Origin of the sequence: Paenirhodobacter sp., assembly GCF_050177655.1 — a bacterium.
Taxonomy (GTDB): Bacteria; Pseudomonadota; Alphaproteobacteria; order Rhodobacterales; family Rhodobacteraceae; genus Rhodobacter.
In genome coordinates this window covers 1-54,431 of the sequence record NZ_JBFXGV010000016.1, presented here as the reverse complement: position 1 = coordinate 54,431, position 54,431 = coordinate 1, and the positions used below count along the sequence as shown (strand labels likewise).

The following is a 54,431-nucleotide window of genomic DNA, read 5'->3' as shown; positions in this document are numbered from 1 at the left end:
CTCGCGGCGGGCGAGGTCGAGCACCCCCTCCGTCGCCCAGAGATCGACGAGCGAGGCGCCGATCGGCACCACGATCAGATCGGCCTCGCGCAGGGCGGGGCGCAGGTCGCTGTCGACCTTGGGCGGGGTGTCGATGATGACGAAATCGACGAGTTTCTTCAGCTTCTCGACCTCGTAGCTCACGCCCCAGGCCGAGGAGGTGGAGAATTCGAGGCCGGCCTGGCCGAGCCGCTCGCGCCGCGCCATGAACCAGCGCCCGAGCGAGCCCTGCGGGTCGGTGTCGAGCAGCGCGACGCTGCGCCCGCGGTCGATCAGCGCCACCGCGAGGTTGACGGCCAGCGTGGTCTTGCCCGCGCCGCCCTTCTGCTGTGCCACCGTGATGACCGTGCCCGCCATGTCCAACCCCCAATGCCGCGGCGCAGCATAGACCGAGTCGTCAGCGATTGCACGCGATTTGGGCAGAGCCCTGCGAAACTGCTCAGAAGTCGGCCTGCACCTCGTACATCACCGGCTCGAAACTGCGGCAGAGCGTGGCGATGTGGCGGTTGCGGGTGATCATCTCGGGGCTGCGCAACATCGCCTGATAATCGCCGCGCTTTTCCCATTTCGAATAGGTGGCGATCCGCGTCTGCGCGTCGTTCATATGCAGCCCCGCACCCAGAAAACCGGGCTGTTTCGAGATGCATTCCGCATAGGCGGCCTCGAGCGAGGCCATCAGCTCGCTTGCCGTCGCGGGGGTCATCTCGAAGGTGCAGATCACGGTCTGGCCGCTGAAATCCTTGGTAATTTCGGTCATGGTGTCCTCCTCCTGCGCCAGAGTGCCACAGGGCTGGTAAAAAATCACCTGATCTGAGCGCCCTTGCGGCGATGCGCAGGCGCGCGCGGGGCGGCGCGGAGCGCGGAATGTAACGGTGGCGCGACAGTTTTGTTGCATGAGCGGCGGAATCGGGCAAATCTTGCCCCGCCGGTCAAATCCGGCCGACCGAAGGCGTCGATGTCGCGAGACTGTCACAGAGAACGCCTAGGTGCATTTTCGGCGCCCATCCCGGGCCCGGGACTTCCGATAGGGGGAGAAGACCATGAAGACGAAGATGACGCGCTGGCTGACGGGTGGTCTTGCCGGCGCCGCCGCGCTGATGGCGACGACCGCGCTCGTGCAGGCGGAAGACATGGCCGCGCTCGAGACCGCGGCGAAGGCCGAAGGCATGCTGACCACGATCGCCCTGCCCCACGACTGGTGCGGCTACGGTGCGGTGATCGACGGGTTCAAGGCGAAATATCCCGAGATCACGGTGAACGAGCTGAACCCCGACGCGGGCTCGGCCGATGAGCTGGAGGCGATCCGCGCCAACAAGGGCAACACCGGCCCGCAGGCGCCCGACGTGATCGACGTCGGCCTCTCCTTCGGCCCGCAGGCGAAGGAAGAGGGGCTGGTGCAGCCCTATAAGGTCTCGACCTGGGACGAGATCCCGGATGCGGTGAAGGATGCCGACGGCTACTGGTACGGCGACTATTACGGCGTGATGTCCTTCATGGTGAACAAGGATCTCGTCGAGAACGTGCCGGGTGACTGGGCCGATCTGACGAAGCCGGAATATGCGAGCCAGGTCGCCCTTGCCGGCGATCCGCGCGCCTCGAACCAGGCGATTCTCGCGGTGCTCGCCGCGGGCATGGCGAATGGCGGCGCGGCCGGCAAGGAAGCGGGCGAGAAGGGTCTCGACTACTTCAAGGGCCTGAACGCCGAGGGCAATTTCGTGCCCGTCATCGGCAAGGCCGGCACCCTCGCGCAGGGCGCGACGCCGATCGTGGTGATGTGGGACTACAACGCGCTTTCGGCGCGCGACACGCTCGCCGGCAACCCGCCGGTCGAGGTCGTGGTGCCGAAGTCGGGCGTGCTCGCCGGCGTCTACGTCCAGGCGATCTCGGCCCATGCGCCGCATCCGAACGCCGCGAAGCTCTGGATGGAATACCTCTATTCGGACGAGGGGCAGAACCTCTGGCTCAAGGGCTATTGCCACCCGGCGCGCTTCAACGCGATGTCGGCCGCGGGCACCGTGCCGCAGGAGCTGATCGACGCGCTGCCGCCGGCCGAGGGCTATGCCAAGGCCTATTTCCCGACCCTCGACGAGCAGGCCGCGAACAAGGACGCGGTCACCGGCGGTTGGGATGCCGTGGTGGGCGCCAACGTCCAGTGATCCGGGATCTTCCCGCTGCCGCCCCCTCCCAAGGGGGCGGCCTTTCCGTTTCGAGCCCCCCGCGGATCCGATCGTGACCGACACCCCTCCCCCCCCGCGCCGGCGGCCGAACCTGACCTGGCTCGGCCTCGTGCCCTTCGGGCTTTTCGTCGCGCTGTTCCTGATCGCGCCGACGATGAAGATCGTGGTCGGCGCTTTCCAGACGCCTGACGGGGCCTTCACCTTCGACAATGTCGCGGGGCTTTTCACCCCCTCGATCCTCGCGAGCTACTGGATCTCGATCAAGATCTCGACCGCCTCGGCGGCGCTTGGCTGTCTCGTCGGCTTCCTGATGGCGGCGGCGATGGTGCTTGGCGGGCTGCCGCGGATGATCCGCTCGCCGCTGCTGACCTTTTCCGGCGTCGCCTCGAACTTCGCGGGCGTGCCGCTCGCCTTCGCCTTTCTCGCGACGCTCGGTCCGGTGGGGCTCGTGACGCTGTTCCTCAAGCACCAGTTCGGCATCAACCTGCGGCTGCTCGGCTTCAACCTGCTGAGCTTCTGGGGCCTGACCGTCACCTATATCTTCTTCCAGATCCCGCTGATGATCCTGATCATCACCCCCGCGCTCGACGGGCTGAAGCGCGAGTGGCGCGAGGCGGCGCAATGTCTGGGCGCCTCCGGGGTGCAATACTGGCGGATGGTCGCGCTGCCGATCCTGTTCCCGGCGCTGCTCGGCACTTTCGCGCTCTTGTTCGCCAACGCCTTCGGCGCCGTCGCCACCGCCTATGCGCTGACCGGATCGAGCCTGAACATCGTGCCGATCATGCTTTTCGCGCAGATCCGCGGCGATGTGCTTGGCGATCCGCATCTGGGCTATGCGATGGCCTTCGGCATGATCCTCGTCACCGCCGCGGCCAATGTGATCTACATCTGGCTGCGCATGCGCTCCGAGAGGTGGCTGAAATGAAGCGCGCCGCCGCCTGGTCCGTGCTGATCCTCGGCATGCTCTATTTCATCCTGCCGCTGATCGGCATGGTGGAATTCTCGCTCTCGATGAAGCGCGGGATCTACAGCCTCGAGGCCTATCGCGTCGTGCTTGCCGATCCGCGGTTCCGCCAGACCTTCTCCTATTCGGTGTTCATGGCGCTGATGACGATCGTCTTCGGCGTGCTCCTGGTGGTGCCGACCGCCTTCTGGGTGCGCCTCAAGATGCCCGGGCTGCGGCCCTATGTCGAATTCGTCACGCTGCTGCCGCTCGTCATCCCCGCGATCGTCACCGTCTTCGGCTATATCCGGCTTTACAACACCTCGAGCTGGCTGCCGCTCACCGGCACGATCATGGGCACCAATCTGCTTTTGCTCTTCGGCTATGCCACGCTGAGCCTGCCCTATATGTATCGCGCGATCGACACCGGGCTGCGCACGATCGACGTCGCCACCCTGACCGAGGCGGCGCAGTCGCTCGGCGCGGGCTGGGTGACGATCCTGGCGAAAGTGATCCTGCCCAATGTGCTCGTCGCGGTGCTCTCGGGCGCCTTCGTCACCTTCGCGATCGTGATGGGCGAGTTCACCATGGCGGCGCTGCTCAACCGGCCCGCCTTCGGCCCCTATCTGCAGCTGATGGGCGCGAACCGGGCCTATGAGCCCTCGGCGCTCGCCACCATCGCCTTCGTCGTCACCTGGGCCTGCATGGGGCTGATCCAGCTGGTGACGCGCCTCTTCAAACACGACAGGACCGCCCGATGAGCTATCTGACGATCTCCCATCTGGAAAAGAGCTTCGGGCCGAACCGGGTGGTGAAGGATTTCAACCTCGCGATCGAACAGGGCGAGTTCGTCTCGCTGCTCGGCCCCTCGGGCTGCGGCAAGACGACGGTCTTGCGCATGGTCGCGGGCTTCGAGGCGCCAAGCTCGGGCGCGATCGCGATCGACGGGCATGACGTGGTCAGCCTGAAGCCGAACCAGCGCAATATCGGCATGGTGTTCCAGGCCTATGCGCTGTTTCCGAACCTCACCGTGGCGCAGAACGTGGGCTTCGGGCTGAAGGTGAAGGGCACGCCGCGCGCCGAGATCGCGCCGCGGGTCGCGGAGATGCTCGAGCTGATCGGCCTGCCCGATCTGGGCGCGCGCTACCCGTTCCAGCTTTCGGGCGGCCAGCAGCAGCGCGTGGCGCTGGCGCGCGCGCTCGCCCCCCGGCCGCGGGTGCTTCTGCTCGACGAACCGCTTTCGGCGCTCGACGCGAAGATCCGCGTGAGCCTGCGCAACGAGATCCGCGCGATCCAGCGCCGCCTCGGCATCACCACGATCTTCGTGACGCATGACCAGGAAGAGGCGCTCTCGATGTCCGACCGGGTGGTGGTGATGCATCAGGGCATCGCCGATCAGGTCGGCACGCCGTTCGAGATCTACAACACCCCCGCGACCCGCTTCGTCGCGGGCTTCGTCGGCACGCTGAACACGATCGAGGCGCCGGTGATCGACGCCGCGCGCGGCACGGTGCGGGTGGGGCTGCAGGAGGTCACGCTCGGCCGCCCCGTCTCGGGCACCTCGGTCACCCTCGGGCTGCGGCCGGAGGCGGTGCGGCTCGGCCAGGCCGGGCAGGAACTCGCGCTCGGCGGCACCATCCGCGAGGTCGATTTCCTCGGCTCGGTGATCCGGCTGCGCGCCGATCTCGGCGGCCACGAGATCGCCTTCGACACGTTCAACACCGCCCATGTCGCCCCGCCGCAGGTGGGCGAGAAGGTCACGCTCGGCCTCAACCCGGCGGATCTGCTGGTGATCGGGCAATAGGGGGCGCTGCCCCCCGGCTTCGCCTCCCCCCGGGATATTTGAACTCTATAGAAACACGGCTTCTACAGAGTCGAAATATCCCGGGGGAGTCTGCGGAGCAGACGGGGGCAGCGCCCCCTACTTGCGCCCGCGGAAGAACCGCGCCCTTGCGTAAAGCTCCTCGAGCCGTTTCATCCGGGCGGAGGTTTCCTCCCAGGTCAGCGACTGCACCGCCGCCATCAGCGTCTCGACCAGCACCTGGATCGCCACGGTCGAATCCCAGGCCGAGGGCACCTCGATCTGCGCGGAAAAGCGATAGCGCGCATGGGCGGCGGCGGGGCTGACCCAGGGATCGGTGATGAGCACCACCTCCGCCCCCTGCTCGGAGGCGAGTTCGACGAGCTGCAGCACGTTGTTCTCATAGCGGCGGATGTCGAAGGCGAGCAGCACGTCGCCCGGGCGCATCTCGATCAGCGCCGGCGGCCAGGCGTTCGAGACCGGGGTGAGCAGTTCGACCCCGGGGCGGATCACCTTCATGTGGCTGACGAAATATTCCGCCATCGCCAGGGTGATGCGCCCGCCGGTGGCGAAGATCTTGCGCGCGGGATCGGCCATCAGCCGTGCCGCCGCATCGAATTCGGCGTGGTCGATCTGCGCGAGCGTCGCCTGCAGGTTGCCGAGCACCGCATCGGCGAAGCGGTTGAGCACATGCGCCTCGGGCGCGTCGCCCGCCCAGCGGTCGTGTTTCGCGAGCGGGCTGATCAGCCGCGCCTCGAGCTCCTCGCGCACCGCGCCCTGCAACCCGGGATAGCCGCCGAAGCCGAGCTTCTGCGCAAGCCGCACCACGGTGGGCGAGGAGACCTCGGCCGCCTTCGCGAGCTGGGTGACCGAGCCGAGCAGCGCGACCGGGTAGTGGCGCAGGATATGCGAGGCGAGCTGGCGCTCGGCGCGGGTCATCACCTCGATCGCGCCGCGGATCTGCTCCTCGATGCTTTGCTCGACTGCCGCCAAATCGGGCACCTCCGCAGCTTTCTCCGACAGGTGCCGCGAAAGGCACCCGACTCGCACTAGAACAGATTGTAACAGAATTTCAAAACTTGAAATGATGTTGACAGAATGGCCCGGCTCAGAGGAGCCTGTTCAAAACGAACATAGAGTCGACAGGGACGATGACGGATCTGCAACAGGATCAGGAGGCAGCATATGCGCTCGAGGGCGCGGCCGCGCGCGGGCGGTTCGTGCTTTGCTGCGAACATGCCTCGAACCATTTTCCGGCGCGCTGGGGCGATCTTGGCCTCGATGCACCGGCGCGCAGCGCGCATATCGCCTGGGATCCGGGCGCGCTTGGGCTGGCGCGGGCGCTCGCCGCGCGGCTCGAGGCCGCGCTGATCCATGCCACCGCCTCGCGGCTGATCTACGATCTCAACCGCCCGCCGCAGTCGCCCGGGGCGATGCCGGCGCGATCCGAGATTTACGACGTGCCGGGCAATCGGGCGATCACGCCCGAGGCGCGGCTGGCCCGCACCGAGGCGCTGTATCTGCCCTATCACGCCGCGGTTTCGGCCGAGATCGCGCGGCGCCTCGCGCTTGGGCTGCGCCCGGTGCTGGTGACGGTGCACAGCTTCACCCCCGTTTATTTCGGGCGCCCCCGCGCGGTCGAGCTTGGCGTGATCCATGACGCCGATCCCGCGCTCGCCACCGCCTTTCTCGAGGAGGTGCGGGCGCGCACCTCTCTCGACGCGCGGCTGAACGAGCCCTATTCGGCGGCGGACGAGGTCACCCATGCGCTGGCGCTGCACGCGACGCCGATGGGGATCGCCAATGTGATGATCGAGCTGCGCAACGATCTGATCGCGACCGCGGCGCAACAGGAGGCGATGGCCGATCAGCTCGCCCCCGCGCTCACCGCCGCGCTTGCCCGGCTTGCCGAGACCGAGGAGGCCGCGTGATGCACACCGCCGCCCTGCCCCGCCCGCTCGTCGCCTATGTCCGCTTCGTCGATGCGCTGAACGCAAAGATCGGCAAGATCGCGATGTATCTGCTCTATGTGATGATGGGGATCATGCTGTTCTCCTCCGTCACCAAATTCATGCATATCCCCGCGATCTGGACGCTGGAGATGGCGCAGTTCACCCTCGTCGCCTATTACATGCTGGGCGCGCCCTGGGCGTTGCAGGGCGATGCGAATGTGCGGATGGACCTGATCTATGCGCGCTTCACCACCAGGGGGCAGGCGCTCACCGATGCGCTGACCGTGTTCTGCCTGATGTTCTACCTCGGCGTGATGCTCTGGGGCGCGTTTGACAGCACGGTCTATTCCTTCTCGGTGGGGGAGCGGAACCCGACCGCCTGGCGCCCGGTGCTCTGGCCGCTCAAGACGATCATCACGCTCAGCTTCGGGCTGATGCTGTTGCAGGCGAGCGCGCTTTTGTTGCGCGACATCGCCACGCTGCGCGGGGGGAAGATCTGATGGATCACAATACCATCGCGCTGCTGATGTTCTCGACGATGCTCCTGATGATGATGACGGGGCAGCGGGTGTTCGGGGCGATCGGCTTCGTCGCCGTGGTCGCGGCGCTGGCGCTCTGGGGGCCGGGCGGCACCGACATGGGCTTTAGCGCCGTGATGAAGCTGATGAAATGGACGCCGCTGCTCACGCTGCCGATGTTCGTCTTCATGGGCTATGTGATGAGCGAGAGCCGGCTGGCCGAAGACCTTTACCGGATGTTTCACGTCTGGTTCGGGCCGCTGCCCGGGGGGCTTGCGATCGGGACCATCCTTCTGATGGTGATGATCTCGGTGATGAACGGGCTTTCGGTCGCGGGCATGGCGATCGGCGCCACCATCGCGCTGCCCGAACTGACGCGCCGCGGCTATGACAAGCTGATGATCTCGGGCGTGATCCAGGCGGGGTCGAGCCTTGGCATCCTGATCCCGCCCTCGGTGGTGCTGGTGATTTTCTCGCTGATCGCGCGCCAGCCGGTTGACAGCCTCTGGCTTGCCGGCGTGGGCCCGGGCGTGCTGATGGCCACGCTTTTCATCCTTTACATCATGATCCGCTCGGCGCTGAACCCGCGCCTCGCGCCGCCGATGCCCGCCGAGGAACGCGCGGCGGTGACCTGGGGCGAGCGGTTCCGGCTTTTGCGTGCGGGGCTGCTGCCCGTCTTCATCTTCGTCGCAATGATGGTGCCGTTCCTGAACGGCTGGGCCTCGCTCACCGAGGCCTCGGTGATCGGCGCGCTCGCCTCGGTTCTGGCGGCGGTGGTGAAGCGGCGCTTCACCTGGGCGGTGTTCGAGGTCTCGACCCGGCAGACGCTGCAGATCACCGTGATGTTCATGATGATCATCACCGCGGCGCTGTCCTTCGGCGCGGTCTTCGACGGGCTCGGTGCGGGCCGTGCGATCCAGGATTTCTTCGTCGAGAGCCTCGGGCTGAAACCCTGGCAGGTGCTCGTGCTGATGCAGCTGAGCTTCCTCGTGATGGGCACCTTCCTTGACGACACCGCGATGCTGGTGATCGTGGCGCCGGTCTATGTCGGGCTGGCCAAGACGCTCGGCTTCGATCTGATCTGGTATGGCGTGCTTTACACCATCACCTGCCAGATCGCCTATCTCACCCCGCCCTTCGGTTATAACCTGTTCCTGATGAAGGCGATGGCGCCGCCCGAGTTCACCCTGCCGGTGATCTATCGTTCGGTGGCGCCCTTCGTTCTGGTGATGGTGGTCACGCTGCTGATGGTGGGGCTGTTCCCCGAAATCGCGCTCTGGCTGCCGCATGAGGTGCTCGGACGCTGATCGACAACCCGAAGACCCCGCAAAGGGGCGCAACCAACAAGGAGAGAGAGATGACGACGACCAGACGGAAATTCCTCACCACCGGTGCGGTGGGTGCCGCGGCGGCGGGCCTTGCCGCGCCCGCAGTGGCGCAGGAGAAGAAGATCAAGTGGCGGCTGCAGACCTATGCCGGCCCGGCGCTTGCCGAAGAGGTGGTGAAGCCCGCGATCGAGGCCTTCAACACGATCGCCAACGGCCAGATGGAGATCGAGCTTTACACCTCCGACCAGCTGGTGCCGACGGGCGAGCTTTTCCGCGCGATGCAGAACGGCACGATCGACGCGGTGCAGTCGGATGACGATAGCATGGCCTCGCCGACCGAAGTCACCGTCTTCGGCGGCTATTTCCCCTTCGCGCTGCGCTATTCGCTCGATGTGCCCGCGCTCTTCAACACCTGGGGTCTCAAGGAGATCTGGGAAGAGGAATATGCCAAGGTCGGGATCAAGCATATCTCGGCGGGCTCCTGGGACCCGTGCAACTTCAACATGAAGGAGCCGATCAACTCGCTCGCCGATCTGAACGGCAAGCGCGTCTTCACCTTCCCGACCGCGGGGCGCTTCCTCGCGCAGTTCGGCGTGATCCCGGTCACCCTGCCCTGGGAAGACGTGCAGGTCGCGCTGCAGACCGGCGAGCTTGACGGTCTCGCCTGGTCGGGCATCACCGAGGATTACACCTCGGGCTGGTCGAAGGTCGCCCCCTATTTCCTGACGAACAACATCTCGGGCGCCTGGATCGGGCATTTCTTCGCCAATATGGACCGCTGGAACGAGGTGCCGCCGCATCTGCAGCAGCTGATGCAGACCTGTTTCGACCAGTCGCATTACCATCGCCAGTGGTGGTACTGGGCGGGCGAGGCGAAGCTGCGCGTCGAGGGCACCGACATGAAGCTGACCTCGATGCCGGCCGAGGACTATGCCAAGATGGAAGAGGCGGCGCACAAGTTCTGGGACGAGATCGCCGCCGAAAGCCCGCTCAAGGCCAAGGTCGTGGACATCATTCGTAAATACAATGAGACGATGGTGAAGGCGGGTCAGCCCTATCGCTACGGCTGATCGACGCCCCCGGGCGGGGTCACCCCCCGCCCCTTTCCGCCGCCCCGCGCAATCCAGGGGGCGGCGGCGCTTTCGTGGAGGAGAGAATGCCCGCTAACCTGACTTTCGACGCCCTGAAGAAAGCCGTGAAATCCGGCGAGATCGACACCGTGATCGCCTGCCTCTGCGACATGCAGGGCCGGTTGCAGGGCAAACGCTTTCACGCGCAGCACTTCATCGAGAGCGCGCATGAGGAGACGCATTGCTGCAACTATCTCCTTGCCACCGACATGGAGATGGTCACCGTTCCGGGCTATGAGGCCTCGAGCTGGGAACGCGGCTATGGCGACTATGTGATGAAGCCCGACATGGCCACGCTGCGCCGCATCCCCTGGGTGCCGGGCACCGCGCTCGTCATGTGCGACGTGCTCGACCATCACACGCATGAGCCGGTGCCCCATGCACCGCGCAGCGTGCTCAAGCGCCAGATCGAGCGCGCGAAGGCGATGGGCTTCGAGCCGGTGATGGCGACCGAGCTTGAATTCTTCCTCTTCGAGGAAAGCTATCCCGCGCTTTTCGATGCGGGCTATCCGCGGCCCACCCCGATGGCGCGCCACAATGTCGACTATTCGATCATGGGCACCGCACGCGACGAAAAGGTGATGCGCGACATCCGCAATCACCTCTATGCCGCGGGCATCCCCGTCGAATGTTCGAAGGGCGAGGCCGAGACCGGGCAGGAGGAGATCAACGCGAAATATTCCGACGCGCTCGACACCGCCGACATGCACAGCCTGATCAAGCTCGGCGTGAAGGAGATCGCGCAGCAACACGGTGCCTCGGCCACCTTCATGGCGAAATACGACCATGCGAAGGCGGGATCGTCGAGCCATATCCACCAGTCGCTCTGGAAGGACGGGGCGAATGTCTTCTTCGACCCGGAAGCGGAGCACGGCATGTCCTCGCTGATGCGCCACTACCTCGCCGGCCAGCTCGCCTTCTCGCGCGAGCTGACCTATTTCCTCGCGCCCTATATCAACAGCTACAAGCGCTTCTGCGTGGGCATGTTCGCGCCGACGAAATCGGTCTGGTCGCTCGACAACCGCACCGCGGGCTACCGCATCTGTGGCGAGGGGACGAAGGGGGTGCGGGTGGAATGCCGCATTGGCGGCGCCGATCTGAACCCCTATCTCGCCTGTGCCGCACTCCTCGCCGCGGGGCTCGAGGGGATCGAGCAGATGCTCGATCCGGGCGCGCCGGTCTCGGGCGATCTCTACCAGGCGGAGACCGCGGCCCGGGTGCCGAAATCGCTTGGCGAGGCGGGGGAGGCGCTGAAGGACAGCGAATTCCTCAACCGGGTCTTCGGCGAGGAGGTGGTCTCGCACTACTACCGCGCCGCCCGCTGGGAGGTGGAGGAGAATTTGCGCGTCGTGACCGATTGGGAACGCGCGCGCGGCTTCGAGCGCGCCTGAGAGCGCGCCGAGGCGGACAGGGTTTCAAGGGGGGCCGTGGTGGCTTCCGAAGGAAGGTCGACATGACGAAGATGATCCAGTGCATCTCGCCCGTGGACGGGCGGGTCTATGCCGAGAGGCCGGCGCTGAGCCTGCCCGAGGCGCAGGAGATGGCCGCGCGCGCCCGCGCGGCGCAGCCGGAATGGGCGGCGCGCCCGCTCGAGGAGCGCATCGCGCTTGTGAAACAGGGCATCGCGAACCTGAACAACATGAAGGATCAGGTGGTCGAGGAACTGGCCTGGCAGATGGGCCGCCCGACCCGCTTCGGCGGCGAATTCGGCGGCGTGAACGAGCGCTCGGACTACATGGCCTCGATCGCGGCGGAGGCGCTGGCGCCGACGGTGGTCGAGGATTCGAACCGCTTCAAGCGCTACATCGCGCGCGAGCCGGTCGGCGTCGTCTTCATCATCGCGCCCTGGAACTACCCCTATCTCACCACGGTCAACACCCTCGTTCCGGCGCTGATCGCGGGCAATTCTGTGGTGCTCAAGCACGCCACGCAGACGATGCTGGTGGGCGAGCGTCTGGCCGAGGCCTTCCACGCCGCGGGCGTGCCGGCGGACGTGTTCCAGAACGTCTATCTGACGCATGAGGTCACCGAGGATCTGATCGGCGCGCGCGCCTTCAACTTCGTCAACTTCACCGGCTCGGTCGGCGGCGGCGCCAATATCGAGCGCGCGGCGGCGGGCACCTTCACGGGCCTCGGGCTGGAACTTGGTGGCAAGGATCCGGGCTATGTCATGGACGACGCCGATCTCGACGCCGCGGTCGACAGCCTGATGGATGGCGCGATGTTCAACGCCGGCCAGTGCTGCTGCGGCATCGAGCGGATCTATGTGCACGAAAGCCTTTACGACGCTTTCGTCGAGAAGGCGGTGGCCTGGGTCAAGGCGCTGAAACTCGGCAATCCGTTCGAACCCGACAGCACGCTCGGCCCGATGGCGAACAAGCGTTTCGCCGCGGTGGTGCGCAGCCAGATCGAGGAGGCCGTGGCCGAGGGCGCGAAGCCGCTGATCGACCCCGCGCTTTTCCCCGCCGATGACGGCGGCACCTATCTCGCGCCGCAGATCCTCGTGAACGTGAACCACGAGATGCGGGTGATGCGGGAGGAAAGCTTCGGCCCGGTCGTCGGCATCATGAAGGTCGCGGATGACGACGAGGCGATCGCCGCGATGAACGACAGCCCCTATGGGCTGACCTGCTCGCTCTGGACCTCCGACCCCGAGCGCGCGGCCGAGATCGGCACGCAGCTGCAGACCGGCACGATCTACATGAACCGTTGCGACTATCTCGATCCGGCGCTGTGCTGGACCGGCTGCAAGGACACCGGCCGGGGCGGCTCGCTCTCGGTTCTGGGCTACTACTCGGTCACGCGACCGAAATCCTACCATCTCAAGAAGGTGACGAAATGACTGCGCCGACCGTGAACTGGTCCTACCCCACCGCCATCAAATTCGGCCCCGGCCGGATCCGCGAACTGGCGGAGCACTGCAAATCCGTCGGCATGAAAAAGCCGCTTCTGGTGACCGACAAGGCGCTCGCGCCGCTGCAAATCACCTCCCAGGCGCTCGGCGTGCTCGAGGCCGCGGGGCTGGGCCGCGCGATGTTCTCCGAGGTCGATCCGAACCCGAACGAGGGCAACATGGCGGCGGGGATCGCCGTCTACAAGGCCGGCGGGCATGACGGGGTCGTCTGCTTCGGCGGCGGCTCGGCGCTCGATCTGGGCAAGATGATCGCGCTGATGGCCGATCAGAAGCCCGAGCTTTCGGTCTGGGATCTGGAGGATGTCGGCGACTGGTGGACCCGTGCCGATGGCGCGAAGATCGCGCCGATCATCGCGGTGCCGACCACCGCCGGCACCGGCTCGGAAGTGGGCCGCGCCGGCGTGCTCACCAATTCCGAAACCCACAAGAAGAAGATCATCTTCCATCCGAAACTGATGCCCGCGGTCACGATCTGCGACCCCGAGCTCACCGTCGGCATGCCCGCCTTCATCACCGCGGGCACCGGGATGGACGCGCTCGCCCATTGCCTCGAGGCCTTCTGCTCGCCCTTCTACCACCCGATGAGCCAGGGCATCGCGCTCGAAGGGATGCGGCTCGTCTTCGAGAACCTGCCGCTCGCCTATGCCGAGCCCGGCAATCTCGAGGCGCGGGCGAACATGATGTCGGCCGCCGCGATGGGCGCCGTCGCCTTCCAGAAGGGGCTCGGTGCGATCCATTCGCTCTCCCACCCGGTCGGCGCCGTCTACGGCACCCATCACGGCACCACGAACGCCGTGGTGATGCCGATGGTGCTCGACTACAACCGCGAGGCGATCGAGGAGCGGATCGAGAAGGCCGCCGCCTATCTCGGCATCGCGGGCGGCTTCGACGGTTTCCGCGCGGCGGTGATGAACCTGCGCACGATCCTCAAGATCCCCGCCAATCTCACCGCGATGGGGGTGAAGCGCGAGGATCTCGACATGCTCACCGAAATGGCGCTGGAAGACCCGTCCTGCGGCGGCAACCCGGTGACGATGACGCGCGAGAATACCCGCGCGCTTTTCGACGCCTGCATGTAACCGCCTGAGAAAAAAGAAAGACCGGCGGCGAGGGACAGCGCCGCCGGTCTTCGCGTCGAGGCCAAGCGTCAGGACGCAATGCGCTTGTAGGCCTCGGGCAAGGGGCTCTCCTTGGCGGCGACCTTCGCGCCACCGGCGACGAAGGCGCTCACCACCGCGCCATGCGCGCGGATGAGCAGAATGACGTTCGGATCTTCGGAGGTCTCGCGCACCCGCACCCCGTCGGGCAGGCTCTCGATCTCCATATGGACCTTGTCGGCCTGCGCGAAGATCTCGGCGAAGGCCGGATCCCAGTGGCGCAGCCCGAACCCCTCTTCCATCCGCCGATGCATCGCCCGCGCATGATCCTGGATCAGCGCGACGAGCTCGAGATTGTCGGAGCGGGTCACCGTCTCGATCCCGCCCTCGATCTCGGTCACCTGCCGCGCAATCGCCTGATGGTAGGAGAGCAGCCGGTGAAACACCGACTGGTCGTGGCGATGCCGGGCGGCCTGTTCCGCCGGAACGGAAGCGCGACGAAGCTCGGGAGGGTTGGGGCGGGCCATGATGACGGGTTCCTGAGGGTTTCGATCCGGATATGTGATTTCATAACATGTATTTTCGACATGTCATTTTGACAGATTGCCGCAGCGGATGCCGCCGCCGCGGCCAGGCCTGCGGCGCAACTGGGCGCCGTGCTGCAGGGCGCGGCAGAGACGGCACAAAACCGCCGGGATTCGCATGTGGCACGGGCTTTCGCTCTCGCCCCGCCGGGGAAAGCCGGTATAAAGGGCGCGACGACCGCAACGACAGGTGGGGAACGGGATGCCGCGGAAAAAGATGCGCAAGAGCCAGATCGCCAGGGCCATGACGGCCTTCACGGTCGCGGTGAGTGCCGCTGTCCCCGCGGGCCATGCCGAGCCGCTGATCGGCCAGAGCCGCAACACCTATGCGATGCCGGGCCTGATCGACATGCCGACCGCCGAGGCGCGCCCCGACGGCGAGCTCGGCGTCTCGATCATGAGCTTCAACGACGGCACGATGCGCAACACGCTGACGTTCCAGATCGCGCCCCGGATCACCGGCGCCTTCCGCTACTCGCGCGTGCCCGGGCTGATGCCGAAGAAGGACAAGAGCGGCGCCCTGACGGGCACTTACGAGGCGCTCTACGACCGCTCCTTCGACATCCGCTGGGAGTTCCTCGACGAGGGGCGCTACACCCCGGCGATGGCGGTGGGGCTGCGCGATTTCGTCGGCACCGGGGTCTATTCCTCGGAATATCTCGTCGCGACGAAAAGTTTCGGGCCGAAGCTGCGCTTCACCGGCGGCCTCGGCTGGGGCCGGCTCGGCACCCATGGCGGGGTCTCGGGCTGGGGCACGCGGCCGACCTACGACTACAGCTCGACCGGCGGCAAGTTCAACTCGGGCTCCTGGTTCAAGGGCGATATCGCGCCCTTCTTCGGCGTCTCCTACAAGCTCAACGACAAGCTGACGCTGAAGGCGGAATATTCCTCCGACGATTACGTCAAGGAGACCCAGCTCGACGGGTTCAACCGCCGCACCTCGGTGAACTTCGCCGCCGATTACCAGTTCAGCGACACGTTCGGGGTGCAGCTCTACTATCTCTACGGCACCAAGGTCGGCTTCCAGTTCGTGCGCAACATCGACCCGCACAAGCCGCCCTTCCCCTCGGGGATCGAGCGCGCGCCGCTGCCGGTCAAGCCGCGCCCCTCGCCCGCCGCCGATCCGGAGGGCTGGTCGGGCGCCTGGACCGCCGATCCCACCGCGCGGCCGGTGATCCAGAAGGTGCTCGCCGACAGCCTGCGCAAGGACGGCCAGATCCTGCAGTCGATGTCGCTGACGAAGACCCGCGCCGAGCTGCGGGTGCAGAACGAGACCTATGGCGCGCAGCCGCAGGCGATCGGCCATGTCGCCCGCGTCGCCACCCGCGCCCTGCCCTCCTCGGTCGAGACGATCGTCGTCACCTCGGTCGAGCGCGGCATGCCGGTCTCCTCGATCACCTTCCGCCGCTCGGATCTGGAGCGGCTGGAAAACACCCGCTCGGGCGAGATCCTGGCGGCCTCGCCGATCACAGAAGTGGCGCCGAACCCCGATCTGGTGCGCACCGAGGGGCTGTTCCCGCGCTTCGAATGGGCGGCGACGCCCTATGCCGAGGCCTCGATCTTCGACCCGGACGATCCGTTCCGCCTCGATGTCGGGCTGGCGCTTTCGGCGCGCTACGAATTCGCGCCGGGCTTCGTGCTCTCGGGCCTCGTGCGGCAGAAGGCCTTCGGCAATCTCGGTGATTCGACCCGCGTCTCCGATTCGCTCGCGCCGCATGTGCGCTCCGATCTCGTCGAGTATCAGAAGCATGGCGATCTGGCGCTGCAGAACCTGCAGCTCGCCTATTACATGCACCCGGCCTCGAATATCTACACCCGCGTCACCGCCGGCTATCTCGAGCGGATGTATGGCGGCGTCTCGGGCGAGGTGCTGTGGAAGCCGGTCGACAGCCGGCTCGCCCTCGGGGTCGAGGCGAACTGGGTCAAGCAGCGCGACTTCGACCAGCATTTCGGCTTCCAGAGCTATTCCACCGTGACCGGCCATGCCTCGGCCTATTACGATTTCGGCAAGGGCTATGTCGGCGAGCTCGACGTCGGCCGCTATCTCGCGCAGGACTGGGGCGCGACGCTCTCGCTCGACCGCGAGTTCGAGAACGGCTGGAAGGTCGGCGCCTTCGCCACCCTCACCGACATGTCGACCAAGACCTTCGGCGAGGGCTCCTTCGACAAGGGCATCCGGCTGACGATCCCGGTCGCCTGGACCACCGGCAAACCCTCGGTCAACAAGCTTTCGACCACGATCCGGCCGCTGCAACGCGACGGCGGCGCGCGACTCGACATCGACGGGCGGCTTTACGACACGGTGCGGGGGGCGCAATCGGGCGATCTCTACGCGAGCTGGGGGAGGTTCTGGCGATGATCCGCCCGAAGGCGCGCGCGGCGCTGACCGCGTGTCTCGCGCTGGCCCTTGGCGGCGCGCTGGCCGGCTGCGGCAGCGATGCCCGCACCACCGAGAGCACCCGCCTCGCCAGTGGCGAGATCGGCCGGATGTTCTCCGGCATCTTCCACCGCGGCAAGGCCGAACCCGGCCCCGATGCGGAAACCATGGCGCGCCAGGCGCTCGAGGACAACAAGGGCCCGCTGATCCTTGCCAATTTCGAGAGCCTGAACCGCACCACGATTTTCGGGCTGACCGGCGAGAACGGCACGATGCGGACCTATGCCTCCCCCGCCTCGCAGGCGCTGATCCTGCGCGGCGGCATGGTGACGGGCAGCCGCGGTTTCGGCTTCGACGTGATGTCGGGCGAGGTCGATGCGCTCGGCGCGCTGGTGCGCGGACGGCGCGCGGGCACCGTGGACTATACGCTGCGCTATCTCGACGGGCTGGGCCACGAGCGGCCGGTGCCGATGCGCTGCACCGTCACCCCCGGCCCGGCGCAGAGCTATCCTTTCGCCGGCCAGAGCTGGAGCGGCACGCAGATGGCGGCGCATTGCACCACCTCGGGCAGCTATGCTTTCGACGACACTTTCATCGTCGCGGCGAGCGGCGCGGTGCTCTCCTCGCGGCAGTGGATCGGGCCGGAGATCGGCTTCGTCACGATCCAGACGGTGCGCCCCTGACCGGGCGCGAGAGCGCCTGAGACGGCCGCTGAGCCGCCCGGGTGCCGCCAGCCCCTTCCCCTTCCGAAAACGCAAGGCGCGCCCCAGGGCGCGCCTTTGCCGTCTCTCCTGCGGGCGCTGTGTGGCGCGCTACGCGATCTGAAAAGAACAGGGCCGGAAAGCGCATGCTTTCCGGCCCCACCGAAACCCTTGCGGGAGTCGGAATTAGTTCGACGACGCGGCGACCGCGATGCCGACGAGCAGCAGCGCCGGGATCAGGATGCCGGCGTTCGACGACGAGTTGCCCTTGACGACAACCGGCTCGGCCTCGACGACCGGAGCGGTGTAGCCGCCGGCGAAAGCGGTCGAAGCCGAGAGGCCAGCGGCCAGGGCGATGATAGCGAGTTTTTTCATAGTAATCTCCGTCATTACTGTAGAGAGCCGCCGTGCATGGCAGCTTCGGGCGGAAGGTGGCACATGCACCGCTAATTGCAAAGGGGAAATCTTGGGGTATCCGGTTCTGCAGGCGCGAAGTGTTGCAGTTTCGCAAGGCTTGCCCGCCGCCATCGGCGAAGCTTTGCCGAAAACGTCATATCGCCATGTCGGAAATGCGAAACTTCCGAAAACCGCCCTATTTTCTACGACTTGGGCGCATAGCCGCGTTGACTTCACGCGCGCGAGGCTCGACTCTCCCGCCGGCAAAGAAAAAGGATTGTCACGATGAAGATCGCAATGATCGGAACCGGCTATGTCGGGCTTGTCTCGGGGGTCTGCTTCTCGGATTTCGGCCATGAGGTCGTCTGCGTGGACAAGGATCCGCGCAAGATCGAGATGCTGGAACGCGGCGAGGTGCCGATCTACGAGCCCGGGCTCGATGCGCTGATGGCGAAGAACGTGGCGGCGGGGCGGCTGAGCTTCACCGGCGATCTGAAGGCGGCGGTGGACGGGGCCGATGCGGTCTTCATCGCGGTCGGCACGCCGACGCGGCGCGGCGACGGCCATGCCGATCTGAGCTATGTGATGGCGGCGGCCGAGGAAATCGCCGGCGCGATGACCGGCTATACCGTCGTGGTGACGAAATCGACGGTGCCGGTGGGCACCAACCGCCAGGTGCGGCAGGTGATCCGCAAGGCGCGCCCCGATGCCGAATTCGACGTCGCCTCGAACCCGGAATTCCTGCGCGAGGGCGCGGCGATCGACGATTTCATGCGCCCCGACCGGGTCGTCGTCGGCACCACCTCGGAGCGCGGCCAGGAGGTCATGGGCGAGATCTACCGCCCTCTCTTCCTGCGCGAATTCCCGATCCTCTACACCGATCTCGAGACCGCGGAGATGATCAAATACGCCGCGAACGCCTTCCTCGCGACGAAGATCACCTTCATCAACGAGATCGCGCGGCTTTGCGAGAAGGTCGGCGCCGACGTGAAGGAAGTCTCGCGCGGGATGGGGCTCGACGGGCGCATCGGCAACAAGTTCCTGCATGCGGGGCCCGGTTACGGCGGCTCCTGCTTCCCGAAGGACACCCAGGCGCTCGCCCGCATGGGGCAGGATCATTCCGTGCCGATGCAGATCACCGAGACGGTGATCAAGGTCAATGAAGAGGTGAAGCGCCGGATGGTCGACAAGATCGTCGATCTCTGCGACGGCTCGGTCAACGGCAAGGCGATCGCGATCTTCGGCGTCACCTTCAAGCCGAACACCGACGACATGCGCGACGCGCCCGCGCTCACCATCGTGCCCGCGCTGGTGGGCGCCGGGGCGAAGCTGCGAGTCGTCGATCCGCAGGGCGAACGCGAGGGCGAACACCTGCTGCCCGGCGTGCACTGGATGGACGACGCCTACAAGGCGGCGCAAAAGGCCGATTGCGTGGTGATCCTGACCGAGTGGAACGAGTTCCGCGCGCTGGATCTGAAGAAGCTCGCGAAGAAGATGGCCACGCCCCGGATGGCGGATCTGCGCAATATCTACAACGCGAAGGACGCGAAGAAGGCCGGTTTCGAGGCCTATACCAGCGTCGGGCGCTGAGCCCGGCAGCATCGGGGGGCGCCGCCCCCCGGCTTCGCCTCCCCCAGGGATATTTGGACACTTTGGAAGTCTGAGCGTTTCCAAAGCGCCCAAATATCCCGGGGGAGTCCGCGTCAGCGGACGGGGGCAGCGCCCCCTAGCCTTTCACCCGGAACAGCAGCGAGACCGCGAAGATCACCGCCGCCGCGGCCACGATCGAGGGGCCGGCGGGCGTGTCCCAGGTGAGCGAGGCCGCGAGCCCGGCCAGCACCGAGAGGCTGCCGACCGCGCTTGCGCCGAGTGCCATCGCCTCGGGGCTGCGCGCGGGCTGGCGGGCGGCGGCGGCGGGGATGATGAGCAGCGCCGCGATCAGCAGCGCGCCGACGATCTTCAGCGCCACGGCGACGGTCAGCGCGAGCGCGAGGGTGAGCACGAATTGCTCGCGCTTCGGGTCGAGGCCGGAGGCCTGGGCGAGTTCCTCGTTCACCGTCGCGGTGAGCAGCCCCTGCCAGCGCCAGGCGAGCAGCCCCGCGACCAGCGCCGCGCCGCCCCAGATGATGCCGAGATCGGCGCGACTGACGGCAAGGATGTCGCCGAAGAGAAAGGCGCTCAGATCGACCCGCAGCCCGGAGATGAAGGAGGCCGCGACGAGGCCGAAGGCCAGCGCGGAATGGGCGAGCACGCCGAGCACGGTGTCCATCGCATGGCCGCGGCTTGCCAGCGTCGCCACGGTGATCCCCATGCCGAGCGCGACGGCGAGCGTGCCGGCGTAGATCGAGAGGCCGAAGCCGAAGGAAAGCGCCACGCCGAGAATCGCGGCATGGGCGGTGGCGTCGCCGAAATAGGCCATCCGGCGCCAGACCACGAAGGAGCCGAGCGGCCCGGTCGCGAGCGTCAGGCCAACCCCGGCAAGCGCGGCCCGGATCAGGAAATCGTCAAGCATGATGGCTCTCGTGCGGATGGGCGCCGTGGGGATGGGCGTGATCGTGGCCGTGGCCCTCGTCCTGCTCGTGGTCGTGGTCATGGACATGGCGGTAAAGCGCGAAGGCGCCCTGCGTGCCCATGCCGAAGAGCGCGCGATATTCCGGCGCCTCCGACACCACCTGCGGCGTGCCCTGGCAGCAGACATGGCCATTGAGGCAAAGCACCCGGTCGGAGGCCGACATCACCACATGTAGATCGTGGCTGACCATCAGCACGGCACAACCTGTTGTGGCCCGCACCTCCTCGATCAGCTTGTAGAAGGCGGCGGTGCCGGGCTGGTCGAGGCCCTGCGTCGGCTCGTCGAGGATCAGGATGTCGGGCCGGCTGAGCAACGCCCGCGCAAGCAGGACGCGCTGGAACTGCCCGCCCGAAAGCCGTGCGAGCGCGCGCGCGCCAAGCCCGGCGACACCGGTGCGGGCGAGCGCCGCTTCGGCGTCGGCATCGCTCACCCGGCGCGGCAGCGACAGGAAGCGGCGCACCGAAAGCGGCAGGCTCGCATCGACATGGAGCTTTTGCGGGACATAGCCGATCACCAGGCCCGGGCGGCGAATGACCGCCCCGGTCGCCGAGGGTTCGAGCCCGATCAGCGCGCGGATCAGCGTCGACTTGCCCGAGCCGTTCGGCCCGACCACGGTGACGATCTCGCCCGGCGCGATGGCAAAGCCGATCTGGTCGAGCACCGCCACCTCGCCGTGGCGCACGGTGAGGCCCTTCGCCTCGATCAGCGGGGTCATCGGGTTTCCTCTTCGGCTTCGGCCCGCGCGCGGCAGGCGGCGCAAAGGCCGAGCGCCTCGATATTGGCGCGCTCGACGGTGAAGCCGCACGCGGCCCCGGCGCTGTCGAGCGCGGCGCGCACCGGCGCGGCGGCGGCCTCGGCCACCGCATCGCATTCGCGGCAGATCAGGAAGACCGGCGCATGCACCTCGCCCGGGTGCATGCAGGCGGCAAAGGCGTTGAGTCGGCGCACGCGATGCGCGAGCCCGTTCTCGACGAGGAATTCGAGCGCGCGATAGGCGACGGGCGGCTGGTTGCCGAAGCCCTCCGCCGCGAGCCGGTCGAGCATTTCATAGGCGCCCATCGCGCGATGCGCCTCGAGCAAGATCTCGAGCGCGCGCTTGCGCACCGGGGTCAGCCGCGCGCCGCGGCGCGCCGCCTCCGCCTCCGCCCGCGCGAGCGTGTCGCCCGCGCAATGCGCGTGATCGTGCTCGGCAAAGGCGCGCGCGGCGTCACCGCCCGGCGCGGCGGCCCCCTGCGTGCCGGTTTCGTGATCGACCTCGGACATGTTACAATATCACATTCGTCTTGACCTGTTACGATATAACATAGATAACCGGCTCCCGATCCACAAGAGAGGCCCAAGATGCACAAGCTTTCGTCATTCGCCCTGCTGTCCCTGCTCGCCCCCCTCCCCGCATTCGCCGAAGTGCCGCAGGTGGTGACCGATCTGCCCGCGGTGCAGTCGCTCGCCGCGCAGGTGATGGGGGATCTCGGTTCGCCGGCGGTGCTGCTCGAACAGGGGGGCAATGCCCATACCTATCAACTCAAGCCCTCGCAGCTGCGCGCGCTCGAAGGGGCAGATCTTGTGTTCTGGGTCGGGCCGGAGATGACGCCCTGGCTGGACCGCGCGCTGGATGCGACGGCGCCGAAAGGGGTGCAGATCGCGCTTCTGGCCGATCCCGGCACGCATCGGCAGGACTTCCCCGCCGGCGCGCATGACGACGACGATGACGACCACGCCGCCGAGACCGAGGCCGGGGATCACGACGACCACGAGGGTGAGGGCGAGGAGCATCACCACCACTCCGGCCTCGACCCCCACGCCTGGCTCGACCCGGCCAATGCCGAGCACTGGCTCGGCGTGATCGCCGAGGCGCTGGCCAAGCAAGATCCGGAGCATGCCGAAACCTATCGCGCCAATGCGACGGCGGCCGCGGCCTCGATCGCCGATCTCGACGCGAAGCTGACGGCCGAGCTCGCCCCGGTGAAGGACCGCCGTTTCGTCGTGTTCCACGCCGCCTATGGCTATTTCGTCGACCATTACGGGCTGATGGCGCCCGAGGCGCTGGCGCTTGGCGACGCGACCGATCCGGGCGCGGCCCATATCGCCGAGCTGCGCGCCGAGCTGAAGTCGGACAAGATCGTCTGTGCCTTCCCCGAAGCGCAGCACGATCCGAAGCAGCTCACGCTGCTGCTCGATGGCACCGGGGTGAAGCTCGGTGGCGCGCTCGATCCCTCGGGCTCGGCCCTGCCCTATGGCCCGGGCCTTTACGCCGCGCTGATGCAGGGGCTGGCCGACACGCTGACCGGCTGCCTCGCCAAGTGAGACGACGCCCCGGCGTTGCACAAGACAAGGCCGCAAAGCGCTGCTAGAACGGGACAAAAGGAGGTTCCCATGAGCAGCGACACGCAGGCCGAACTCGCCCGGCTCTTTGCCGAGATTGCCCCCCGTTTCGGGCTGAGCCGGGCCGCCGGGCACTGCCTCGCCGCGATCTGGCGCGCGGCGCAGGCGCCCTCCGCCGACGATCTCGTCGCCGGCCTGGGGCTTTCGCGCTCGAATGTCTCCGTCGCGCTCAAGGAGCTGCGCCTCGCCGGCCTCGTGCAGGTGGCGCGCTCTCCCGGATCGCGGCGGGATTTCTTCACCGCCGAGGCCAGCCCCTGGGCGCTCCTGCGCGCGCTGGTGGCCGAGCGCCACCGCCGCGAGATCGCGCCGCTGATCGACCGCATCGCCGCCCTCGAGGCCGCCGCTCCGGAGGAGCCGCGGCTCGCCGCGCTGGCGGAGATGGCGGAGACGGCGGGCGACTGGATGGCCCGGCTCACCCGCAGCGATGCCGAGACGCTTGCCGAGGTGATGGCGGCCGATGCCGACCGCGGCACCAAGAAGAAGAAAAAGAAGAAGACCGAGCGCCCCTGACCCGGGCGCGCCTGCCCCCGGGCGCCCCGCCGCGGGCTATTCCGCCACCCGCAACTGCGGCTTCGGCCTGCCGGCAAGCGCGTGGCGCGCGGGGTTTTCCTCGTCATCCATCAGATCCTCGATGAAGAGGCTCATCAGCTGGCCGCGCCCGGCGACCTCCGCCTTGCGGTAGATCGCGGCGGTCTGCGCTTTCACCGTCCCCTCGGAGGTCGCGCGCAGCCCGGCGATCTCGGCGGTGGAGAGGCCCTTGAGCACGAAAAGCGCCACCTCGCGCTCGGCCCCGGTGAGGCGCCATTCGGCAAAACGCTCGTCGACCAGCTCGGCAAAGGCGAGCGCGGCGCGGCGCAGCCGTTCCTGCGCCGAGGCGGCCTCGCGCTCGGCCCGCAAAAGCGCCTGCCCGCCGAGGATCAGCCCGGCCACGAGGCCGAAGGCGGCGCAGATCTCGAGCAGCTCATGCGCGTGCCAGTTGATCGGCCGGATATTGATGCCGAGCACGGTGAAGAGGATGTCGGACACGAAGAACAGCGCCGAAACGGCCTGAACGAAGAACAGCACGAACAGCGCGATGCGGCGGAACGGATGCCTGTGGCGGTGACGCTCAGCGGGCATCCGGCGCTCCTCTGTCCGGTCCCGGCCGCCCCGGGGGACGATCCGGGCGGGCGCCGCCCGGCGGCGGCGGACGGTTCGCCCCCGTGCCCCCGGCGCCCGGCGGCGGAGCGAAAAGCCCCTCAGCGGCGGCTGACGGCGCGGCATAGTCGCGCAGAACCTCTCCGTTGCGGGGATCGACGACGATCTCGCGCGCGCCCTGTGGCCCCTCGGCCAGGATCCGCAGCCGGCCGAGCCAGGTGCGGGAAACATCGACCTGCTGATACCCCTCGGCGCGCAGGCGGGCGACGATTTCCTCCGCGCGATCGGCGTTGGCCGTCGAGGCGCCGCCCCAGAGGAGGAGCTGCGTCAGGCCGAGAGAGATGAGAAAAGCGCGCATCTGCGCCCCTCCTGCGATTGCGAAACCCCAGGCAAGGGGCCCACCCGACCAGTATGCGCGCGAAATCCGTCTGCGCCAACCACGACGGCTCCGAAGAGCTGTCGACCGGGCCCCGCCCGCGCATGGGAAGGGGATGAGGGCCGCTGCGGTCGTGAGTGGGGATTACGCTCCGCAGCGGCACCGTCGCCTCTGGGGAAAGCGACCCCTCCGATTAACCATGACGCGCAGGGAAGGCCAATCGGTCGCAGGGCGTAAACCCGACAAAAATACCCGGATGCACCCCTCATAAACCTAGGTTTATGGCAAGGGGCGCGACGGTTTCCCGTCGCGCCCCGCTTGCCCCTTGGGCAGATCGTGCCGGGGCTGGCCCTCAGCCCTGGATCTCGGTGCCCAGATGCTTCGCCACGGTGAAGATGTCCTTGTCGCCACGGCCCGAGAGGTTGACGACGATGATATGATCCTTCGGCAGGCCCGGCGCGATCTTCGCGACATGGGCGAGCGCATGGCTCGATTCGAGCGCGGGGATGATCCCCTCGGTGCGGCAGAGCTGCTGGAAGGCGGCGAGCGCCTCGTCATCGGTGATCGAGACATATTCGGCGCGGCCGGTATCGTGCAGCCAGCTGTGCTCGGGCCCGATGCCGGGGTAATCGAGCCCGGCCGAGATCGAGTGGCCTTCGAGGATCTGGCCGTCGGCATCCTGCAGCAGGTAGGTGCGGTTGCCGTGCAGCACGCCCGGGCGCCCGCCGGTGAGCGAGGCGCAATGCTCCATCCGGTCGTCGACGCCGTGGCCGCCGGCCTCGACCCCGATGATCCGCACCGACTTGTCGTCGAGGAAGGGATAGAAGAGCCCCATCGCGTTCGAGCCACCGCCCACCGCGGCGATGATCGTGTCAGGCAGACGGCCCTCGCCCTCGAGCTCCTCGAGCTGCCAGCGGGTTTCCTTGCCGATGATCGACTGGAAATCGCGCACCATCGCCGGATAGGGGTGGGGGCCGGCGACCGTGCCGATACAATAGAAGGTGTCGCGGACGTTGGTCACCCAGTCACGCAGCGCGTCGTTCATCGCGTCCTTCAGCGTGCCGCGGCCGGAGGTCACCGGATGCACCTCGGCGCCCAGAAGCCGCATGCGGAAGACGTTCGGCGCCTGCCGCTCGACATCGGTCGCGCCCATGTAGACGACGCATTTCAGCCCGAACTTGGCGCAGACCGTCGCCGTCGCCACGCCATGCTGACCGGCGCCGGTCTCGGCGATGATCCGGGTCTTGCCCATCCGCCGCGCAAGCAGGATCTGGCCGAGCACGTTGTTGATCTTGTGCGCGCCGGTGTGGTTCAGCTCCTCGCGCTTGAGGTAGATCTTCGCGCCACCGAGCTCCGTCGTCAGCCGCTCGGCGAAATAGAGCGGCGAGGGCCGGCCGACGTAATATTTCCAGAGATAGTCCATCTCGGCCCAGAACTCCGGGTCGGTCTTGGCATGTTCGTATTGCGCCTCGAGCTCGAGGATCAGCGGCATCAGCGTCTCGGAAACGAACCGCCCGCCGTGGATGCCGAAGCGCCCGTTCTCGTCCGGGCCCGTCATGTAGCTGTTGGGAAGGTCTTCGGCCATCGTCTCACCTCGCGCAAATCTCGCCAACGGAGATAGCGCGCCCGCCCCCGGTGGTAAAGTTCAGAGCTTCCAAAGTGGCGAAATATCCCGGGGGAGTCCGCAGGACGGGGGCAGAGCCCCCTGCCCGCTCAGCCTTCGCGCGCGGCGCGGACAAAGGCGGCAATGCGCGCGGCGTCCTTCACCCCCGGCGCGCTTTCCACGCCCGAGCTGACATCGACCTGCGCCGCGCCGGTCAGGCGCACCGCCTCGGCCACGTTCTCGGGCGTCAGCCCGCCCGCAAGCATCCAGGGCTTCGCCCAGTCGCGCCCGGCGATCAGCCGCCAGTCGAAGCTGAGCCCGTTGCCACCCGGCAGCGCCGCGCCCTTCGGCGCCTTGGCATCGACGAGGATCTGGTCGGCCACCGCCTCATAGCTCTCGATCGCGGCGAGGTCGGCCTCCTCGGAGACCCCCACCGCCTTCATCACCGGCAGGCCGTGACGCGCGCGGATCTCGGCCACCCGCGCGGGGCTTTCCTTGCCGTGGAGCTGAAGCAGGTCAAGCGGCACCTCGGCCAGCACCGCGTCCAGGAGATCATCGGAGGGATCGACGAAAAGCCCGACCTTGGCGAGGCCCACGGGCGCGGCGAGCGCCAGATCGCGCGCCTCGGCAATGCTCAGGTTGCGCGGCGATTTCGGGAAGAAGACGAGGCCGATGTAACCTGCCCCCGCCTCGGCCGCGGCGGCGAGGTCGGCTTCGGTCCGCAGCCCGCAGATCTTCACGCGCACGCCGCCGGGGCGGCCACGGTTGACGGCGATCGTCACCATCTCAGCGCGCGGGTTTCTCGAGCAGGGCGAGAACCTCGTCCTTCGGCGCGGGCTCGGCCTTGGCCTTCAGCCGGTCGACCTCACGCTCGAGCGTGGCGGCCTTGCGCATCGCCTTCGTCGCGCCCGAGCGCAGCTTGTGCTCGCGCAGCCATTCCCAGACGAAACCGATCAGCAGGCCGATCAGGATGCCGGCGAAGATCACGAGGAAGAGCGGCAGCTGCACCGTCCAGGAGAAGCCGAGGAAATCCCCCGCTTCGGGCGGCAGCACGCGCAGCGCGACCGCGTCGCGATTGGCGAGCGCCAGCGCGATCAGCACCAGCGCCAGAACGGCGAGGAACAGGTAGCGCAGGAGCCGGATCATGACTTATTCCTCCACCCCGTTCAGCCGGTCGCGCAGAAGCTTGCCGGTCTTGAAGAAGGGGACGTGTTTTTCCTCGACATCGACGGCATCGCCGGTGCGCGGGTTGCGCCCGGTGCGCGCGTCGCGCCGTTTCACCGAGAAGGCGCCGAAGCCGCGCAACTCGACCCGATCACCGCGCGCCATCGCCTCGATGATCTCCTCGAAGATCGTGTTCACGATCTTTTCCACGTCCCGCTGAAACAGATGCGGGTTTTCTTCGGAAATCTTGGCGATCAGTTCCGACCGGATCATGCGTGTTCCCCCCAAGGGCCCCCGGTGGCAGCCGGGCTTACGGTTTTGCCCCGACTATACGGAGAAAATTTCCGTGGAGGAACAGCAAAGGCTTGGAAAGGCATAGAATTTGGCGTGATCGGCGGCGACAGGCCGAATGTGACAGCGCGACGTGGCCCGGCGATACCACCCTGCCGCGAAGGAAGCGCCCAACATTCGCGCAACCGTGCAGATGCAGCGAATCAAATGCAAAGGCCCCGCCGCAAGGCGGGGCCTCCGTTTTCCACCCGAAGGCGGTCAGATCATTCGCGGCCCTTGAGCGCGGCGCCGAGGATATCGCCGAGCGAAGCGCCCGAGTCGGACGAGCCGTACTGTTCCACGGCTTCCTTCTCTTCGGCGATCTCGCGCGCCTTGATCGACACGCCGAGCTTGCGGGTCTTGCTGTCGACGTTGACGACGCGCACGTCGACGTGGTCGCCAACCTGGAAGCGCTCGGGGCGCTGGTCGGCGCGGTCGCGGGCGAGGTCCGAACGGCGGATGAAGGACTTCATGCCGTTGTATTCGACCTCGATGCCGCCGTCTTCGATCGCGGTCACGGTCACGGTGATCACCGAGCCGCGCTTCACGCCGTCAACCGCATCCGAGAAGGTGTCGGCGTCGAGCGCCTTGACCGAGAGCGAGATGCGCTCTTTCTCGACGTCCACTTCGGTGACCGCGGCCTTGACCACGTCGCCCTTGCGGTAGTCCTGGATCGCTTCCTCGCCGCGCTTGTCCCAGGACAGGTCGGAGAGGTGAACCATGCCGTCGATCTCGTTGTCGAGGCCGATGAACAGACCGAATTCGGTGATGTTCTTGACTTCGCCTTCGATCATCGAGCCGACCGGATGGGTCTCGGCGAAGACTTCCCACGGGTTGCGCATGCACTGCTTGAGGCCGAGCGAAACGCGACGCTTCGCGGTGTCGATCTCGAGCACCATGACGTCAACCTCCTGCGAGGTCGAGACGATCTTGCCGGGGTGCACGTTCTTCTTGGTCCAGGACATTTCCGAGACGTGGACGAGACCCTCGACACCGGCTTCCAGCTCCACGAAGGCGCCGTAATCGGTGATGTTGGTGACGCGGCCCTTGTGCACCGAACCGATCGGGAACTTGGCTTCGACCGAATCCCACGGATCCGACTGCAGCTGCTTCATGCCGAGCGAGATGCGGTGGGTTTCCTTGTTGATCTTGACGACCTGGACCTTGACGGTCTCGCCGATCGACAGGATCTCCGACGGGTGGTTCACGCGGCGCCACGCCATGTCGGTGACGTGGAGCAGACCGTCGACGCCGCCGAGGTCAACGAAGGCACCGTATTCGGTGATGTTCTTGACCACACCCTCGACGACCTGACCTTCGGTGAGGTTGCCGATGACTTCGGCGCGCTGTTCGGCGCGGCTTTCCTCGAGGATCGCGCGGCGCGAGACAACGATGTTGCCACGACGACGGTCCATCTTGAGGATCTGGAACGGCTGCTTGAGACCCATGAGCGGGCCGGCGTCGCGCACCGGGCGGACATCGACCTGCGAGCCGGGCAGGAAGGCCACGGCGCCGCCGAGATCGACGGTGAAGCCACCCTTGACGCGGCCGAAGATGGCGCCGTCGACGCGCTCTTCGTTCGCATAGGCTTTCTCGAGACGGTCCCAGGCCTCTTCGCGGCGGGCTTTCTCGCGCGAGATCACGGCCTCGCCACGGGCGTTTTCAACGCGGTCGAGATACACTTCCACTTCGTCGCCGACGGCGATCGAGGGGGCCTCGCCCGGGTTGGCGAATTCTTTCAGATCGACGCGGCCTTCCATCTTGTAGCCGACGTCGATGATGGCCTGGCCCGCCTCGATGGCGATGACCTTGCCCTTGACAACCGAACCTTCGTTCGGGGTGTCGATCTCGAGGCTCTCGTTCAGGAGGGCTTCGAATTCTTCCATGCTAGCTTTTTGCGACATGCGCTGAGGTGTCCTTTACATCATGGTTTGACTGGCCATGCGGTTGGCTCCGCCGGTCTTTCGTTGGATACGCCCGACAGGGTGCAGACCTGCGCCTGCCCCCTTCGGACGGGGGCCGTATAGGCGGGAATCGCCTTGCGCGCAAGGAATTTCGGGCCCTTCCCGGGCGGGTCAGGCGCTCGCGTCGAGCCGCGCGAGATAGGCGGCCTCGTCTTCGCCCGCGCCGCGCGCGTAGGGAAAGGCCGAGCCGTAGCGCCGCACCTCCTCCGCCGCCGCGACCATCCGCGCATAGATCTGCCGCGCCTCCTCGGCCGCGATCGGGCGGCGCGCGCCGTTCTCGTCGAGTTCGGCGTCAAGTTCGAGCGCGAGGAAATGGTCGTAGCCCATCGACCAGTCGGGGAAGGGCGAGGCGTCTTCGGCCGGCTCCTTCAGCAGGATCTCCAGATCGCGGTGGCGCGGATCGGCCTCGAGGCGGGCGAAAAGCGCCTCGATCGCCTCGGCCGGGCCGTGCAGCGCCTGGAAGAACTGGCCATTCGCGCGCCAGAGATAGCCGGTGATTCCCCGCGCCGCGTTGTTGCGCAGCGAGGCGCGCAGGATCGCGAGGTCGGAAGGGTCGAAATCGGGCGTGCGCGGGATCGAGCGGTAGAGCAGCTGAAGGAAGGTCATGGGGCACCGAAAACAGGGTGGCGCTCACTCTATCCGATCCGCAAGCCACTGCAATAGGGCGCAAAATCGCGCCGGGGCGCGGGCGTCTCAGTCCTGCGACACACAGAAGCGGGCGCGCAGATCGTAGCGCGGCACGGCGAAATCCACGCCGCCCGCATCGCGCTTCGGCGGCGTCGCGAAGCGCGGCTCCGGCTGCGGCACGAAGGCGCCCGAGAGGCTCGCGGGATCGAGCACCATCCCCTGGCACAGGCCGATGCCGCGCAGGGCCGCGGTGCCGCCGCGCAGGTCGATCAGGAAGCCCGATTTGCGCGCGGCCTCGGCGGCGAAGGTGAGCGGCGGCTCGATCGCGATCACCTCGGTCGCGGGGCCGAAGAGCGCCTCCTCCCCCTGCCAGCCGGTGCCGCGCGCGAAGGTGAGCGCCCAGCGCCCGGGCGGCACCAGCACGCGAAAGAAATCGCCGCCGCGGACATAGGCGGCAAGCACCGCCTCCCCGGTCTCGGGCACCGACAGTTCGAGGTAGAGATCGGCGCCCGGATCGCTTTGCACCTGGAGCGGCAGCGTGAGCGGCAGGCCGGAACGGTTCCACATCAGCCCCTCGGGCCGGGTCTCGGCGGCGAGCGGGGTAGCGAGGGCGAGGAGCAGGAGAAACGCGCGGATCATTCCCCCAAGATGGGCGCGCGGGGCGCCCGCGTCCAGATCAGCCGCGCGCCGCTGCGATCAATGTGATCGCGCGCGCGACCGCCTCCTCGATCGAGAGCGCCGAGGTGTCGAGGATCACCGCGTCGGCCGCCGGTTTCAGCGGCGCATCGGCCCGGTTCATGTCGCGCGCGTCGCGCTCGCGCACCTCGGCGAGCACCTTGCCCTCGTCGCCGCCGACTTCGAGCCAGCGCCGATGCGCGCGGACCTCGGGGCTGGCGGTGACGAAGAGCTTCACCTCCGCCTCGGGGCAGATCACCGTGCCGATGTCGCGCCCGTCGAGCACCGCACCGCCCGCGCGCCGTGCGAAGGCGCGCTGGAACTCGAGCAGCGCCTGGCGCACCTCGGGGATGACGGCGACGCGCGAGGCCGCCTGCCCCGCCTCGAGCGTGCGCAGATCGTCGCGCGCGAGGTCTTCGGGCGCGAGGCTGCGCGCCGCTTCGACCGGATCGCCGCCCTTCACCCCCACCGCACGATACAGCGCGCCGGTGTCGAGATGGGCAAAGCCGAAATGCGCCGCCACAGCCCGGCTGAGCGTGCCCTTGCCCGCCGCCGCCGGCCCGTCGATCGCCACTGTGAATGTCATGTCACCCTCGCTCCCGGATCTGCCGGCGGATTTCGAGTATTTGGACCAGGAAAAGCCCTGCCGCGAAAGCGCACGGCTTTCTTCTTGGCGAAAATACTCCCGCCGGAGGCTTCCGCCCTCTCACTTGCTCCGCAGGATGCCCGCGCCGAGCGCCTGCATCAAGGGTTCGAATACCGGGAAGGAGGTCGCGATCGGCGAACCGTCGTCGACCGAGATCGGCTGTTGCGCGGCAAGGCCCAGCACGAGGAAGCTCATCGCGATGCGGTGGTCGAGATGGGTCGCCACCGTCGCGCCGCCCGGCACGCCGCCCTGCCCGAGGCCATGCACGATCAGCGTGTCGTCATCCTCCTCGACGCGCACGCCGCAGGCCTCGAGCCCGCGCGCCATCGCGTCGATCCGGTCGCTTTCCTTCACCCGCAGCTCATGCACGCCGCGCATCACCGTGGCGCCGCGCGCACAGGCCGCGACGGCGGCGAGCACCGGGTATTCGTCGATCTGGCTTGCCGCGCGGTCTGGCGGCACCTCGATGCCGGTGAGTTCGGAAAACCGCACGCGCAGATCGGCGACCGGCTCGCCGCCCTCCTCGCGCTCGTTCTCGAAGGCGATGTCGGCGCCCATCTCGCGCAGCGTCAGGAAAAGCCCGTTGCGCGTCGGGTTCTGGCTGACGCCGGGGACGAGGATTTCCGAGCCGGGCACCAAGAGCGCCGCGCAGACCGGAAACGCCGCCGAAGACGGGTCGCGCGGCACCGCGACGTTTTGCGCGGTGAGCTCGGGCTGGCCCTGAAGGGTGATGCGGTTGCCCTCGGCCGTCACCTCGACCGTGACCTCGGCACCGAAGCCGCGCAGCATGCGTTCGGTGTGATCGCGCGTCGCGGTCTTCTCGATCACCACGGTCTGGCCCGGCGCGTTGAGCCCGGCAAGCAGCACCGCCGATTTCACCTGCGCGGAGGCCATCGGCGTCGCGTAGGTGACCGGCACCGGCTCGGCCGCGCCGACGAGCGTCATCGGCAGCCGCCCGCCCGCACGCCCATAGGCCCGCGCGCCGAAGAGCGCGAGCGGATCGGTCACCCGCCCCATCGGGCGCTTGCGCAGGCTCGCATCGCCGGTGAAGGTCGCCGAGATCGGCGAGGTGGCCATGCAGCCCATGATGAGCCGCACGCCGGTGCCGGAATTGCCGCAGTCGATCACGTCCTCCGGCTCGGCGAAACCGCCGACGCCGACGCCCTCGACCGTCCAGTGCCCTTCGCCCAGCCGCGTCACCGTGGCCCCGAAGGCCGCCATCGCCTTCGCGGTGTCGAGCACGTCCTGCCCTTCGAGCAGGCCGGTGATCTCGGTCTTGCCCACGGAAAGCGCGCCGAGGATCAGCGCGCGATGGCTGATCGACTTGTCGCCCGGCACCTCGGCCACGCCCTGCAGCGCGCCGCCGCGCCGCGCGGTCATCTTGATCGGATCGCCGTGGCCGGCCATGGAAACCTCCCTCGAAAGTTCGGCCCCTGTTAGCGCAGGCCGACAGATCGCGAAAGCCCCCGGGCTTTTTCCTGGCTCAAATACTCGAATCCGCGCTCAGCCCTTGTGGAAGGTCGCGTAATCGGGCACCCGGCCCTCGCGCAGCGCCTTCTGCTCGTAGCGCGTCGAGATCCAGTCGCCCCAGGCCGTGCCCGAATGCGCGGTGAGCGTGAAGCCCGCCTTCGGCACTTCGCGCAGCGCCTGATCCATGTAATCGGGGATGTCGGTCGCAACGCGGAACTCGGCGCCCGGTTCGAGCACGCGGGCGAGCGGGACCAGATGGTCCTGCGTGACGAAGCGGCGGCGGTGATGGCGGCGCTTCGGCCAGGGGTCGGGGTAGTTCAGGAAGGCCTTCGCGATGCAGCCCTCGGGCAGCACTTCGAGCAGGTCGCGCGCATCGCCCGGGTAGACGGCGAGATTGGTCACCCCGGCCAGACGGATCTTGCCGAGCAACATCGCGACGCCGTTGATGAAGGGCTCGCAGCCGATCAGGTTCACGCCCGGGTAGGTTGCGGCCATATGCACCAGATGCTCGCCGCCGCCGAAGCCCACCTCGAGCCAGACCGGCGCGTCATTGCCGAAGATCGAGGCCGGGTCGATCACCTCGCGCGCGGGGTTGTCGGCGGCCGAGATCCCCTGCGGCGTCAGACTCGCGAGGTCTTCGCTCAGATAGGTCTTCTGGCTCGCCCGCATCGTCTTGCCCGAGCGGCGGCCATAGAAATTGCGCCACTCCGGGCGGGGGGCGGCGTCTTCGCCTTCGGGGATGTCGCTCTCGTCACTCATGGGCCGGGCCTCTAGGCCGCCTGCCCGCGCGGGTCAAGCCTCAGCCGCGCTGGATCAGGAAAAGCCCGATCCCCATCAGCCCGATCCCGGTGCCGCGCAGCGCAGTGACGGGGCGCGCGATCGCGCCGAACAGGCCGAACTGGTCGATCAGCGCGGCGGAGATCATCTGCCCCATCAGCACGAAGAAGACCGCATTGCCGACCCCGAATTTCGGCGCGACGAAGGTGACGGAGAGCACGTAGAAACAGACGAGCAGCCCGGCGAGGAACAGATGGCGCGGCTGCGTCGGCACATGGGCAAGTGCCGAGGGCCCGGCCGAGGCCAGCATCACCACCACCGCACCGGTGAGCGCCACGCAAAACAGCACCACCGCCGCCACCACCGGCGAGCCGATCCTGCTGCCAAGCTGCGCGTTGAGCGCGGCGAGCACCGGAATCCCGATCCCCGCGGCCAGCATCACCGCGCCATAGCGAAATCCATCGCCCATGAAACCCTCCCTGATCTCCCTTCGGAGAGGCTGCCTCGGGAGGCGGCGGCGCGCAAGCCCTCAGCCGCGGCCGCGATAGGGCGCGACGCCCTGATCGGGGATCCAGACGCCCTCGGGCGGGGTGCCGGTCTGCCAGAAGACGTCGATCGGGATGCCGCCGCGCGGATACCAATAGGCGCCGATGCGCAGCCATTTCGGCGCGAGCAGTTCGACCAGTCGCATCGCGATCGCGACCGAGCAGGTCTCGTGGAAGGCGCCGTGGTTGCGGAAGCTTGCGAGGTAGAGTTTCAGCGACTTGCTTTCGACCAGCCACTCGCCCGGGATGTAGTCGATCACGATATGGGCGAAATCGGGCTGACCGGTCATCGGGCAGAGCGAGGTGAACTCGGGCGCGGTGAAGCGCACGAGGTAATCGGCGCCCGGATAGGAGGCGGGAACGCGTTCGAGCACCGCCTCCTCGGGCGAGGCGGGGGCGGTCGTGGCATGGCCGAGCTGGGTCAGGCCGGTGGTATCGGTGCGTTCCATGGGGGCCTCGCGGTGCCTGGGGATGTGGAAACGGGGGGCTGTCTGCCCCCCGCGCCCCCCGAAGGTATTTCGGGCAAGATGAAGGGAAACGCCTCAGAGCGCCTTTTTCAGCGCCTCGGTGAGGTCGGTCTTTTCCCAGCTGAAGCCGCCGTCGGCCTCCGGCGCGCGGCCGAAATGGCCATAGGCCGCGGTGCGCGCGTAGATCGGGCGGTTCAGGTCGAGATGGGTGCGGATGCCGCGCGGCGTCAGATCCATGCATTTCGCGACGATCCGCTCGATCTCCTCGTCGGGGACGGTGCCGGTGCCATAGGTGTCGACATAGATCGAGAGCGGCTTCGCCACGCCGATCGCGTAGCTCACCTGAATGAGGCATTTCTGCGCGAGCCCGGCGGCCACCACGTTCTTCGCCAGATAGCGCGCGGCATAGGCGGCCGAGCGGTCGACCTTGGTCGGATCCTTGCCCGAGAAGGCGCCGCCGCCATGGGGCGCCGCGCCACCATAGGTGTCGACGATGATCTTGCGCCCGGTGAGGCCGGCGTCGCCGTCGGGCCCGCCGATGACGAAGGTGCCGGTCGGGTTCACCCACCATTCGGTGCGCTCGTCGATCCAGCCCGCGGGCAGAACCTCGCGGATATAGGGCTCGACGATGGCGCGGATGTCGTCTGAGGTCTGGCTTTCGTATTTGTGCTGGGTCGAGAGCACGATCGAGGTCACGCCGACCGGGCGGCCGTGCTCGTAGCGCACCGAAAGCTGCGATTTCGCATCGGGGCCGAGCGTCGGTTCGGCGCCGGATTTGCGCACCTCGGCGAGGCGGCGCAGGATCGCATGGCTATAGAGGATCGGCGCCGGCATCAGCTCGGGCGTCTCATCCGTCGCATAGCCGAACATGATGCCCTGATCGCCCGCGCCGTCCTTGTCGACGCCCTGCGAAATATGCGCCGATTGCGCATGCAGGTAGTTCGCGAATTTCAGCGTCGCCCAGTGGAAGGCGTCCTGTTCGTAGCCGATGTCCTTCACACAGTCGCGCACGATGCCGTCGATCCGGCTCATGAAATCGGCAAGCCGCGCCTTGTCGGAAAGCCCGACCTCGCCGCCGACGACGACCTGATTGGTGGTCGCGAAGGTCTCGCAGGCGACGCGGGCGTTCGGCTCCTCGGCGATCAGCGCGTCGAGGACGGCGTCGGAGATTCGGTCGCAGACTTTATCGGGATGGCCCTCCGAAACGGATTCGGAGGTGAAGACGTAGTTTTCGCGCGGCATCGGCTGGTGCTCCATTGAAAGATCCCCACCCCGTCAGGAAGCCGTTGGGGTGGTTCGGTGAGTGTGCCTAGACCCGGGTTAAGGTCGGGTCAACGCGGTATCTGCCTGCGCGCAGGAAAATTGCAAGGGCAAGGGCCAGAACAAATCCGATCAGCGACATGTCGCCGATGCGCGCGTAAAGCGTGACGGGCAGCGCCGGCGGCAGGGGCGCGTCGATCACGCCCTGCACGCCCATGCCGAGCTCCTCGATCACCCGGCCCTTCGCGTCCACCATCGCGCTCACCCCGGTATTGGCCGCGCGCGCGAGCGGCAGGCCGAATTCGATCGCGCGCAGCCGCGCCTGGGCGAGGTGCTGCCAGGGGCCGGAGACCTCGCCGAACCAGGCGTCATTCGTCACCTGCAGAAGGAACGAGGGGCGGCGCGGCACGTCGCGGATATCCTGCGGGAAGACCGCCTCGTAGCAGATCAGCGGCTCGGCAAGGCCAAGCTTGCCCATGTCGAAAAGCCGCGGCCCGGTCCCCGCGGAATAGCCGTTGCCCTCCTGCGCGGCGAAGGCATGGATGCCAAGGCGCGCCATCACATCGCCCCAGGGGATATATTCGCCGAAGGGGACGAGGTGGATCTTGTCGTAAAGCGCCTCGGCGGTGCCGCCCGGGCCAATGAGCGCGAGGGAATTGTAATAGCGCATCCCCTCCGAGCGCTGGATGCCAAGCGCGACGGGCACGCCGCCGGCGGCATCGGCGATCATCCGCAGCCCGTCGCCCGGATCGTCGAGCAGGAAGGGCACGGCGGTTTCCGGCCAGACGATCAGATCGGGGCGCGGCTTGCCCTCGGCCGGCGCCTGCGCGGTCAGATCGAGATGGCGGTAGAAGAAGGGCAGCCGATATTCGGGCAGCCATTTCAGCGCCTGCGCCGCGTCGGGCTGCACGAGGCGCAGGTTCAGCGTGGGGGTGCGCGGCGCCTCGGGCGCGGCAAGGCGCATCTCGCCGCCTTGCCAGAGTGCGGCGAGGACGAGCGCGGCGATGCCCTCGCCGATCCAGCGCCGTTTCGGCGCGGCAATGAGCCAGGGCGCGACGGCAAGCGCGAGGGTGATCGCGCTCAGCCCGAGCGGGCCGACGAAAGCCGCCGCCTGCGCGACCGGCGTACCGATCCAGATATGACCGAAGAGCACCCAGGGGAAACCGGTGAAGACATAGGAGCGCAAGGCGTCGGAGAGCACGAGCCCCACCGCCATGCCGGCGGCACGTTGTGGGGCGGTGGCGCCAAGCCGCGCGCCAAGGCCCAGCCCCAGCGCCCAGAACAGCCCCATCCCCGCCGACATGAAGATCAGCGCGAAGGGCGCCATCCAGCCATAGACCTCGGGCTCGACGAAGAAGGGCTCGACGATCCAGAACATCGCGAGCGCGGCATAGCCGAAGCCCGCGGCGAAACCGATCCAGCCCGGGGAGAAGCGCTGCGCGAGCGGAAAGAGCGGCCAGAGCGCGATCAGCGCGAGCCACCACAGATCGAAGGGCGCCTGCCCGAGCGCGACACCCGCGCCGAGCGCCGCACCCGCGGCCAGCGCCCAAAGCGGCGGGCGCCGGGGCGCGCGAAGGAAACTGGGCAGGCGCATGAGGCGGGTCACTCGGCCGGCGCAACGCCGGGCAGGCGGATGCGCAGCCGCTTTATCCGGCGCGGATCGGCGTCGAGGATCTCGTATTCGACGCCGTTTTCGCCCTTGATCACCTCGCCGCGCGCGGGCACCCGGCCGATCTGCATGAAGACGAGACCGCCCATCGAATCGATCTCCTGCTCCTCCTCCGGATCGGCGAGGGTCATGCCGATCTCGGCCTCGAACTCGCGCAGCGGCGCGCGCGCCTGCACCACCCATTGCCCGGGTTTCTCGAGCTTCCAGAAGCCGCCCTCGGCCTCGTCATGCTCATCCTCGATCTCGCCGATCACCTGCTCGATCAGATCCTCGAGCGTGACGAGCCCGTCGACCCCGCCATATTCGTCGATCACGAGGGCCATGTGGATGCGCTGCACCTGCATCTTTTGCAGGAGCACCCCGATCGGCATGCTTGGCGGCACGTAAAGCAGCGGGCGCAACAGCTTGCGCAGCGAGAACCGGCCCGAACCGCCGCCAAAGCCCCATTCGAGCGCCAGATCCTTCAGGTGGATCAGGCCGAGCGGGGTGTCGAGCGTCTCCTTGAACACCGGCAGGCGCGAATAGCCCTGCGCGCGGAACACCTCGACCAGCTCGTCGCGCGGGATGGTGACCGGCACGGCGACGATCTCCACCTTCGGGATCGCGACATCGCCGACCCGCATCTTGCGCAGGTTGCCCAGCCCCGGCGTCGGCGCCGGTGGCGGCGCGTGGACGGCCTCGGGGGCCTCGCCCTCGGTTTCGGAAGCGGCGCCCAGAGCGCCGAACAAACGTCCTAACAAACCGCGCGAGTGCGGTTCGGACGAACTCTCGCCCGCGTCGGGTTCCGACGCCGGGGCGTTGGCGGGGGACACCCCGTCAGCGACTTGTCCCATCGTTCCTTTCCAGAATGCACGGCCTCACGGCCGCATCATCTCTCATATGGGTTACCAATTCCCAACTGCGCAAGAATGCGCACTTCGATCGCTTCCATCAAGGTGGCATCTGCATCACGCACGTGATCGTAACCAAGAAGATGCAGCACGCCATGCACGATCAGGTGGGTGACGTGGTCGGCAAGCGGAATATTGCCCTCGACCGCCTCGCGTGCGCAGGTCTCGAACGCGATCGCGATATCGCCGAGGCTGTCGCGTTCACCCGGCACGAAGGGCTCGGGGAAATACGGCTCGCCGCCGTCTTCCTCGGAGGCGAGATCCTGCGCGGGCCAGCTCAGCACATTGGTGGGTTTCGGCTTCGCGCGGTGTTCGCCGTTCAGCACCGCGATGCGCGCGTCGTCACAGCCGAGCAGGCTGATCTCCCACTCCGCGGCGACCAGCTCCTGGTCGGCCAGCGTGGCGCGCGCGGCGCGTTCGGAGAGCGCGGGGAGGTCGATCTCCTCCCAGCGCCCGTCCTCGATCAGTATATCAACCAGCGGCTCCGACATCGTCGCGGTCATAAGCGTCGATGATCCGCGCCACAAGGGGGTGACGCACCACATCGGCGGCGGTGAAGTAGTTGAAGGAGATCCCCTTCACGCCGTCGAGAATGCGCTCGGCATCGTGAAGGCCCGAGGCGGTGCCGCGCGGCAGGTCGATCTGCGAGCGGTCGCCGGTGATCACCATGCGGCTCCCCTGCCCGAGGCGGGTGAGGAACATCTTCATCTGCATCGTCGTCGCGTTCTGCGCCTCGTCGAGCACGACGAAGGCGTTCGACAGCGTGCGGCCGCGCATGAAAGCGAGCGGCGCGATCTCGATGCGCTTCTCCTCCATCAGCTTCTGCATCTGCTTGGCGGGGAGGAAGTCGTTCAGCGCGTCGTAAAGCGGCTGCATGTAGGGATCGACCTTCTCCTTCATGTCGCCGGGCAGGAAGCCGAGGCGCTCGCCCGCCTCGACGGCGGGACGGGAGAGGATGATCTTGTCGACATGGCCGCCGATCAGCATGGTGACGCCGACGGCCACCGCGAGATAGGTCTTGCCGGTGCCGGCCGGGCCGATGCCGAAGGCGAGCTCGTTCTCGAACAGCGCCTTCACATAGGCCTTCTGCGCCTCGGTCCGCGGTTCGACCTGCTTCTTGCGGGTGCGGATCTCGTATTTGCCGGCGGCGAACATCTCGAGCTGCTCGTCCACCGTCATGCCCGCATTGCCGAGATCGGCCATGCGCACCGCGGCGTCGACCTCGCCCGCGTCGAGCGCCTTGCCGCCCTCGAGCCGCTGATAGAGGTGTTGCAGGATCGCCGCCGCCTGGGCCTGGGTTTCCGGGGTGCCGACCACGGCGAGCTGATTGCCGCGGCGCAGGATATGGACACCGAGCTTGTGCTCGATCTGGGCGAGGTTGCGGTCAAATTCTCCGCAAAGGTCGATCAGCAACCGGTTGTCGGGAAACTCAAGCAGCGTTTCATATGCTTCCTGAGAACGAGGCGGGGTGATCGCGCTGAAGCCCAATAACGTCTCCCTGGCTGGCGTTGATGTAGATATGGTGCCTCTCCCCCCGGATTCACGCAAGTCTTGGTTTATTTTTCGTCACCACTGCGTGCAGATTTCATCAAACTGTAATGAATTAGGCCGTGCGGAGCGCCGCACGGCCTTTTTGCCCAAATTTTGAGCAAGTGATTATTCGAAGTTCGACGTCCGCACCGGATCGGCGATTTCGCCGCCCGATTTGAACGGGCCGACCGCGGTCGAGGCCGGGCCCGCGCCCGAGCAGATCGGCTTGCCGTAATCGTCGACACGCTCGGTCATGTAGCCTTCGACGCCGTCGTCGATGATCCAGTGGTCGCAGCCTTCCGGGTCGATCCAGACACCGGCCTTGAGCTGGCTCAGGTGCTTGGCGCCGCCGATGTTGCGGTCCCAGCCCTTGTCCGAGGGTTCCGCGTCGCAGGCGGCGAGGCCGGCGACGGCGCCGAGGAGCACGAGGAATTTGATCGCTTTCATGTCCCTGCCCCTCACTTCACGCAGATGATTTCGACGCGGCGGTTCTGCGCCATGCCGGCGGCCGTCGCGTTGGTCGCGCGCGGCCAGCGCTCGCCATACCAGTTCACCGCGAGCACCGGCGCGCCCACCGAATTGGCGACCCCGGCGACGGCCTCGGCGCGGCGCTTCGAGAGGCCCATGTTGTATTCGTCCGAGGCGCGGCTGTCGGTGTGGCCGGTGATGATGAAGCTGCGCGCCTGCGCGGTGCGGAAGAAGTTCTCCAGCGTCGAGCGGCCCGAGGCGGTGAGCTTCGAGCTGTCGGTGGTGAACAGCGTGTCGGTCGGGATCACGCCGCAGACGTCGCGGTGGCAGACCGGGCGGCCGTCGCGGGTCTTGCGCGCATCCATATAGCCCTCGGCGCCATCGTCCATCGCCCAGTGCTCGCAGCCATCGGGGTCGATCCAGATCGTCGGCACGTATTTCTCGGCGCGCTGGGTCATCGCCTGATCCTGCGCCGAGGCCGGGCCGAAGGAGGCCCCGAGCATCAGGGCCGCAGCGCCAAGCGCCACCGCCACGGGTTTCCATGCCTTGCCGATCCGGTCCATCGCCGCCACTGCCTCCTCGATAATCCCCACCAGCCCCGAAGGGCTGTTAACTAAATTTCACTTACAGTAGCAAAACCGTGCGGGTTTGAAAGGAAATTCACCCATATATTGTAGCTTTTCGACGAACAAACCGCCGCATCTGCGGGGCCGATTTCCGCAACGGAAACGATTTCGCCACAATTGCACCCGAATGCGCCGGGGCGACGCAACCGGGGGCGGCAGCGTTCAGAGCAATTCGCCGGCCAGAGAATTCGGCGCGCTGGCAGTGATTCTCACTTTGCGCAGAGTGCCTTGCAGGTTTTCCGCGGGCGCGCTCACATGCACCGCCTGCAGGTAATCCGATTTGCCGACCCATTGCCCGGGCAGCCGGCCCGGCTTCTCGAAAAGCACGCCGACCTCGCGCCCGACCATCGCTTCCTGCGCGGCATGCTGCTGCGCGGTGATCAGCGCCTGCAGCTCCTGCAGCCGCGCATCGGCGACCTCGGAGGCCACGCCCTCGCGGTTCGCCGCGGGCGTGCCGGGGCGCGGCGAATACTTGAAGGAGAAGGCCGCGCCATAGCCCACGGCGCGGATCAGATCGAGGCTCGCCTGATGGTCGGCGTCGCTCTCGCCCGGGAAGCCCGCGATGAAATCCGAACTGAGCATGATGTCGGGCCGCGCGGCGCGGATCCGCTCGATCAGCCGCAGATAATCCTCGGCGGTGTGATGGCGGTTCATCAGCTTGAGGATCCGGTCGGATCCCGACTGCACCGGCAGATGCAGATAGGGCATCAGCTTCGCCTCGGCGCCATGCGCCTCGATCAGGTCGTCGGCCATGTCGTTCGGATGCGAGGTGGTGTAGCGGATCCGCTCCAGCCCCTCGATCCGGGCAAGTTCGCGCACGAGGCGCCCAAGGCCCCAGGCGCCGCCTTGCCCCTCGCCGTGATAACCGTTGACGTTCTGGCCCAGGAGCGTGATCTCCTTCACCCCTTTCGCCACCAGCTTCTCCGCCTCCGCCATGATCCGCGCGACCGGGCGCGAGATCTCGGCGCCGCGCGTATAGGGCACGACGCAGAAGGCGCAGAACTTGTCGCAGCCCTCCTGCACGGTGAGGAACGCCGTCGGCCGGTTCGAGGCCGGGCGCTCGGGCAGCAATTCGAAGCGGTCCTCGGTCGGGAATTCGGTGTCGACCGGTTTCTCGCCGCGCTCGGTCGCCGCCACCATCTCGGGCAGGCGGTGATAGTTCTGCGAGCCGACGACGAGATCGACGAGCGGCATCCGGCGCATGATCTCCGCCCCCTCGGCCTGCGCGACGCAGCCGGCGACGCCGATCTTCAGATCGGGCTTCGCCTCCTTGAACGGGCGCAGCCGACCGAGGTCGGAATAGACCTTCTCCGCCGCCTTCTCGCGGATGTGGCATGTGTTGAGCAGCACCATGTCCGCCTCGGCCGGATCGTCGGTCAGCTGATAGCCCTGCGCCCCCATGGCCTCGGCCATGCGCTCGCTGTCATAGACGTTCATCTGACAGCCGTAGGTCTTGATATGCAGCTTCTTCGGCGCGTCCGTCATGGCGATCCCCCGCGGTTCAGACCCGCCCGATACAGCAAAACCGCCCCGCGCTGCAACCTCGCCCCCGCTTGCAATCCCCCGCCCCTTCGCCGATCCTGCCGGGAAACGACGCAGGCAGGCCGGTTCCATGGATTACGCATCGCTCGAGACATTCCTCGCCGAGGGCAAGGCGGCGCTCGCCAAGGGGCCGATCGCGATGATCCTCGTCGAGGATCTGGTCGAGGTCGAAAGCACGATCCGCCACCATCTGAAGGCCGGTTTCGCCGCGCCCCTCGTCTTCGCGCCCGAGGCGCTCACCCTGCCCGGGGATCTCGCCGAAAAGATCCACCGCATTCCCTGGAACATGCACGCGCCCGAGGCGCTGGTGCGCGCGGTGAACCCGGTGATCGCCGCCGCTCCGCCCGGCACCTGGATGTATTACTGCTTCAACGCGGAATACCTGTTCTTCCCCTTCTGCGAGAGCCGCACCGTGCGCGAGCTGCTCGCCTTCCACACCGAGGAACGGCGCGCGGCGATGCTGAGCTATGTCGTCGACCTCTACGCGCCCGATCTCGAGAAGAACCCGAATGCGGTGAACCTGACCGAGGCGATGCTCGATCGTTCGGGCTATTACGCGCTCGGCCGGCCCGATCCGGAGAACCAGGGCCATCCGAAGGAGCGGCAGCTGAATTTCTATGGCGGGCTGCGCTGGCGCTTCGAGGAGCATATTTCGGAAAAGCGGCGCAAGATCGACCGGATCGCGCTCTTCCGCAGCGCGCCGGGGCTTACGCTGCGGCCCGATCACACCTTTTCCGACGAGGAATACAACACCTACGCCTGCCCCTGGCACCACAACCTGACCGCGGCGATCGCCTCCTTCCGCGTCGCCAAGGCGCTGAAATACAACCCCGGTTCGACCTATGACATCCCGACCTTCCGCTGGTCGAATTCGGTGCCCTTCGACTGGTCGAGCCAGCAGCTGATGGATCTCGGGCTGATGGAGCAGGGGCAGTGGTTCTGAGCGCGCCCTGCCCGGGGCCGGTGCGGACAGATCGCCGCAGCCCGGTTGCCGGGGCGCAGGCTCCGGTCTAGCTCTGCCCGGTACAGCGAACCGGCCGGAGCGATGAGCGAAACAGATCCCCCCAAAGACCGCCCGCAGGCGGCGCTCGCCCGGCTTGCCGCCCCGGTCAACCGCGCGCTCAATGCCGCAGGTGCGCTGTCGGCGCTGGCCGAGCTGATCTGGGCGGCGCAATCGGCGGTGGTGGCGCTGGCGATCGGCGGGCTCGTCACGCCGCCCGCGGCGCTTTCGCCGCTTGTGGCCGCGGCGCTCTTCGCGCTGCTCGCCGCGTTGCGCGCCGGGCTCGACGCCTGGGCTGCGGCACTTGCGCAGCGTGCGGCGACGCGGCTCGTCGCCGATCTGCGCCACCGGCTGATCGGCCCCGCCGCGCGGCTCGATGCGCGCGCGACGCTTGCCCCCGCGGCGCTCGCGACGCTTGCGGGGGAGAAATCCGCCGCCCTCGCGCCCTGGGCCGCGCGCTACCAGCCGGCGATGATGCGCACCCGGATCGTGCCGCTCGTGCTCCTGCTCTGCACCCTGCCCTTTTCCTGGCTCGCCGCGGTGATCCTGCTGATCGCCGGCCCGCTCATTCCGCTCTTCATGGCGCTCGTCGGCATGGCGGCACAGGAGGCGTCGGAGCGGCAGATGGCGCAGATCGGCACGCTCAACGGCGAGCTGGTCGAGCGCGTCGCCGCCGCGGCCGACCTTCGGCTTCTGGGCGCCGAGGCGCGCGCCGGCCGCTCCCTCGCCGTGGCCTCCGAAACCCTGCGCGAGCGCACGATGCGGGTGCTGGCCGTCGCCTTCCTCTCCTCGACCGTGCTCGAGCTTTTCTCGGCGCTCGGCGTCGCGCTCGTCGCCGTCTACGTCGGCTTCAACCTGCTCGGCGAGATCCCCTTCGGGAGTTGGGGCGCGCTGCTCACCCCCTCCGCCGGCATCTTCATCCTGATGATCGCGCCCGAGTTCTTCCAGCCGCTGCGCGATCTCGCCGCGGCCTGGCACGACCGTGCCTCGGCCCTCGCCGTCGCGGGCGAAATCGCCGAGGCCGAGGCCATGCTGTCCCGCGAGGGCGCGATCCTCGGCACCGGCGCGCCGGCTGAGGCCCTGTCCCCCGCGCCGCTTTCCTGGGCGGGGCTGCGCCTGCGCCCCGGCCCCGGTGCCGCGCCGATCGCGCCCCCCGACGGCAGCGTCGCGCCGGGCGAGGCGGTGGCGCTCGCCGGCCCCTCGGGCGCGGGCAAGACGACACTGCTCACCGCGCTCGCCGGGCTGATCCGGCCCGAAGCGGGGGAGATCCGCTGGGGCGAGACCCCGCTCACCGTCGAAACCGCCGATGCGATCCGCGCCGGCATCGGCTGGCTGCCGCAGGCGCCCCGCTTCATCGACGCGCCGCTCGCCGAGGCGCTGACGCTCGGGCGCCCGGGCGATTTGCCCGCCGCGCTGAAGGCCGCGCAGGCCGAGGGCATCGTCGCCGCCCTGCCCGGCGGGCTGACGGCGCGGCTCGGCGATATCGGCGGCGGCGTTTCGGGCGGCGAGGCGCGGCGGCTGATGATCGCGCGCGCGGCGCATTCCGGCGCGCGGCTGATCCTCGCCGACGAACCGACCGCCGATCTCGACCCGGAGACCGCGGCGCAGGTGCTCGCGGCGCTCCTGACCCTGCGCGCGCGCGGCGCGGCGCTGCTGATCGCGAGCCATGACCCCGCGGTGATCGCCGCGATGGACCGGGTGATCCCGATCGGGGAGGAGGCACGATGAAACCGCTTCTGCGCATCGCGCGCCGCCTGATCGCAGCCGAGCCGGTCGCCTTTGGCCGCGGGCTGATCCTCGGCATCACCGTGCTCGTCATGGGCACCGCGCTCCTTGGCCTGTCCGGCTGGTTCGTCACCGCCGCCGCCGCCGCGGGCATCGCCGGCGTCGGCATCGGCTTCGACTTCTTCCGCCCCTCCGCCGGCGTCCGTTTCCTTGCCCTTGGCCGCGCCGCCGCGCGCTATGGCGAGCGGATGCTCACCCATGACGCCACGCTGCGCGCGCTTTCCGCCCTGCGCGGCACGCTTTACGCCGGCGTCACCCGCCTGCCCTACGAGGCGCAGGCGCGGCTGCGCGGGGCCGAGGCGCTGAACCGGCTTACCGCCGATGTCGACGCGCTCGACGGGCTGGCGCTGCGCCTCGTGCTGCCGGCGGTGAGCGCGGTCGCGGTGCAGGCGGCGGGTTTTGCCGCGCTCTGGTTCCTCGTCGCGCCGATCACCGCCTGGGTCACGCTGGCGACCTATGCGCTCGGCGGCGGGCTGGCGCTCGCCCTCACCGCGCGCCGCGCGAAGGCACAGGCGGCGACGACCGAGGCCGCCGCGCAAACGATCCGTGCCCGCGTGCTCGACCTGATGCAAAGCCGCGCCGATCTCGCCGTCGCCGGTGCGCTCGCGCGGCAGAGTTCGCAGGCCACAGGGGCCGTCGATGCCGAGGCCGCCGCCCAGGGCGCGCTGCAACGCACCGAGCGGCGCGGCGATGCGGCGCTGATGCTGACCACCGGTATCGCCGCGGCGCTGGCGCTTGCTACCGCCGGCCCGCTGGCGAGCGCCGGCACGATCACCCCCGCCGAGGCCGCGATCGGCTTCTTCGTCGCGCTGGCGCTGGGCGAAAGCCTCTCGCTCCTGCGCCGCGGCCTTGCCGAGCTCGGCCGGATGCAGGGCGCCGCGGCGCGGGTGCTCGCGCTCTCCGACACGCCGCCCCGCCCTGCCCCCTCAAGCGACATCCCGACCGACCGCCAGGCGCCGCTCCTCGCCGTGACCGGCCTTTCGCTTCAGCGCGCCGGTGCCGCGCGCGCGGCCTTCGGCCCGCTCGATCTGAGCCTGCGCGCGGGGGAGTGGCTCGCGATCTCCGGCCCCTCGGGCGCCGGGAAATCGACGCTGCTCGCCACCCTCGCCGGGCTGATTGCGCCGAGCGCGGGCGCGGTGCGGCTGCAGGGCCGCGCCCTGCCCGACTGGCCCGAGGCGGAGCTGCGCGCGACGCTCACCCTCGTGCCGCAGCGCGCCGCGCTGATCGCGGGCACGGTGGCCGAAAACCTCGCCCTCGCCCAGCCCGAGGACGCGCCGCCCGACGAGGCCGCGCTTTGGCGCGCACTCGAGGCGGTGGCGCTCGCCGACACTTTGCGCGCGCGCGACGGGCTCGCGACCCGGCTCGGCCCCGGCGGCGCGGGGCTTTCGGGCGGGCAGGCACGGCGCCTCGCGCTTGCCCGCGCGGCGCTGCGTCGCCCGGCGCTGATGCTGCTCGACGAGCCGAGCGAGGGGCTCGATCCGGCCACCGCGGCGGCGGTTTTCACCGGTCTGCGCCAGCTCCTGCCCGAGTCGGGTTTCGTCGTCGTCAGCCATCGCGCCGCCGACCGGAATTTCGCCGATCACCATTTCGTGTTGTCAATTCCTTGATAAATTTGGAAGATACACAGGCATGGGCGGATTTTTGCGCAGCCTGCGACCAAGTGCCCCTTTGATTGCGAAGCCGCGGGGGCGCAGGAAAGCCGAAGATGCATTTACGGAAAATATTTTCCGCCCATGCACCTTTTACGGGGCCCCACGCGCCGCCCCGATCTGAAACGAAACGGAGAAGACGATGGAGCTTGATATTGTCGAGCTGTCGCGACTGCAGTTCGCGATGACAGCGCTTTATCACTTCCTCTTCGTGCCGCTCACGCTTGGTCTGTCGATCATCGTGGCGATCATGGAGACGGTATATGTGATGACCGCCCGCCCGATCTGGCGACAGATGACGAAGTTCTGGGCCACCTTGTTCGGCATCAACTTCGTGCTCGGTGTCGCCACCGGCATCACGATGGAATTCCAGTTCGGCATGAACTGGTCCTATTACTCGCATTACGTCGGCGACATCTTCGGTGCGCCGCTCGCGATCGAGGGGCTGATGGCCTTCTTCATGGAAGCCACCTTCGTCGGGCTGATGTTCTTCGGCTGGGAGAAGCTCTCGCGCGTCGGGCACCTGGTGGTGACCTGGCTCGTGGCGATCGGCTCCAACTTCTCCGCGCTCTGGATCCTGATCGCCAATGGCTGGATGCAGAACCCGGTCGGCGCCGAATTCAACCCGATGACGATGCGGATGGAGATGACCTCCTTCTTCGACGTCGTCTTCAACGAGGTGGCGCAGGCGAAATTCGTCCATACCGTTTCGGCGGGCTATGTGACGGCCTCGATCTTCGTGCTCGGCGTTTCCGCCTGGTACATGCTCAAGGGCCATCACTTCGAACTCGCGCGGCGCTCGATCGCGGTTGCGGCGGCCTTCGGCCTCGCCTCGGCCTTCTCGGTCGTGATCCTCGGCGACGAGTCGGGCTACAACGCCTCTCTGAACCAGAAGATGAAGCTCGCCGCGATCGAGGCGATGTGGGAAACGGAGCCGGCCCCGGCCTCCTTCACCCTCTTCGGCATCCCCGATCAGGAAGCGCGCGAAACCCATTACGCGGTGAAGATCCCCTTCGCGATGGGCCTTCTCGGCACCCGCTCGCTGACCGAGCAGATCCCCGGCATCGACCAGCTGGTCGCGCAGGCGGAAACCCGCGTGCGCTCGGGCATCCTCGCCTATGACGCGCTGATGCAGATCCGCGCGGCGAAGGGCAATGTCACCCCCGAGGAAAAGGCCGCTTTCGAGGAACACTCGAAGGATCTCGGCTTTGCCTTCCTGCTCAAGCGCTATGTCGACGATCCGCGGCAGGCGACCGAAGAGCAGATCGTGAAGGCGGCGAACGACACCGTTCCCACCGTCTGGCCGATCTTCTGGTCGTTCCGCCTGATGGTGGCGCTCGGCTTCTCCTTCATCGCGATCCTCGGCTATTTCTTCGTGGTCGCGAATTTCAAGGGGATGAAATACCCGCGCTGGGCGCTCCGCTTCGCCGTGATCGTGATCCCGGCGCCCTGGATCGCCGCGGAACTCGGCTGGTTCACCGCCGAATTCGGGCGTCAGCCCTGGACGGTGGACGGCGTCTTGCCGACCGCGCTTTCGGTCAGCCATCTCTCGGCGGCCGATCTCGCGATCACGCTGGCCGGCTTCGTGACCTTCTACTCGATCCTCTTCATCATCGAGATGGGCCTGATGATCAAATACATCCGGAAGGGCCCCTATCAGGATGTCGCGGAAACCAACGAATGGCAGCGTCAGCACGAGGCGCGGCTGATGGCGCTCGACGCCCCTGTCACCCAGCCTGCGGAGTAAGATCATGATCCTCAGTGACCTCATCACTCTCGATATCCTGCGCGTGATCTGGTGGCTCCTGCTCGGCGTGCTGCTGATCGGCTTCGCCGCGACGGACGGCTTCGACATGGGGGTGGGCGCGCTCCTGCCCTTCGTGGCGAAGTCCGACACCGAGCGGCGGGTCGTCATCAACACCGTCGGCCCCGTGTGGGAAGGCAACCAGGTGTGGTTCATCCTCGGCGGCGGCGCGATCTTCGCGGCCTGGCCACCGCTCTACGCGGTCAGTTTCTCGGGCTTCTACCTCGCGATGTTCGCGGTGCTCGCGGCGCTGATCCTGCGGCCCGTCGGCTTCAAATATCGCTCGAAGCGCGAAAGCGCGGCCTGGCGCAATGGCTGGGACTGGGCGCTCTTCGTCGGCGGCGCGGTGCCCGCGCTGATCTTCGGCGTGGCGGTCGGCAATGTCCTGCAGGGCGTGCCGTTCCAGATCACCGAAGACCTGATGCCGCTCTATCCCGGCGCCTTCTACGCGAAGTTCCTCGGCCTGCTGAACCCCTTCGCGATCCTCGCGGGCGTCGTCTCGCTCACCATGCTGCTGATGCATGGCGCGGCCTGGCTCACGCTCAAGACCGAGGGCGCGGTGCAGGACCGGGCGAAGTCGATCGGCACCGTGGCGGGGCTCGTCTCGCTGCTCGCCTATCTGGGCGCAGGCGTCTGGCTCGCCTATGGGATCCCGGCCTATCACTTCACCTCGGAGGTCGCGGTGAACGGTCCCTCGAACCCGTTGTTCACCACCGTGGCGCGTGACGGCTCCTGGCTGGCCGCCTATGCGCTCCGGCCCTGGATCGCGATCGCGCCGATCCTCGGCGTGGTGGGGATCCTGCTGGCGGTGGCGGCGATGCGCAAGGGCAGCGGCTTCTCGGTGCTGTTCTCGGGTGTCGCGATCTTCGGCGTGATCGCCTCGGTCGGGCTGACGATGTTCCCGTTCATCCTGCCCTCGTCGCTGCAGCCCGATGCTTCGCTGACGGTCTGGGACGCTTCGTCCTCGCAGCAGACGCTGTTCGTGATGCTCGTCGTCTCGGTGATCTTCGTGCCGATGATCCTCGCCTACACCACCTGGGTCTACAAGGTGCTCTGGGGCAAGGTGACGGTCGAAGAAGTCACTGAAAATCACAACGCCTATTGAGAAAGGGACCGAAACGATGTGGTATTTCGCCTGGATCCTCGGCCTGCCGCTCGCGGCGCTGATTGCCGTGGCCAACGCCATGTGGCTCGAGATGCAGAACGACCGGCACCTGTCCGGCGAGCATGATCCCGAGCCGTAAGAGACACCCGTGAAAGCGCCTTGGGTCCAGCGAGGCGCACGGGTCAGGGGCCGCCTCCGGTTTTCCAGCCACCGGGGGCGGCCCCGCCTTTTTCGGCGGGAGGACGCGCATCCTCTCGCCGGTTTAATTCCGACAAAAAGAATCACCTTTACAATCCTGATTTTTTAACTCAGGTTATACCCATCGACCGACCGCATGACCGATGAGGACGACCATGAAACGCGCCCCGCTCTTTCGCCCCGCCGACCGGGCCCATCGCCCGGATCCCGCCGGCTTCTCGCTCGCCGATCTCGTCGCCGCGCTCTGCGCCGGCTGCGCGCCCGCGCAGGGCATCGAGGCGATGCTCGACCGGATGGAGGGCCGTCGATGAACATGACGCTTTCGCTGCGCGACACCGCCGAAGCCCTGCCCGCGCATGACGCGCGCGCGCTCACCTCGGGCGGGCATCTGGCGCAGATTTTCCTCGACGGACAGACTTACACGCTGCGTATCACCAAGCAGGGAAAGCTGATCCTGACGAAATGATCCCCCGTCGGAACCCTTCGTTTTCCTATCGCAGGACTGGGGCCGGTTCGCCGGCCCCGTTTTTTATTTGAGCTGGCTGTCCTTCGAGCCGCGCCGGTTGATCCCCCCGCGCAGCTGCGGCCGCGCGTCGCGCGCCTTCTGACAGTCGATGCAAAGCTTGACGCCGGGGATCGCGTTGCGCCGCGCCTCGGGGATCGGCTCGTCGCATTCCACGCAAAACTCCGCGCTCTCGCCCTGCGGCGCGCGGCGCGCCTGCAGGCGCTTGAGCTCGTCCTCGATCGAGGCGTCGATCTGTTCGTTCACCGCGCCGTCGCGCGCCCAGCCACCGGCCATCTGCAGCCCTCCTGATCCGGTCAATCTAGGAAGCCGGGGGCCGCGCGTCAAAGGGGATCGGGGGAATTGGAGCGGGTAGCGGGAATCGAACCCGCCCCATTAGCTTGGAAGGCTAAGGCGCTACCACTACACCATACCCGCGCTCGTGATCCTGATACAGGCGCGGGCCGGGCCGCGCAAGCCTCAGCGCGCGGTGCGCGGGAACCACCCGGCCTCGGCGGTGAGCCCGGTCGGTTGCTCTTCCTCGAGCTGGCGCCAGACGTGGCCGTCCATCGGCGCGACGGTCGCGTCGCGGCCCTGCGCGAAGCTCTGCTCCCGCACGATCATCCGGTACGCGGCATCAAGCGCCACCGCGCGCTCCGCCGAGGGCGTGACGAGCGGCGCGATATCGGCCTCGATCGCGGCGGCCTTGGCGTCATCAAGCTTGCCGTGATCGAGCCAGGTCTCGATCACCTCGGCATTGGCGCGGAATTCGTCGCCGGCGCCATTGGTGCGCAGGTAATGCGCGTAATCGCCCGAGCCATCGGCGCGGATCAGGTCGGGCGTGCCGGCCAGCCCCTTCTGGCTCCAGTGATACCAGCCCTCGCGAAACGCCCCCGGCCCGAGCTTGCGCGGAAAGGCGAAGGTCGAATCGTCCACCGTGCCGATCGAGCCGTGGCAGCCCATGCAGAACACCGTCTCCTCGAAGCTTTGCGGGCGCAGATCGCCCGCCGCATCCTCGATGAACCCCTGCAACCGCCAGCCGGTGCCGTTCGGGATCCCCTCCTCGACATTGCCGAAGAACTGCTTCGTGCGGTCGGGGAAATCGGCGTCTTCCTTCTTTTCCGCAAGCGCCCATTCCTCGAGCGCGGCATAGCTCTTCCAGCGCGTCTTCTTCATGTAGCGCAGCTCCTTCATCCGCGCCGCCATCGTCACGCCCCCGGGCGCCGGGTCGAGATAGCGCACCGAATGGATGAACTCGGTGCCGAGCGGATAAAGCCCGGCGGCGATCGGCGCCGCCTTGCCAAGGGTCGCGGCAAGCCCGACCCAATGCATCCCCGTGCCCGCGGCACTGCCGTCGAAAGTGACCTGCGTCGCGGTGGAAAGCTTGCCGTCGCGGTCGAGATCGACCCCCAGAGCCGCCTCGTCGGTGGGCGCGATCGCCACGTCTGTGCGGCGGATCAGCGCCTCGGTCACGGCAAGGTTGATCTTGTAGATGGCCAGATCCTCATGCCCTGCGCCGTCCTGCCGCCAGGCCTCGGGCAGACGGATCAGCACGTCGTCGCTCGAGCCATTGGTCGGCCAGAAGGTGCCGGGCAGCGGCTGATAGGCAAAGGCACGCCAGCCGGTGAGCCGTCCGTCGGGCATGTGGTCGAAGCCCTCGTCATCGAAGGCAAAGGCCGCATCGGGCACATAGCCCGCCCAGCGCCCGTCGCCGTTCACGTCCCACTCCGCCGGCGGATGGGCCAGCGTCGCGGCGAGCTTCGGCGCGCCGGAGGCGTCGTGATAATTGTCCGCGCGCACCCAGGCCGCAATCTCGGCCGGATCGGTCGCGGCCACCGCGGCGCGGCGATCGGTGAAAAGATTGCGCCAGGGGTTCGTGCGCGCGACTTCCGGCATCGCGTAAGCCTCCTGCAGATCGGCGTCGGAGACGAAATTCGGATGGCGCGGCAGCACGTGGCAGGTCTGGCAGGGGTTGTGGGCGACGCCCTGCGCGTCCTCGGTCCTGGTGTAGCACTGCGGCGGGATATAGGCGGTGCGGTTGTCCAGCGCCGTCGAATGCAGATCGAGCGCGAGCGCCGGGCAGGTGCCGGCCAGAACAGCGAGAAGGGAAAGCCGCAGCATCGTCGTCTCCGTCAAAAAGGGCGAGGCCCGGGACCGGCCCGGACCTCGCGTTGGTTTCGGGATCAGCCCCGGATCACTTGTCCATCGCCGGGAACGGGCCGATGTAGCCGACATAGGCGCGGGCGTCGGCCGGATCCTGCAGCTTGTCCTCGTCGCTTTCGCCATAGGGGTGCTGCACGACCGCCATCAGATAGCCGTGGCCGTTCACGTTCGGATACCAGTAGGTCGAGGTGGTTTCCGAACCGTAGGGGGTCGAGAAGATCCGCGTCAGCGCACCGGTATCGGTGTTCATCGCCCAGATCGCGTCGTTCTGGTGGCCCTCGCCGGTGTCCTCGCCGATGATGAGCGTGTTGTAGCCCGGCATGTAGGTGATGTTGTCCGGGTTCGCGATGCCGTTGATGTCACAGGTGTTCACCTTGGCCGCGTCGCCGCACATGTTATGCGCCGGATCGCAGCTCGGATCGGCGGCCTTCGCCTCCTCTTCCTTCGACATCGGGATGCCGGCGACGAGCCCCTTCATCGTGGTCGCGGTGTAGGTATCGTCGAGGCCGAGCTGATAGACCGCACCGCAGGAATTCTTCGCCACGCGGATGTCGTTGCGCCCGCCCTTGTCCTGCTTCGAACCGTCTTCCATACCCTTCGACACTTCCGACATCGAGAGGTAGAGCGCGTGCTTGTCCGGGTCGTAGGTCGAGCCTTCCATCTTCCGGAACTCGGTCGTCGCGCCCATCATCGAGGCATAACGGCGGGTTTCCAGACGCGAGGCGATCGCCTCCATCCCCGGCTTCACCTTCAGGCATTCCGCCGCGCCCTCGGCATTCGACGAGGCGAACCCTTCGGGGCAGGAGCCGTCTTCGGCCAGATCGGCGGTCTCGAAGATATCCGAGAATTTGGTGCCCTTCTCGATCGCGGCCTGAATGGTCGCGTCATCGGCATGGCCGAGGTCGACCCATTCGATATTCGCCGTGCCGACGCCCGCATCCGAGGTCTGCACCCATTTCGCGGCGTAAAGCGTGCCGGCGCTCAGATCGCCCTCCTTGTCGGCGACGAAGCGGAAGAGGCCCACGTTGGTGCCGTCGTCCGAGATATAGACCGTCTTCTTGTCGGGCATGACATTCGCCAGCTCGACCGCGACGCGGCCCATCGCGAAATGCTTCGCGGCGACGCCTTCGCCATTTTCGGTCACGGTGATCTCGGTCGGGAAGCCGTAGCGATAGGGCAGATAGGCGGCGCGGAACTCGTCGAGGGTCATCTTCGCCGGGTCGAGGCCCTGGAAGCGCACCATCGGGTAATCATAGTCGTCGATCTGATCGAGCGCGGTCGCCTCTTCGATCGCACGCGCGTCGGCCGGATATTCCTCGCCGCCCAGATGGGTTTCCCAGGGCGTCACGGAACCGGCGCAGGGCACCCAGAGACCGCCGTACTTCGAGAAGTCGATCGGCTTCGTCGAGACCGGCGTCAGCTTGCCGTCGGCATCCTGCTTCAGCTCGCTCAGATACATCGCACCGGGGCGCGATTCGAAATGGGTGACCGAGAAGAGCTTGCCGCCGACTTTCAGCAGCGAGGTGAAGTCCGCGTCCACCGAGATAT

At 67.5% G+C, this 54,431-nt stretch carries 57 protein-coding genes, 1 tRNA gene and 1 riboswitch (1 of these 59 running past the window's edge); of the genes, 24 read left to right on the top strand and 34 right to left on the bottom strand.

Going from position 1 to position 54,431, the window contains the following annotated elements; translation table 11 throughout:
- Together parA and AB7U46_RS08245 are read right to left on the bottom strand one after the other, a co-directional pair.
- Positions 1-396 carry the 5' portion of a ParA family partition ATPase gene (gene parA, locus AB7U46_RS08250; RefSeq protein ID WP_428336475.1) on the bottom strand. 237 nt of this gene lie to the left of the window's left edge, so the window shows 396 of its 633 coding nt (coding positions 1-396); the start codon lies at positions 394-396; its stop codon lies off the left edge, out of view.
- Between the two features lie 82 nt (positions 397-478).
- Positions 479-796, bottom strand: a complete 318-nt coding sequence (locus AB7U46_RS08245) for an antibiotic biosynthesis monooxygenase family protein (protein WP_428336474.1) — start codon at positions 794-796, stop codon at positions 479-481.
- A gap of 283 nt (positions 797-1,079) precedes the next feature.
- Between AB7U46_RS08245 and AB7U46_RS08240 the strand changes: the two genes are divergently transcribed.
- The 4 genes from AB7U46_RS08240 to AB7U46_RS08225 all read left to right on the top strand — a co-directional run bounded on the left by AB7U46_RS08240 (position 1,080) and on the right by AB7U46_RS08225 (position 4,963).
- Complete coding sequence (locus AB7U46_RS08240) at positions 1,080-2,195, top strand: ABC transporter substrate-binding protein (RefSeq protein WP_428336473.1); 1,116 nt, start codon at positions 1,080-1,082, stop codon at positions 2,193-2,195.
- A 73-nt stretch (positions 2,196-2,268) separates the two neighbouring features.
- A complete protein-coding gene (locus tag AB7U46_RS08235) occupies positions 2,269-3,141 on the top strand; it encodes an ABC transporter permease (RefSeq protein ID WP_428336472.1) in 873 nt (290 codons plus the stop codon).
- Entirely contained in the window at positions 3,138-3,920 is a 783-nt protein-coding gene (locus AB7U46_RS08230; protein WP_428336471.1) for an ABC transporter permease, read from the top strand. The genes AB7U46_RS08235 and AB7U46_RS08230 overlap by 4 nt, the downstream gene beginning before the upstream one ends.
- The gene (locus tag AB7U46_RS08225) at positions 3,917-4,963 is read left to right on the top strand and encodes an ABC transporter ATP-binding protein (protein ID WP_428336470.1); all 1,047 of its coding nucleotides are present in this window, start codon (positions 3,917-3,919) and stop codon (positions 4,961-4,963) included. The genes AB7U46_RS08230 and AB7U46_RS08225 overlap by 4 nt, the downstream gene beginning before the upstream one ends.
- A gap of 117 nt (positions 4,964-5,080) precedes the next feature.
- Here the strand turns inward: AB7U46_RS08225 and AB7U46_RS08220 are convergent, their stop codons facing one another.
- Positions 5,081-5,953, bottom strand: a complete 873-nt coding sequence (locus tag AB7U46_RS08220) for a MurR/RpiR family transcriptional regulator (protein ID WP_428336469.1) — start codon at positions 5,951-5,953, stop codon at positions 5,081-5,083.
- Between the two features lie 158 nt (positions 5,954-6,111).
- Between AB7U46_RS08220 and AB7U46_RS08215 the strand changes: the two genes are divergently transcribed.
- The 7 genes from AB7U46_RS08215 (at position 6,112) to AB7U46_RS08185 (ending at position 13,881) form a co-directional block, all read left to right on the top strand.
- Positions 6,112-6,891 (top strand): N-formylglutamate amidohydrolase, encoded by a 780-nt coding sequence (locus AB7U46_RS08215; RefSeq protein ID WP_428336468.1) that lies wholly within the window; start codon positions 6,112-6,114, stop codon positions 6,889-6,891.
- A 14-nt stretch (positions 6,892-6,905) separates the two neighbouring features.
- Complete coding sequence (locus AB7U46_RS08210; RefSeq protein WP_428336487.1) at positions 6,906-7,412, top strand: TRAP transporter small permease subunit; 507 nt, start codon at positions 6,906-6,908, stop codon at positions 7,410-7,412.
- Positions 7,412-8,737: a TRAP transporter large permease gene (locus AB7U46_RS08205; protein ID WP_428336467.1), complete on the top strand. Its 1,326-nt coding sequence runs from the start codon at positions 7,412-7,414 to the stop codon at positions 8,735-8,737. The genes AB7U46_RS08210 and AB7U46_RS08205 overlap by 1 nt, the downstream gene beginning before the upstream one ends.
- 50 nt (positions 8,738-8,787) lie before the next feature.
- Entirely contained in the window at positions 8,788-9,828 is a 1,041-nt protein-coding gene (locus AB7U46_RS08200; RefSeq protein ID WP_428336466.1) for a TRAP transporter substrate-binding protein, read from the top strand.
- Between the two features lie 86 nt (positions 9,829-9,914).
- Entirely contained in the window at positions 9,915-11,279 is a 1,365-nt protein-coding gene (locus AB7U46_RS08195) for a glutamine synthetase family protein (RefSeq protein WP_428336465.1), read from the top strand.
- Between the two features lie 62 nt (positions 11,280-11,341).
- The gene (locus AB7U46_RS08190) at positions 11,342-12,730 is read left to right on the top strand and encodes an aldehyde dehydrogenase family protein (protein ID WP_428336464.1); all 1,389 of its coding nucleotides are present in this window, start codon (positions 11,342-11,344) and stop codon (positions 12,728-12,730) included.
- On the top strand, positions 12,727-13,881 hold the full coding sequence (locus tag AB7U46_RS08185; RefSeq protein ID WP_428336463.1) for an iron-containing alcohol dehydrogenase: 1,155 nt from the start codon (positions 12,727-12,729) through the stop codon (positions 13,879-13,881). The genes AB7U46_RS08190 and AB7U46_RS08185 overlap by 4 nt, the downstream gene beginning before the upstream one ends.
- A gap of 68 nt (positions 13,882-13,949) precedes the next feature.
- Here AB7U46_RS08185 and AB7U46_RS08180 read toward each other — a convergent pair whose 3' ends face one another.
- The gene (locus tag AB7U46_RS08180) at positions 13,950-14,426 is read right to left on the bottom strand and encodes a hypothetical protein (protein ID WP_428336462.1); all 477 of its coding nucleotides are present in this window, start codon (positions 14,424-14,426) and stop codon (positions 13,950-13,952) included.
- Between the two features lie 259 nt (positions 14,427-14,685).
- Here AB7U46_RS08180 and AB7U46_RS08175 point away from each other — a divergent pair, with 259 nt between their 5' ends.
- The gene (locus AB7U46_RS08175; RefSeq protein ID WP_428336461.1) at positions 14,686-16,842 is read left to right on the top strand and encodes a YjbH domain-containing protein; all 2,157 of its coding nucleotides are present in this window, start codon (positions 14,686-14,688) and stop codon (positions 16,840-16,842) included.
- Positions 16,839-17,543, top strand: coding sequence for a YjbF family lipoprotein (locus tag AB7U46_RS08170; RefSeq protein ID WP_428336460.1), 705 nt, complete (start codon positions 16,839-16,841; stop codon positions 17,541-17,543). Before AB7U46_RS08175 ends, AB7U46_RS08170 begins: the two co-directional genes overlap by 4 nt.
- A 204-nt stretch (positions 17,544-17,747) precedes the next feature.
- Here the strand turns inward: AB7U46_RS08170 and AB7U46_RS08165 are convergent, their stop codons facing one another.
- Positions 17,748-17,936, bottom strand: coding sequence for a hypothetical protein (locus AB7U46_RS08165; protein ID WP_428336459.1), 189 nt, complete (start codon positions 17,934-17,936; stop codon positions 17,748-17,750).
- 306 nt (positions 17,937-18,242) lie between these two features.
- Between AB7U46_RS08165 and AB7U46_RS08160 the strand changes: the two genes are divergently transcribed.
- Complete coding sequence (locus AB7U46_RS08160) at positions 18,243-19,547, top strand: UDP-glucose dehydrogenase family protein (RefSeq protein ID WP_428336458.1); 1,305 nt, start codon at positions 18,243-18,245, stop codon at positions 19,545-19,547.
- Positions 19,548-19,683: 136 nt separating this feature from the next.
- Here the strand turns inward: AB7U46_RS08160 and AB7U46_RS08155 are convergent, their stop codons facing one another.
- From AB7U46_RS08155 to AB7U46_RS08145, 3 genes are read right to left on the bottom strand one after another with little or no spacing between them, the layout of a single operon-like run.
- Positions 19,684-20,469, bottom strand: coding sequence for a metal ABC transporter permease (locus AB7U46_RS08155; protein WP_428336457.1), 786 nt, complete (start codon positions 20,467-20,469; stop codon positions 19,684-19,686).
- Positions 20,462-21,244, bottom strand: coding sequence for an ATP-binding cassette domain-containing protein (locus tag AB7U46_RS08150; protein ID WP_428336456.1), 783 nt, complete (start codon positions 21,242-21,244; stop codon positions 20,462-20,464). Before AB7U46_RS08150 ends, AB7U46_RS08155 begins: the two co-directional genes overlap by 8 nt.
- Complete coding sequence (locus AB7U46_RS08145) at positions 21,241-21,792, bottom strand: Fur family transcriptional regulator (RefSeq protein WP_428336455.1); 552 nt, start codon at positions 21,790-21,792, stop codon at positions 21,241-21,243. Before AB7U46_RS08145 ends, AB7U46_RS08150 begins: the two co-directional genes overlap by 4 nt.
- A 78-nt stretch (positions 21,793-21,870) precedes the next feature.
- Here AB7U46_RS08145 and AB7U46_RS08140 point away from each other — a divergent pair, with 78 nt between their 5' ends.
- Both AB7U46_RS08140 and AB7U46_RS08135 read left to right on the top strand, forming a co-directional pair.
- A complete protein-coding gene (locus tag AB7U46_RS08140) occupies positions 21,871-22,833 on the top strand; it encodes a zinc ABC transporter substrate-binding protein (RefSeq protein ID WP_428336454.1) in 963 nt (320 codons plus the stop codon).
- Between the two features lie 69 nt (positions 22,834-22,902).
- Complete coding sequence (locus tag AB7U46_RS08135) at positions 22,903-23,421, top strand: GbsR/MarR family transcriptional regulator (protein ID WP_428336453.1); 519 nt, start codon at positions 22,903-22,905, stop codon at positions 23,419-23,421.
- A gap of 36 nt (positions 23,422-23,457) precedes the next feature.
- Here the strand turns inward: AB7U46_RS08135 and AB7U46_RS08130 are convergent, their stop codons facing one another.
- The 22 genes from AB7U46_RS08130 to miaB form a co-directional block, all read right to left on the bottom strand.
- The gene (locus AB7U46_RS08130) at positions 23,458-24,030 is read right to left on the bottom strand and encodes a LuxR C-terminal-related transcriptional regulator (protein WP_428336452.1); all 573 of its coding nucleotides are present in this window, start codon (positions 24,028-24,030) and stop codon (positions 23,458-23,460) included.
- The gene (locus AB7U46_RS08125) at positions 24,020-24,406 is read right to left on the bottom strand and encodes a hypothetical protein (RefSeq protein ID WP_428336451.1); all 387 of its coding nucleotides are present in this window, start codon (positions 24,404-24,406) and stop codon (positions 24,020-24,022) included. The genes AB7U46_RS08130 and AB7U46_RS08125 overlap by 11 nt, the downstream gene beginning before the upstream one ends.
- 370 nt (positions 24,407-24,776) lie before the next feature.
- A complete protein-coding gene (gene trpB / locus AB7U46_RS08120) occupies positions 24,777-26,009 on the bottom strand; it encodes a tryptophan synthase subunit beta (RefSeq protein ID WP_428336450.1) in 1,233 nt (410 codons plus the stop codon).
- A gap of 128 nt (positions 26,010-26,137) precedes the next feature.
- Positions 26,138-26,812, bottom strand: coding sequence for a phosphoribosylanthranilate isomerase (locus AB7U46_RS08115; RefSeq protein ID WP_428336449.1), 675 nt, complete (start codon positions 26,810-26,812; stop codon positions 26,138-26,140).
- 1 nt (position 26,813) lies between these two features.
- The gene (locus AB7U46_RS08110) at positions 26,814-27,173 is read right to left on the bottom strand and encodes a LapA family protein (protein ID WP_428336448.1); all 360 of its coding nucleotides are present in this window, start codon (positions 27,171-27,173) and stop codon (positions 26,814-26,816) included.
- A 3-nt stretch (positions 27,174-27,176) separates the two neighbouring features.
- On the bottom strand, positions 27,177-27,464 hold the full coding sequence (ihfB, locus tag AB7U46_RS08105; protein WP_428336447.1) for an integration host factor subunit beta: 288 nt from the start codon (positions 27,462-27,464) through the stop codon (positions 27,177-27,179).
- Between the two features lie 281 nt (positions 27,465-27,745).
- The gene (gene rpsA, locus AB7U46_RS08100) at positions 27,746-29,425 is read right to left on the bottom strand and encodes a 30S ribosomal protein S1 (protein WP_428336446.1); all 1,680 of its coding nucleotides are present in this window, start codon (positions 29,423-29,425) and stop codon (positions 27,746-27,748) included.
- A 171-nt stretch (positions 29,426-29,596) separates the two neighbouring features.
- On the bottom strand, positions 29,597-30,091 hold the full coding sequence (locus AB7U46_RS08095; RefSeq protein ID WP_428336445.1) for a BLUF domain-containing protein: 495 nt from the start codon (positions 30,089-30,091) through the stop codon (positions 29,597-29,599).
- Positions 30,092-30,178: 87 nt separating this feature from the next.
- Positions 30,179-30,751: a hypothetical protein gene (locus tag AB7U46_RS08090; protein ID WP_428336444.1), complete on the bottom strand. Its 573-nt coding sequence runs from the start codon at positions 30,749-30,751 to the stop codon at positions 30,179-30,181.
- A 37-nt stretch (positions 30,752-30,788) separates the two neighbouring features.
- Positions 30,789-31,373, bottom strand: a complete 585-nt coding sequence (locus AB7U46_RS08085) for a (d)CMP kinase (RefSeq protein ID WP_428336443.1) — start codon at positions 31,371-31,373, stop codon at positions 30,789-30,791.
- 120 nt (positions 31,374-31,493) lie between these two features.
- Positions 31,494-32,840 carry a 3-phosphoshikimate 1-carboxyvinyltransferase gene (gene aroA / locus AB7U46_RS08080; RefSeq protein ID WP_428336442.1) on the bottom strand — a complete coding sequence of 449 codons (1,347 nt, stop codon included), beginning with the start codon at positions 32,838-32,840 and terminating at the stop codon, positions 31,494-31,496.
- Positions 32,841-32,936: 96 nt separating this feature from the next.
- The gene (trmB, locus tag AB7U46_RS08075) at positions 32,937-33,662 is read right to left on the bottom strand and encodes a tRNA (guanine(46)-N(7))-methyltransferase TrmB (protein ID WP_428336441.1); all 726 of its coding nucleotides are present in this window, start codon (positions 33,660-33,662) and stop codon (positions 32,937-32,939) included.
- A gap of 40 nt (positions 33,663-33,702) precedes the next feature.
- Positions 33,703-34,149: a DMT family transporter gene (locus AB7U46_RS08070; RefSeq protein WP_428336440.1), complete on the bottom strand. Its 447-nt coding sequence runs from the start codon at positions 34,147-34,149 to the stop codon at positions 33,703-33,705.
- Between the two features lie 60 nt (positions 34,150-34,209).
- The gene (queF, locus tag AB7U46_RS08065) at positions 34,210-34,674 is read right to left on the bottom strand and encodes a preQ(1) synthase (protein ID WP_428336439.1); all 465 of its coding nucleotides are present in this window, start codon (positions 34,672-34,674) and stop codon (positions 34,210-34,212) included.
- A gap of 93 nt (positions 34,675-34,767) precedes the next feature.
- Positions 34,768-35,934, bottom strand: a complete 1,167-nt coding sequence (metK, locus tag AB7U46_RS08060; RefSeq protein ID WP_428336486.1) for a methionine adenosyltransferase — start codon at positions 35,932-35,934, stop codon at positions 34,768-34,770.
- A 7-nt stretch (positions 35,935-35,941) separates the two neighbouring features.
- Positions 35,942-35,990, bottom strand: a riboswitch (SAM-SAH riboswitch).
- 11 nt (positions 35,991-36,001) lie between these two features.
- The gene (lnt, locus tag AB7U46_RS08055; RefSeq protein ID WP_428336485.1) at positions 36,002-37,546 is read right to left on the bottom strand and encodes an apolipoprotein N-acyltransferase; all 1,545 of its coding nucleotides are present in this window, start codon (positions 37,544-37,546) and stop codon (positions 36,002-36,004) included.
- 8 nt (positions 37,547-37,554) lie between these two features.
- A complete protein-coding gene (locus AB7U46_RS08050) occupies positions 37,555-38,454 on the bottom strand; it encodes a transporter associated domain-containing protein (protein WP_428336438.1) in 900 nt (299 codons plus the stop codon).
- Between the two features lie 35 nt (positions 38,455-38,489).
- Positions 38,490-39,014: an rRNA maturation RNase YbeY gene (ybeY, locus tag AB7U46_RS08045; protein WP_428336437.1), complete on the bottom strand. Its 525-nt coding sequence runs from the start codon at positions 39,012-39,014 to the stop codon at positions 38,490-38,492.
- Positions 38,983-39,999 carry a PhoH family protein gene (locus AB7U46_RS08040; protein WP_428336436.1) on the bottom strand — a complete coding sequence of 339 codons (1,017 nt, stop codon included), beginning with the start codon at positions 39,997-39,999 and terminating at the stop codon, positions 38,983-38,985. Before AB7U46_RS08040 ends, ybeY begins: the two co-directional genes overlap by 32 nt.
- Positions 40,000-40,167: 168 nt before the next feature.
- Positions 40,168-40,488 carry a hypothetical protein gene (locus AB7U46_RS08035; protein WP_428336435.1) on the bottom strand — a complete coding sequence of 107 codons (321 nt, stop codon included), beginning with the start codon at positions 40,486-40,488 and terminating at the stop codon, positions 40,168-40,170.
- Between the two features lie 11 nt (positions 40,489-40,499).
- The gene (locus tag AB7U46_RS08030; RefSeq protein ID WP_428336484.1) at positions 40,500-41,012 is read right to left on the bottom strand and encodes an OmpA family protein; all 513 of its coding nucleotides are present in this window, start codon (positions 41,010-41,012) and stop codon (positions 40,500-40,502) included.
- Between the two features lie 285 nt (positions 41,013-41,297).
- Positions 41,298-42,620 carry a tRNA (N6-isopentenyl adenosine(37)-C2)-methylthiotransferase MiaB gene (gene miaB, locus AB7U46_RS08025; RefSeq protein WP_428336434.1) on the bottom strand — a complete coding sequence of 441 codons (1,323 nt, stop codon included), beginning with the start codon at positions 42,618-42,620 and terminating at the stop codon, positions 41,298-41,300.
- 127 nt (positions 42,621-42,747) lie between these two features.
- Between miaB and AB7U46_RS08020 the strand changes: the two genes are divergently transcribed.
- The 8 genes from AB7U46_RS08020 (at position 42,748) to hemP (ending at position 50,684) form a co-directional block, all read left to right on the top strand.
- Complete coding sequence (locus tag AB7U46_RS08020; RefSeq protein ID WP_428336433.1) at positions 42,748-43,620, top strand: hypothetical protein; 873 nt, start codon at positions 42,748-42,750, stop codon at positions 43,618-43,620.
- A 102-nt stretch (positions 43,621-43,722) separates the two neighbouring features.
- Positions 43,723-45,405 (top strand): ABC transporter ATP-binding protein/permease, encoded by a 1,683-nt coding sequence (locus tag AB7U46_RS08015; RefSeq protein WP_428336432.1) that lies wholly within the window; start codon positions 43,723-43,725, stop codon positions 45,403-45,405.
- Positions 45,402-47,069: a thiol reductant ABC exporter subunit CydC gene (gene cydC, locus AB7U46_RS08010; protein ID WP_428336431.1), complete on the top strand. Its 1,668-nt coding sequence runs from the start codon at positions 45,402-45,404 to the stop codon at positions 47,067-47,069. Before AB7U46_RS08015 ends, cydC begins: the two co-directional genes overlap by 4 nt.
- A 184-nt stretch (positions 47,070-47,253) precedes the next feature.
- Positions 47,254-48,858, top strand: a complete 1,605-nt coding sequence (locus tag AB7U46_RS08005) for a cytochrome ubiquinol oxidase subunit I (RefSeq protein ID WP_428336430.1) — start codon at positions 47,254-47,256, stop codon at positions 48,856-48,858.
- A 4-nt stretch (positions 48,859-48,862) separates the two neighbouring features.
- The gene (gene cydB / locus AB7U46_RS08000; protein ID WP_428336429.1) at positions 48,863-50,020 is read left to right on the top strand and encodes a cytochrome d ubiquinol oxidase subunit II; all 1,158 of its coding nucleotides are present in this window, start codon (positions 48,863-48,865) and stop codon (positions 50,018-50,020) included.
- A gap of 16 nt (positions 50,021-50,036) precedes the next feature.
- Entirely contained in the window at positions 50,037-50,159 is a 123-nt protein-coding gene (gene cydX, locus AB7U46_RS07995) for a cytochrome bd-I oxidase subunit CydX (protein ID WP_428336428.1), read from the top strand.
- A gap of 214 nt (positions 50,160-50,373) precedes the next feature.
- The gene (locus AB7U46_RS07990) at positions 50,374-50,529 is read left to right on the top strand and encodes a hypothetical protein (protein WP_428336427.1); all 156 of its coding nucleotides are present in this window, start codon (positions 50,374-50,376) and stop codon (positions 50,527-50,529) included.
- The gene (gene hemP / locus AB7U46_RS07985) at positions 50,526-50,684 is read left to right on the top strand and encodes a hemin uptake protein HemP (RefSeq protein WP_428336426.1); all 159 of its coding nucleotides are present in this window, start codon (positions 50,526-50,528) and stop codon (positions 50,682-50,684) included. Before AB7U46_RS07990 ends, hemP begins: the two co-directional genes overlap by 4 nt.
- A gap of 63 nt (positions 50,685-50,747) precedes the next feature.
- Here the strand turns inward: hemP and AB7U46_RS07980 are convergent, their stop codons facing one another.
- The 4 genes from AB7U46_RS07980 to AB7U46_RS07965 all read right to left on the bottom strand — a co-directional run.
- Complete coding sequence (locus AB7U46_RS07980; protein ID WP_428336425.1) at positions 50,748-51,017, bottom strand: DksA/TraR family C4-type zinc finger protein; 270 nt, start codon at positions 51,015-51,017, stop codon at positions 50,748-50,750.
- A 67-nt stretch (positions 51,018-51,084) separates the two neighbouring features.
- A tRNA-Gly gene (locus tag AB7U46_RS07975) sits at positions 51,085-51,158 on the bottom strand.
- A gap of 42 nt (positions 51,159-51,200) precedes the next feature.
- Positions 51,201-52,841, bottom strand: a complete 1,641-nt coding sequence (locus tag AB7U46_RS07970; RefSeq protein ID WP_428336424.1) for a hypothetical protein — start codon at positions 52,839-52,841, stop codon at positions 51,201-51,203.
- A 73-nt stretch (positions 52,842-52,914) separates the two neighbouring features.
- The coding region (locus AB7U46_RS07965) for a PhoX family protein (protein ID WP_428336423.1) at positions 52,915-54,431 on the bottom strand (1,517 nt) is incomplete at its 5' end.

What these genes read in the sequence shown, in the direction of transcription:
- AB7U46_RS08245 (WP_428336474.1), bottom strand. Translation starts at nt 796, where the DNA reads ATGACCGAAATTACCAAGGATTTCAGCGGCCAGACCGTGATCTGCACC.
- AB7U46_RS08240 (WP_428336473.1), top strand. Translation starts at nt 1,080, where the DNA reads ATGAAGACGAAGATGACGCGCTGGCTGACGGGTGGTCTTGCCGGCGCC.
- AB7U46_RS08230 (WP_428336471.1), top strand. Translation starts at nt 3,138, where the DNA reads ATGAAGCGCGCCGCCGCCTGGTCCGTGCTGATCCTCGGCATGCTCTAT.
- AB7U46_RS08225 (WP_428336470.1), top strand. Translation starts at nt 3,917, where the DNA reads ATGAGCTATCTGACGATCTCCCATCTGGAAAAGAGCTTCGGGCCGAAC.
- AB7U46_RS08215 (WP_428336468.1), top strand. Translation starts at nt 6,112, where the DNA reads ATGACGGATCTGCAACAGGATCAGGAGGCAGCATATGCGCTCGAGGGC.
- AB7U46_RS08205 (WP_428336467.1), top strand. Translation starts at nt 7,412, where the DNA reads ATGGATCACAATACCATCGCGCTGCTGATGTTCTCGACGATGCTCCTG.
- AB7U46_RS08200 (WP_428336466.1), top strand. Translation starts at nt 8,788, where the DNA reads ATGACGACGACCAGACGGAAATTCCTCACCACCGGTGCGGTGGGTGCC.
- AB7U46_RS08195 (WP_428336465.1), top strand. Translation starts at nt 9,915, where the DNA reads ATGCCCGCTAACCTGACTTTCGACGCCCTGAAGAAAGCCGTGAAATCC.
- AB7U46_RS08190 (WP_428336464.1), top strand. Translation starts at nt 11,342, where the DNA reads ATGACGAAGATGATCCAGTGCATCTCGCCCGTGGACGGGCGGGTCTAT.
- AB7U46_RS08185 (WP_428336463.1), top strand. Translation starts at nt 12,727, where the DNA reads ATGACTGCGCCGACCGTGAACTGGTCCTACCCCACCGCCATCAAATTC.
- AB7U46_RS08180 (WP_428336462.1), bottom strand. Translation starts at nt 14,426, where the DNA reads ATGGCCCGCCCCAACCCTCCCGAGCTTCGTCGCGCTTCCGTTCCGGCG.
- AB7U46_RS08175 (WP_428336461.1), top strand. Translation starts at nt 14,686, where the DNA reads ATGCCGCGGAAAAAGATGCGCAAGAGCCAGATCGCCAGGGCCATGACG.
- AB7U46_RS08170 (WP_428336460.1), top strand. Translation starts at nt 16,839, where the DNA reads ATGATCCGCCCGAAGGCGCGCGCGGCGCTGACCGCGTGTCTCGCGCTG.
- AB7U46_RS08165 (WP_428336459.1), bottom strand. Translation starts at nt 17,936, where the DNA reads ATGAAAAAACTCGCTATCATCGCCCTGGCCGCTGGCCTCTCGGCTTCG.
- AB7U46_RS08160 (WP_428336458.1), top strand. Translation starts at nt 18,243, where the DNA reads ATGAAGATCGCAATGATCGGAACCGGCTATGTCGGGCTTGTCTCGGGG.
- AB7U46_RS08155 (WP_428336457.1), bottom strand. Translation starts at nt 20,469, where the DNA reads ATGCTTGACGATTTCCTGATCCGGGCCGCGCTTGCCGGGGTTGGCCTG.
- AB7U46_RS08150 (WP_428336456.1), bottom strand. Translation starts at nt 21,244, where the DNA reads ATGACCCCGCTGATCGAGGCGAAGGGCCTCACCGTGCGCCACGGCGAG.
- AB7U46_RS08145 (WP_428336455.1), bottom strand. Translation starts at nt 21,792, where the DNA reads ATGTCCGAGGTCGATCACGAAACCGGCACGCAGGGGGCCGCCGCGCCG.
- AB7U46_RS08140 (WP_428336454.1), top strand. Translation starts at nt 21,871, where the DNA reads ATGCACAAGCTTTCGTCATTCGCCCTGCTGTCCCTGCTCGCCCCCCTC.
- AB7U46_RS08135 (WP_428336453.1), top strand. Translation starts at nt 22,903, where the DNA reads ATGAGCAGCGACACGCAGGCCGAACTCGCCCGGCTCTTTGCCGAGATT.
- AB7U46_RS08130 (WP_428336452.1), bottom strand. Translation starts at nt 24,030, where the DNA reads ATGCCCGCTGAGCGTCACCGCCACAGGCATCCGTTCCGCCGCATCGCG.
- AB7U46_RS08125 (WP_428336451.1), bottom strand. Translation starts at nt 24,406, where the DNA reads ATGCGCGCTTTTCTCATCTCTCTCGGCCTGACGCAGCTCCTCCTCTGG.
- trpB (WP_428336450.1), bottom strand. Translation starts at nt 26,009, where the DNA reads ATGGCCGAAGACCTTCCCAACAGCTACATGACGGGCCCGGACGAGAAC.
- AB7U46_RS08115 (WP_428336449.1), bottom strand. Translation starts at nt 26,812, where the DNA reads ATGGTGACGATCGCCGTCAACCGTGGCCGCCCCGGCGGCGTGCGCGTG.
- AB7U46_RS08110 (WP_428336448.1), bottom strand. Translation starts at nt 27,173, where the DNA reads ATGATCCGGCTCCTGCGCTACCTGTTCCTCGCCGTTCTGGCGCTGGTG.
- ihfB (WP_428336447.1), bottom strand. Translation starts at nt 27,464, where the DNA reads ATGATCCGGTCGGAACTGATCGCCAAGATTTCCGAAGAAAACCCGCAT.
- rpsA (WP_428336446.1), bottom strand. Translation starts at nt 29,425, where the DNA reads ATGTCGCAAAAAGCTAGCATGGAAGAATTCGAAGCCCTCCTGAACGAG.
- AB7U46_RS08095 (WP_428336445.1), bottom strand. Translation starts at nt 30,091, where the DNA reads ATGACCTTCCTTCAGCTGCTCTACCGCTCGATCCCGCGCACGCCCGAT.
- AB7U46_RS08090 (WP_428336444.1), bottom strand. Translation starts at nt 30,751, where the DNA reads ATGATCCGCGCGTTTCTCCTGCTCCTCGCCCTCGCTACCCCGCTCGCC.
- AB7U46_RS08085 (WP_428336443.1), bottom strand. Translation starts at nt 31,373, where the DNA reads ATGACATTCACAGTGGCGATCGACGGGCCGGCGGCGGCGGGCAAGGGC.
- aroA (WP_428336442.1), bottom strand. Translation starts at nt 32,840, where the DNA reads ATGGCCGGCCACGGCGATCCGATCAAGATGACCGCGCGGCGCGGCGGC.
- trmB (WP_428336441.1), bottom strand. Translation starts at nt 33,662, where the DNA reads ATGAGTGACGAGAGCGACATCCCCGAAGGCGAAGACGCCGCCCCCCGC.
- AB7U46_RS08070 (WP_428336440.1), bottom strand. Translation starts at nt 34,149, where the DNA reads ATGGGCGATGGATTTCGCTATGGCGCGGTGATGCTGGCCGCGGGGATC.
- queF (WP_428336439.1), bottom strand. Translation starts at nt 34,674, where the DNA reads ATGGAACGCACCGATACCACCGGCCTGACCCAGCTCGGCCATGCCACG.
- metK (WP_428336486.1), bottom strand. Translation starts at nt 35,934, where the DNA reads ATGCCGCGCGAAAACTACGTCTTCACCTCCGAATCCGTTTCGGAGGGC.
- lnt (WP_428336485.1), bottom strand. Translation starts at nt 37,546, where the DNA reads ATGCGCCTGCCCAGTTTCCTTCGCGCGCCCCGGCGCCCGCCGCTTTGG.
- AB7U46_RS08050 (WP_428336438.1), bottom strand. Translation starts at nt 38,454, where the DNA reads ATGGGACAAGTCGCTGACGGGGTGTCCCCCGCCAACGCCCCGGCGTCG.
- ybeY (WP_428336437.1), bottom strand. Translation starts at nt 39,014, where the DNA reads ATGACCGCGACGATGTCGGAGCCGCTGGTTGATATACTGATCGAGGAC.
- AB7U46_RS08035 (WP_428336435.1), bottom strand. Translation starts at nt 40,488, where the DNA reads ATGAAAGCGATCAAATTCCTCGTGCTCCTCGGCGCCGTCGCCGGCCTC.
- AB7U46_RS08030 (WP_428336484.1), bottom strand. Translation starts at nt 41,012, where the DNA reads ATGCTCGGGGCCTCCTTCGGCCCGGCCTCGGCGCAGGATCAGGCGATG.
- miaB (WP_428336434.1), bottom strand. Translation starts at nt 42,620, where the DNA reads ATGACGGACGCGCCGAAGAAGCTGCATATCAAGACCTACGGCTGTCAG.
- AB7U46_RS08020 (WP_428336433.1), top strand. Translation starts at nt 42,748, where the DNA reads ATGGATTACGCATCGCTCGAGACATTCCTCGCCGAGGGCAAGGCGGCG.
- AB7U46_RS08015 (WP_428336432.1), top strand. Translation starts at nt 43,723, where the DNA reads ATGAGCGAAACAGATCCCCCCAAAGACCGCCCGCAGGCGGCGCTCGCC.
- cydC (WP_428336431.1), top strand. Translation starts at nt 45,402, where the DNA reads ATGAAACCGCTTCTGCGCATCGCGCGCCGCCTGATCGCAGCCGAGCCG.
- AB7U46_RS08005 (WP_428336430.1), top strand. Translation starts at nt 47,254, where the DNA reads ATGGAGCTTGATATTGTCGAGCTGTCGCGACTGCAGTTCGCGATGACA.
- cydB (WP_428336429.1), top strand. Translation starts at nt 48,863, where the DNA reads ATGATCCTCAGTGACCTCATCACTCTCGATATCCTGCGCGTGATCTGG.
- cydX (WP_428336428.1), top strand. Translation starts at nt 50,037, where the DNA reads ATGTGGTATTTCGCCTGGATCCTCGGCCTGCCGCTCGCGGCGCTGATT.
- AB7U46_RS07990 (WP_428336427.1), top strand. Translation starts at nt 50,374, where the DNA reads ATGAAACGCGCCCCGCTCTTTCGCCCCGCCGACCGGGCCCATCGCCCG.
- hemP (WP_428336426.1), top strand. Translation starts at nt 50,526, where the DNA reads ATGAACATGACGCTTTCGCTGCGCGACACCGCCGAAGCCCTGCCCGCG.
- AB7U46_RS07980 (WP_428336425.1), bottom strand. Translation starts at nt 51,017, where the DNA reads ATGGCCGGTGGCTGGGCGCGCGACGGCGCGGTGAACGAACAGATCGAC.
- AB7U46_RS07970 (WP_428336424.1), bottom strand. Translation starts at nt 52,841, where the DNA reads ATGCTGCGGCTTTCCCTTCTCGCTGTTCTGGCCGGCACCTGCCCGGCG.